This is a genomic window from Shewanella sp. SACH, assembly GCF_001887095.2.
GTDB classification, from domain to species: Bacteria; Pseudomonadota; Gammaproteobacteria; order Enterobacterales; family Shewanellaceae; genus Shewanella; species Shewanella baltica.
In genome coordinates this window covers 1,179,753-1,231,686 of the sequence record NZ_MPDG02000001.1, presented here as the reverse complement: position 1 = coordinate 1,231,686, position 51,934 = coordinate 1,179,753, and the positions used below count along the sequence as shown (strand labels likewise).

At 46.5% G+C, this 51,934-nt stretch carries 43 protein-coding genes and 6 tRNA genes; 23 read left to right on the top strand and 26 right to left on the bottom strand.

Annotated elements, in window-relative coordinates; genetic code table 11:
• Positions 1-2: 2 nt before the first annotated feature.
• The 4 genes from BM607_RS05370 to BM607_RS05355 all read right to left on the bottom strand — a co-directional run bounded on the left by BM607_RS05370 (position 3) and on the right by BM607_RS05355 (position 2,128).
• Positions 3-89, bottom strand: a tRNA-Leu gene (locus BM607_RS05370).
• A 49-nt stretch (positions 90-138) separates the two neighbouring features.
• Positions 139-212, bottom strand: a tRNA-Cys gene (locus BM607_RS05365).
• A gap of 23 nt (positions 213-235) precedes the next feature.
• Positions 236-311, bottom strand: a tRNA-Gly gene (locus tag BM607_RS05360).
• A 383-nt stretch (positions 312-694) separates the two neighbouring features.
• Positions 695-2,128, bottom strand: coding sequence for a glyceraldehyde-3-phosphate dehydrogenase (locus tag BM607_RS05355; protein WP_011839899.1), 1,434 nt, complete (start codon positions 2,126-2,128; stop codon positions 695-697).
• A 203-nt stretch (positions 2,129-2,331) separates the two neighbouring features.
• Here BM607_RS05355 and BM607_RS05350 point away from each other — a divergent pair, with 203 nt between their 5' ends.
• Entirely contained in the window at positions 2,332-3,231 is a 900-nt protein-coding gene (locus tag BM607_RS05350) for a DUF2989 domain-containing protein (RefSeq protein ID WP_071939821.1), read from the top strand.
• Positions 3,232-3,432: 201 nt separating this feature from the next.
• Positions 3,433-4,443, top strand: coding sequence for a type I glyceraldehyde-3-phosphate dehydrogenase (gap, locus tag BM607_RS05345; RefSeq protein WP_006081590.1), 1,011 nt, complete (start codon positions 3,433-3,435; stop codon positions 4,441-4,443).
• Between the two features lie 148 nt (positions 4,444-4,591).
• On the opposite strand, the gene nadA is transcribed toward gap, so the two are convergent.
• The 5 genes from nadA to astE all read right to left on the bottom strand — a co-directional run bounded on the left by nadA (position 4,592) and on the right by astE (position 10,796).
• Positions 4,592-5,674, bottom strand: a complete 1,083-nt coding sequence (gene nadA / locus BM607_RS05340) for a quinolinate synthase NadA (RefSeq protein ID WP_006081589.1) — start codon at positions 5,672-5,674, stop codon at positions 4,592-4,594.
• 133 nt (positions 5,675-5,807) lie between these two features.
• Positions 5,808-7,430, bottom strand: a complete 1,623-nt coding sequence (locus BM607_RS05335) for a dihydrolipoyllysine-residue acetyltransferase (RefSeq protein WP_071939820.1) — start codon at positions 7,428-7,430, stop codon at positions 5,808-5,810.
• A gap of 9 nt (positions 7,431-7,439) precedes the next feature.
• The gene (locus BM607_RS05330) at positions 7,440-8,417 is read right to left on the bottom strand and encodes an alpha-ketoacid dehydrogenase subunit beta (RefSeq protein ID WP_006081587.1); all 978 of its coding nucleotides are present in this window, start codon (positions 8,415-8,417) and stop codon (positions 7,440-7,442) included.
• 3 nt (positions 8,418-8,420) lie between these two features.
• Entirely contained in the window at positions 8,421-9,599 is a 1,179-nt protein-coding gene (locus BM607_RS05325; RefSeq protein WP_071939819.1) for a thiamine pyrophosphate-dependent dehydrogenase E1 component subunit alpha, read from the bottom strand.
• A 162-nt stretch (positions 9,600-9,761) separates the two neighbouring features.
• The gene (astE, locus tag BM607_RS05320; RefSeq protein WP_071939818.1) at positions 9,762-10,796 is read right to left on the bottom strand and encodes a succinylglutamate desuccinylase; all 1,035 of its coding nucleotides are present in this window, start codon (positions 10,794-10,796) and stop codon (positions 9,762-9,764) included.
• 342 nt (positions 10,797-11,138) lie between these two features.
• Between astE and msrA the strand changes: the two genes are divergently transcribed.
• Complete coding sequence (gene msrA / locus BM607_RS05315) at positions 11,139-11,618, top strand: peptide-methionine (S)-S-oxide reductase MsrA (RefSeq protein ID WP_006087174.1); 480 nt, start codon at positions 11,139-11,141, stop codon at positions 11,616-11,618.
• Positions 11,619-11,729: 111 nt separating this feature from the next.
• Here msrA and pgm read toward each other — a convergent pair whose 3' ends face one another.
• Both pgm and seqA read right to left on the bottom strand, forming a co-directional pair.
• Positions 11,730-13,382, bottom strand: coding sequence for a phosphoglucomutase (alpha-D-glucose-1,6-bisphosphate-dependent) (gene pgm / locus BM607_RS05310; RefSeq protein WP_071939817.1), 1,653 nt, complete (start codon positions 13,380-13,382; stop codon positions 11,730-11,732).
• 82 nt (positions 13,383-13,464) lie between these two features.
• On the bottom strand, positions 13,465-14,007 hold the full coding sequence (gene seqA, locus BM607_RS05305) for a replication initiation negative regulator SeqA (protein WP_006087176.1): 543 nt from the start codon (positions 14,005-14,007) through the stop codon (positions 13,465-13,467).
• Between the two features lie 297 nt (positions 14,008-14,304).
• Here seqA and BM607_RS05300 point away from each other — a divergent pair, with 297 nt between their 5' ends.
• The 6 genes from BM607_RS05300 (at position 14,305) to efp (ending at position 18,140) form a co-directional block, all read left to right on the top strand.
• The gene (locus BM607_RS05300; RefSeq protein ID WP_011839908.1) at positions 14,305-15,081 is read left to right on the top strand and encodes an alpha/beta fold hydrolase; all 777 of its coding nucleotides are present in this window, start codon (positions 14,305-14,307) and stop codon (positions 15,079-15,081) included.
• 101 nt (positions 15,082-15,182) lie between these two features.
• Positions 15,183-15,404 carry a DUF2788 domain-containing protein gene (locus BM607_RS05295; protein WP_006081578.1) on the top strand — a complete coding sequence of 74 codons (222 nt, stop codon included), beginning with the start codon at positions 15,183-15,185 and terminating at the stop codon, positions 15,402-15,404.
• 10 nt (positions 15,405-15,414) lie between these two features.
• Positions 15,415-15,687 (top strand): LexA regulated protein, encoded by a 273-nt coding sequence (gene ybfE / locus BM607_RS05290; protein WP_006081577.1) that lies wholly within the window; start codon positions 15,415-15,417, stop codon positions 15,685-15,687.
• Between the two features lie 54 nt (positions 15,688-15,741).
• Positions 15,742-16,269 carry a flavodoxin FldA gene (fldA, locus tag BM607_RS05285; protein ID WP_006081576.1) on the top strand — a complete coding sequence of 176 codons (528 nt, stop codon included), beginning with the start codon at positions 15,742-15,744 and terminating at the stop codon, positions 16,267-16,269.
• A gap of 86 nt (positions 16,270-16,355) precedes the next feature.
• Positions 16,356-17,534: an elongation factor P maturation arginine rhamnosyltransferase EarP gene (gene earP / locus BM607_RS05280; RefSeq protein ID WP_071939816.1), complete on the top strand. Its 1,179-nt coding sequence runs from the start codon at positions 16,356-16,358 to the stop codon at positions 17,532-17,534.
• A gap of 45 nt (positions 17,535-17,579) precedes the next feature.
• A complete protein-coding gene (gene efp, locus BM607_RS05275; protein ID WP_006081573.1) occupies positions 17,580-18,140 on the top strand; it encodes an elongation factor P in 561 nt (186 codons plus the stop codon).
• A gap of 157 nt (positions 18,141-18,297) precedes the next feature.
• On the opposite strand, the gene BM607_RS05270 is transcribed toward efp, so the two are convergent.
• Entirely contained in the window at positions 18,298-19,632 is a 1,335-nt protein-coding gene (locus tag BM607_RS05270; protein WP_071939815.1) for a glutamine synthetase family protein, read from the bottom strand.
• A gap of 312 nt (positions 19,633-19,944) precedes the next feature.
• Positions 19,945-21,327 carry a Na+/H+ antiporter NhaC family protein gene (locus tag BM607_RS05265; protein WP_006081571.1) on the bottom strand — a complete coding sequence of 461 codons (1,383 nt, stop codon included), beginning with the start codon at positions 21,325-21,327 and terminating at the stop codon, positions 19,945-19,947.
• Positions 21,328-22,102: 775 nt separating this feature from the next.
• Here BM607_RS05265 and BM607_RS05260 point away from each other — a divergent pair.
• The 3 genes from BM607_RS05260 to BM607_RS05250 all read left to right on the top strand — a co-directional run bounded on the left by BM607_RS05260 (position 22,103) and on the right by BM607_RS05250 (position 25,568).
• A complete protein-coding gene (locus BM607_RS05260; RefSeq protein ID WP_071939814.1) occupies positions 22,103-23,317 on the top strand; it encodes a pyridoxal phosphate-dependent aminotransferase in 1,215 nt (404 codons plus the stop codon).
• 288 nt (positions 23,318-23,605) lie between these two features.
• Positions 23,606-24,193 (top strand): 5'-deoxynucleotidase, encoded by a 588-nt coding sequence (gene yfbR / locus BM607_RS05255; RefSeq protein WP_071939813.1) that lies wholly within the window; start codon positions 23,606-23,608, stop codon positions 24,191-24,193.
• A 25-nt stretch (positions 24,194-24,218) separates the two neighbouring features.
• Entirely contained in the window at positions 24,219-25,568 is a 1,350-nt protein-coding gene (locus tag BM607_RS05250) for an anti-phage deoxyguanosine triphosphatase (protein WP_071939812.1), read from the top strand.
• Positions 25,569-25,751: 183 nt separating this feature from the next.
• Here BM607_RS05250 and BM607_RS05245 read toward each other — a convergent pair whose 3' ends face one another.
• Genes BM607_RS05245 through zwf form a run of 4 tightly spaced genes read right to left on the bottom strand, consistent with a single transcriptional unit; the run spans position 25,752 to position 30,430 of the window.
• Positions 25,752-26,393, bottom strand: a complete 642-nt coding sequence (locus BM607_RS05245; RefSeq protein WP_006081567.1) for a bifunctional 4-hydroxy-2-oxoglutarate aldolase/2-dehydro-3-deoxy-phosphogluconate aldolase — start codon at positions 26,391-26,393, stop codon at positions 25,752-25,754.
• A 20-nt stretch (positions 26,394-26,413) separates the two neighbouring features.
• A complete protein-coding gene (edd, locus tag BM607_RS05240) occupies positions 26,414-28,240 on the bottom strand; it encodes a phosphogluconate dehydratase (protein ID WP_006081566.1) in 1,827 nt (608 codons plus the stop codon).
• Positions 28,241-28,249: 9 nt separating this feature from the next.
• Positions 28,250-28,948 carry a 6-phosphogluconolactonase gene (gene pgl, locus BM607_RS05235; RefSeq protein WP_006081565.1) on the bottom strand — a complete coding sequence of 233 codons (699 nt, stop codon included), beginning with the start codon at positions 28,946-28,948 and terminating at the stop codon, positions 28,250-28,252.
• Positions 28,949-28,957: 9 nt separating this feature from the next.
• Positions 28,958-30,430, bottom strand: a complete 1,473-nt coding sequence (gene zwf, locus BM607_RS05230; RefSeq protein WP_006081564.1) for a glucose-6-phosphate dehydrogenase — start codon at positions 30,428-30,430, stop codon at positions 28,958-28,960.
• Between the two features lie 312 nt (positions 30,431-30,742).
• On the opposite strand from zwf, the gene BM607_RS05225 reads away from it, so the two are divergent.
• Together BM607_RS05225 and pyk are read left to right on the top strand one after the other, a co-directional pair.
• Positions 30,743-31,597 (top strand): MurR/RpiR family transcriptional regulator, encoded by an 855-nt coding sequence (locus tag BM607_RS05225; protein WP_006081563.1) that lies wholly within the window; start codon positions 30,743-30,745, stop codon positions 31,595-31,597.
• Positions 31,598-31,784: 187 nt separating this feature from the next.
• The gene (gene pyk, locus BM607_RS05220; RefSeq protein ID WP_006081562.1) at positions 31,785-33,224 is read left to right on the top strand and encodes a pyruvate kinase; all 1,440 of its coding nucleotides are present in this window, start codon (positions 31,785-31,787) and stop codon (positions 33,222-33,224) included.
• A gap of 274 nt (positions 33,225-33,498) precedes the next feature.
• Here the strand turns inward: pyk and BM607_RS05215 are convergent, their stop codons facing one another.
• Both BM607_RS05215 and BM607_RS05210 read right to left on the bottom strand, forming a co-directional pair.
• The gene (locus tag BM607_RS05215) at positions 33,499-35,778 is read right to left on the bottom strand and encodes an acyl-CoA dehydrogenase (protein ID WP_071939811.1); all 2,280 of its coding nucleotides are present in this window, start codon (positions 35,776-35,778) and stop codon (positions 33,499-33,501) included.
• Between the two features lie 16 nt (positions 35,779-35,794).
• Positions 35,795-36,433, bottom strand: a complete 639-nt coding sequence (locus BM607_RS05210) for a TetR/AcrR family transcriptional regulator (RefSeq protein WP_006081559.1) — start codon at positions 36,431-36,433, stop codon at positions 35,795-35,797.
• Positions 36,434-36,653: 220 nt separating this feature from the next.
• Between BM607_RS05210 and BM607_RS05205 the strand changes: the two genes are divergently transcribed.
• The gene (locus tag BM607_RS05205; protein WP_071939810.1) at positions 36,654-38,519 is read left to right on the top strand and encodes a M2 family metallopeptidase; all 1,866 of its coding nucleotides are present in this window, start codon (positions 36,654-36,656) and stop codon (positions 38,517-38,519) included.
• A 114-nt stretch (positions 38,520-38,633) separates the two neighbouring features.
• On the opposite strand, the gene smrA is transcribed toward BM607_RS05205, so the two are convergent.
• Positions 38,634-39,224: a DNA endonuclease SmrA gene (gene smrA / locus BM607_RS05200; RefSeq protein ID WP_071939809.1), complete on the bottom strand. Its 591-nt coding sequence runs from the start codon at positions 39,222-39,224 to the stop codon at positions 38,634-38,636.
• A 118-nt stretch (positions 39,225-39,342) separates the two neighbouring features.
• Here smrA and BM607_RS05195 point away from each other — a divergent pair, with 118 nt between their 5' ends.
• On the top strand, positions 39,343-39,918 hold the full coding sequence (locus BM607_RS05195; protein WP_006087192.1) for a nuclear transport factor 2 family protein: 576 nt from the start codon (positions 39,343-39,345) through the stop codon (positions 39,916-39,918).
• A gap of 129 nt (positions 39,919-40,047) precedes the next feature.
• Entirely contained in the window at positions 40,048-40,575 is a 528-nt protein-coding gene (locus BM607_RS05190; RefSeq protein ID WP_071939808.1) for a YchJ family protein, read from the top strand.
• Positions 40,576-40,831: 256 nt separating this feature from the next.
• On the opposite strand, the gene BM607_RS05185 is transcribed toward BM607_RS05190, so the two are convergent.
• From BM607_RS05185 to BM607_RS05175, 3 genes are all read right to left on the bottom strand, one after another.
• Positions 40,832-43,015, bottom strand: coding sequence for an EAL domain-containing protein (locus BM607_RS05185; RefSeq protein WP_071939807.1), 2,184 nt, complete (start codon positions 43,013-43,015; stop codon positions 40,832-40,834).
• A 251-nt stretch (positions 43,016-43,266) separates the two neighbouring features.
• Entirely contained in the window at positions 43,267-43,554 is a 288-nt protein-coding gene (locus BM607_RS05180) for a DUF406 family protein (RefSeq protein ID WP_006081553.1), read from the bottom strand.
• 209 nt (positions 43,555-43,763) lie between these two features.
• Positions 43,764-44,252 carry a VC2046/SO_2500 family protein gene (locus tag BM607_RS05175; protein ID WP_006081552.1) on the bottom strand — a complete coding sequence of 163 codons (489 nt, stop codon included), beginning with the start codon at positions 44,250-44,252 and terminating at the stop codon, positions 43,764-43,766.
• Between the two features lie 125 nt (positions 44,253-44,377).
• Between BM607_RS05175 and BM607_RS05170 the strand changes: the two genes are divergently transcribed.
• Both BM607_RS05170 and BM607_RS05165 read left to right on the top strand, forming a co-directional pair.
• A tRNA-Tyr gene (locus tag BM607_RS05170) sits at positions 44,378-44,462 on the top strand.
• Between the two features lie 71 nt (positions 44,463-44,533).
• A tRNA-Tyr gene (locus BM607_RS05165) sits at positions 44,534-44,618 on the top strand.
• A 9-nt stretch (positions 44,619-44,627) separates the two neighbouring features.
• Here BM607_RS05165 and BM607_RS21895 read toward each other — a convergent pair.
• A complete protein-coding gene (locus BM607_RS21895; RefSeq protein ID WP_159049125.1) occupies positions 44,628-44,789 on the bottom strand; it encodes a hypothetical protein in 162 nt (53 codons plus the stop codon).
• 79 nt (positions 44,790-44,868) lie between these two features.
• Between BM607_RS21895 and BM607_RS05160 the strand changes: the two genes are divergently transcribed.
• A complete protein-coding gene (locus BM607_RS05160) occupies positions 44,869-46,014 on the top strand; it encodes a PLP-dependent cysteine synthase family protein (RefSeq protein WP_071939806.1) in 1,146 nt (381 codons plus the stop codon).
• 119 nt (positions 46,015-46,133) lie between these two features.
• Here the strand turns inward: BM607_RS05160 and queE are convergent, their stop codons facing one another.
• A complete protein-coding gene (queE, locus tag BM607_RS05155) occupies positions 46,134-46,802 on the bottom strand; it encodes a 7-carboxy-7-deazaguanine synthase QueE (protein WP_071939805.1) in 669 nt (222 codons plus the stop codon).
• 171 nt (positions 46,803-46,973) lie between these two features.
• On the opposite strand from queE, the gene queC reads away from it, so the two are divergent.
• A complete protein-coding gene (gene queC, locus BM607_RS05150; RefSeq protein ID WP_071939804.1) occupies positions 46,974-47,696 on the top strand; it encodes a 7-cyano-7-deazaguanine synthase QueC in 723 nt (240 codons plus the stop codon).
• Positions 47,693-48,289: a rhombosortase gene (rrtA, locus tag BM607_RS05145; protein WP_071939803.1), complete on the top strand. Its 597-nt coding sequence runs from the start codon at positions 47,693-47,695 to the stop codon at positions 48,287-48,289. Before queC ends, rrtA begins: the two co-directional genes overlap by 4 nt.
• 76 nt (positions 48,290-48,365) lie before the next feature.
• Here rrtA and uvrB read toward each other — a convergent pair whose 3' ends face one another.
• Entirely contained in the window at positions 48,366-50,372 is a 2,007-nt protein-coding gene (uvrB, locus tag BM607_RS05140) for an excinuclease ABC subunit UvrB (RefSeq protein ID WP_006081546.1), read from the bottom strand.
• A gap of 1,487 nt (positions 50,373-51,859) precedes the next feature.
• Between uvrB and BM607_RS05135 the strand changes: the two genes are divergently transcribed.
• A tRNA-Asn gene (locus tag BM607_RS05135) sits at positions 51,860-51,932 on the top strand.
• Positions 51,933-51,934 lie beyond the last annotated feature (2 nt).

Here is a 51,934-nt window from a genome sequence, read left to right as displayed (position 1 = left end):
TTTGGTACCCGAGGCCAGACTTGAACTGGCACGCTGTTACCAGCGAGGGATTTTAAATCCCTTGTGTCTACCGATTCCACCACTCGGGCAAACTCTTTATATTAACGACGGGAATCGTGTCATTAATACGTTAATCTATGGAGGCGCGACCCGGAGTCGAACCGAGATCGACGGATTTGCAATCCGCAGCATAGCCATTCTGCCATCGCGCCCAAACTGCCAAATTTATTAAATTTGGAGCGACATATCGGGTTCGAACCGATGACCTATACCTTGGCAAGGTATCGCTCTACCAACTGAGCTAATGTCGCTTATCATTGCGCTTAATCATTAGAAGCCATGCTATGCATGCTTTCCCCTGACTGCGGATTGGCATTCTACCGATTTAGACCTCAGAGTCAATCAACAATTTTTAAAAAATGATCTAAGCCGCATCGTTTGCCCAATAAAGCGCCACAAGTCCGCAAAGTTGATGTTTCCTTCATCAATTTAGGCTTTTTGCCGATACTGTCGTCGATGCGGCAGATGATTAAGTGAGGCAGATAAGCTGTGGTTGATTGTGAGGATTGAGTCGAACTCAATTAAGTTGCCTGAGTATAGAAAAACAAAAGCGCCCTACTGGGCGCTTGATGTGAAGATTATGCGCAGTTTTCAAGACTCCGCATAACTTACTCTGGTTATTTACGCAGCTAACTTATGCTGGTAGAGATAGCGTCGTTAAACCTAACATAGTTTGCATTACGCCAACCACTTGGCAGCTGTAACCAAACTCGTTGTCATACCATACATAAAGAATGGCACGCTTGCCTTCTGCGATAGTCGCTTGTGAATCAATCACGCCCGCGTAGCGAGAACCCACTAAATCGCTCGATACAATCTCAGTAGAGTCGGTGTAATCGATTTGATTTTGTAGTGGTGATTGCAGCGCCGTATCTTTCAGGTACTCATTCAGCTCATCTTTACTGGTTTCAGCATTCAAGTTCATGCTGATGATGGCCATAGAAACGTTCGGCGTTGGCACACGAATCGCGTTACCGGTTAACTTGCCCGCTAACACTGGCAGTGCTTTAGCAACGGCTTTCGCGGCGCCTGTTTCAGTGATCACCATGTTTAATGGTGCACTGCGGCCACGGCGGTCAGCGGTGTGATAGTTATCAATCAAGTTTTGATCGTTGGTATAAGAGTGAATCGTCTCAACGTGACCATTCTCAATACCATATTTATCATTCACGGCTTTCAGTACCGGCGTAATGGCGTTGGTCGTACAGCTTGCCGCAGAAACGATAATGTCTTCTGGGGTAATGTCGCCTTCATTCACACCGTAAACGATGTTCTTGATAGCGCCTTTTGCAGGAGCTGTCAGCAACACTTTGCTCGCGCCTGGGCTCTTAAGATGTAAACCAAGACCCGCTTCATCTTTCCAAATACCTGTGTTATCAACAACGAGTGCATCGCTGATATCGTATTTAGTGTAATCCACTTCATCAGGCGAATTCGCGTAAATCACTTGGATATAGGTACCGTTGGCGATGATGGCATTGTTCTCTTCGTCAACTTCCACAGAGCCATTGAAAGGACCATGGACTGAGTCACGGCGCAATAAACTGGCACGTTTCTCTAAATCACCTTTCTTACCGCCACGTAATACGATAGCGCGCAATCTTAACTTATTGCTGCGACCTGTGCGTTCAATCAGCAGGCGTGCTAATAAGCGACCGATACGGCCAAAACCATACAGCACGACATCACGCGGTGCGACATCATCAGCATGGTCGATGGCATCGGCCAACTCTTTTGCCATATAGTTTTCAATTTCGCTGACATCGGTGTGATCGCGCCAGTAATTGACTGCAAGCTTACCAATATCCACTTTACATTGTTTAACTGCGAGTTTGCTCAAAGCTTGAACGAAGGGGAAACTCTCGCGTAAACGTAATTTTTCACCGACATGACGACGAACTAAACGGTGCGCTTTAATGATTTCAATCGTAGAAGCATTGAGTAACGGCTTGCCGTAGACCACGACTTCAACGCCTTGGTTACGGTACAACTTGCCTAACAAAGGCTGCATTGCCTCTGCCATTTCAAAACGTTCTTGCCAACTTTGTAGGTGTTTATCAGCGCTCATTTACAGATCCTTTATCTCACTTTTCAATAAAATGTACTGAAAGGTTTGAGTAACATGACGAAAAGACCAATAATCTAATGCGGGTTTTAGGGAAAACCCTGTTTTGGTCGGCGCCATTGTAATGAAAGTCGCGCTTTGTTGCCAGTAAGATATTTTCTGTAAATCTGTAATTTTATTAGAAAAATTATCGTTTGGAGAGTGTTTTGAGACAAAATCTAGTAATAATTACATCATTTACCTTAGGGATGAGCTTTTTCGGTCTTTTCGGTTGTGATAATGACCGAAATATCTCAGCAATTTGTAAAAATAATCCTGAAATTTGTGCCGATTTGCATAAGGACGGCTGGTGTTTGGCCGAAAAAACCAAACTTATTCAGAACCGCTACGAGTTAAAAGACATCGAAAACCCCACAGGCAAACAACTCTATCTGCAATTGACCTATCTTGAGGATTACAGCCGCTGCATTGAACTCGCCTCTGGCGTGCAACATATCATCCACACCAATCGCACCGCTGATAGAGCCAGAGCCTTTAGATTAAGCACCCAGAATTTAAGTTTGCTGCAAGAGCAAACCCGCGAGCGACAAGATCCTTTCATGTCCTATTACCAATGGACGCGCTTTGGCGATACCGCGGCGCTAAATCGATTGTTAGAACATGAAAACGCCGGCGAAGTGACTGACTCTTTCTTACTTGCCCAAGTCGCCACCTATTACAGCAATCGAAATGCCATCAAAGCGCAACAACTCTATCTTAAAGTCTTTGCAGACATCCAATACGATGATTTCGACGTTAACTGGTTACTTGGGCTCGCATCAGCCTATCGCCAGCAACAGGTATTCGATAAAGCCTATATGCTGACGAAGGCAAATTTACTACTTACGCAGCAGAAGTATTCAGAGGAAAAAATGCTAGCCTTGCTCGGTGGCAATAAAACGCTGGCGACTGAACTCGATTTAAAAGCCCAAGCCCTTATCGATGCGCTAAAAAACGGGACTTATCCTCAGAGTCCAGTAAGACAATGGCTTGATCCTCAAGCGGTTGACCAAGCGCCGACGACAACCGAGGCTGTGCCGCCTGCGCCTGTCGAAAAAACAGACTAAGCAATCGATGGCAAAATGTTTGCCATCTTGTAATTTTTTACCCAATTAACGCGTAAAAAATGGTGATTTCGCGACCGATGTAAAAAAAATACCTAATTTGTTAATCAAGACAGCGGTAAAATGCCGATTTAACTTGACGATAGCTGTCAGTTTGGTAATTTTACTACCAGTTGAATTTTATAATCACCAGAGGGATATGAGATGACTATCCGTGTAGCAATAAATGGCTATGGCCGTATCGGTAGAAACGTATTACGCGCCTTGTACGAAAGCGAAAAAGCTTATCCAATCAAGATTGTCGCTATTAATGATTTAGGCGACGCTTCAATCAACGCTCACCTGACAAAATACGATTCTGTTCACGGTCGTTTCAACGCCAAAGTTGACCATGATGCCGAAGCTATTTATGTGAATGGCGATAAGATCCTCACTTTCCAAGAACGTGATCCTGCAAAACTGCCATGGGCTGAGTTGCAAGTTGACGTGGTTTTCGAATGTACTGGTATCTTCACTTCTAAAGAAACCGTTCAACCGCATTTAACCGCAGGTGCGAAGAAAGTAATTATTTCTGCTCCAGGCAAAAACGTCGATGCCACTGTTGTTTACGGTGTGAACAACAACGTGCTGACGTCAGACATGACAGTGATTTCAAATGCTTCTTGTACAACTAACTGTTTAGCGCCTTTTGCTAAGCCGTTAAATGACGAGATTGGTATTGAATCAGGCCTGATGACCACGATTCACGCTTATACCAACGATCAACGTTTATCTGACGTGTACCACACAGATTTACGTCGTGCCCGTGCAGCAGCACTGTCAATGATCCCAACTAAAACTGGCGCAGCTGCTGCTGTAGGTTTGGTTGTACCTGAATTACAAGGTAAGTTCGACGGTTTAGCGGTTCGTGTACCTACAGTTAACGTATCACTGGTGGATTTATCTTTCATCGCTGCCCGTGATACGACAGTTGAAGAAGTGAATGCCATTATCGAACGTGCTGCCAGCGTTGCGCCATTGAGCGAAGTGTTAGCGGTAAATAAAGAGCCATTAGTGTCTATCGACTTTAACCACAATGCGTTCTCTTCAAACTTTGACGCCACTCAAACCCGTGTGAACGGCCGTTTAGTGAAAGTGATGTCTTGGTATGATAACGAGTGGGGATTCAGTAACCGTATGTTAGATAACGCGGTTGCACTGATGAACGCAAAGTAATCTAGTCACTAGATTATGCGTTACTCAATCAAGCCTCGCATTTGCGGGGCTTTTTATTGCCTTAGTTTTAATAAAAACAACAGCCATAAAAAATCCCCACTCTATGGCGGGGATTTTTATCAAACAGAGAAAAAGCTAAAGAACGGGCTTAGGCATTACCCTTCACTTTCATATTCAGTGTCTTAGCAAAATCCAACATGCGCGTCAGCGGGATCAGCGCTTTAACTCTTAAGTCTTCATCCACAAAAATCTCATGGGTGGTTTTATCGCTGTCGGCGAGTGATGCTTCAATCGCCTGTAGACCGTTCATCGCCATCCAAGGACAGTGAGCGCAACTCTTACAGGTTGCGCCATTTCCGCCTGTTGGCGCTTCGATTAAGATTTTACCTGGCGCCGCCTGCTGCATTTTATAGAAGATGCCGCGATCGGTTGCCACAATAAAACGCTCATTAGGCATAGTCTGCGCCGCTTTGATCAATTGACTGGTCGAGCCAACGGCATCGGCCATCGCCACCACACTGGCTGGTGACTCAGGATGCACAAGGATAGCTGCATCTGGGTAAACGCTTTTCATATCGCGCAGCGCGTTCGATTTAAACTCGTCGTGAACGATACAATCGCCCTGCCACATCAACATTTCGGCGCCCGTCTGTTTAGCAATATAACTGCCTAAATGACGGTCTGGTCCCCAAATGATCTTTTTACCTTCGCTGTCTAAGTGCTCAACGATTTCGAGGGCAATACTAGAGGTCACCACCCAGTCGGCGCGCGCTTTAACGGCTGCCGAAGTATTGGCGTAAACCACCACAGTATGATCTGGGTGCGCGTCGCAGAAAGCACTGAACTTATCGATTGGACAACCTAAGTCCAATGAACAAGTGGCTTCTAAGGTCGGCATTAAAATGGTTTTTTCTGGGCTCAAAATCTTGGCGGTTTCGCCCATAAACTTGACCCCAGCAACGATTAAGGTTTTTGCTGGGTGATCGCGGCCAAAGCGCGCCATTTCTAAGGAGTCTGAAACGCAGCCGCCGGTTTCTTCGGCAAGGGCTTGGATTTCAGGATCGGTATAATAATGGGCAACCAGAACGGCATCTTTTTCAATGAGCAGTTGTTTGATACGCGCCTTGTAATCGGCTTTTTGCGCATCGGACAAAGGAACTGGCTTAGGCGGAAACGGGTAATCAATGGTTTCTATTGTTGGAGCAAATGGGCTGGGGGCAAACTGACTCATAACACATCCATCAGGATAACTACGTCCGGGAATTATACGTAATCGGGATCAAAAGATTAACCCATTTGTGCAAAGCAAATAAAAAAGGACGCTCTAAAGCGTCCTTTTACTGTCAAATCTGCGTGCCAGCGGCTTAGCGCATGGCCAATAACATCTCTTGCGGCTGCTCCAGATATTGTTTCCACAGATTACAGAAGCGAGCAATGGTACCGCCATCGATCACTCTGTGGTCGCCAGACCAGCTTACTTGCATGATTTGGCGGGCTTCGACTTCCCCTTTCGCATTAAAACGCGGCAAGGTTTGCAACTTACCTAAGGCCACAATCGCCACTTCAGGTTTATTGATAATAGGCGTCGCCACTGTGCCACCTAAGGCGCCAATGTTAGAGATGGAAATCGTGCCGTCTTTCAGATCCGCTGGCGCCACGCGGCCACTGCGGGCTGCTTGGGTCAGGCGGGTGATTTCTGCCGCCACTTCTAAAATGCTCTTGTCCTGCACATCTTTGATGTTTGGCACCAAGAGACCGACTTTAGAATCCACCGCCATGCCGATATTGTGGCGCGCCTTGTAAGTCAGCTCAGTGCAATCAGCATTCACTTGGCTATTCATCACAGGGAACTGACTTAACGCGAGCGACATCGACTTCATGAAGAAAGGCATCATGGTCAGCTTCACTTCATCGGACGAATACTTCACTTTCATGCTTTCACGCAGTGCGACTAAGTCTGTTAAATCAAACTCTTCGCAATAGGTAAAGTGCGGAATGCTCGACACTGATTCCACCATCATGCGTGCCATCACAGCTTTTACGCCGCGAATCGGCTCAACCGTGTCAGCGCGTTGAGTTACTGTCGATGTTGGGACTTGGGTTTGAGATGCTTGAGTCGCTTGAACTGGCGCCTCTTTTACCTGAGTCGTACTTGGAGTAGAAACATTGCTCGCGCCTTGTTGGAAGCGAGTGATGTCTTCCTTATACACACGGCCGTGCTTTCCTGTGCCAGGTACTTGGCTCAAATCGATATCTAACGACCGCGCCATTCGACGAACCGCAGGGCTGGCCAAGGCTTTACCTTGACGAGCAGGTTCTGCACTCACAATCTGCGCTGTTGGTGCCGCATTGGCCACAGTATCAGTGTTTGTTGTCGCAGGTGCAGAAGCCGCATGTTCAACTTCAATGGCAAATAAAGGCGCATGCACTTTAGCTAGCTGACCTTTGCGATAATGCAGTTTGGCAATTTTACCCGCTTTAATGGCAGGAATTTGCACCAGCGCTTTATCTGTCATCACGTCGGCAATCGGTTGATCTTCCTCAACCCAATCACCTTCGCTCACTAGCCATTCGACGAGTTCACATTCAACAATACCTTCGCCGATATCCGGTAGTAAGAATTCTTCAATGCTGACGGATGAACTGGATGACGTATTGGCAGTTGTTGCCGCCACAGGCTCAGTCACTTTTGAAGTCGTCGCAGCAGGTTCAGTCGCAATAGACTCTTCACTCGCGATTTCAACGGCACCTTCAATTTGTACGGCATAGAGCGGCGCATGCACTTTCGCAATATCGCCCTTGGCGTAATACAGCTTAGTGACCACGCCCGCAAATGGCGCAGGGATTTGCACTAGGGCTTTGTCTGTCATGACATCGGCAATCGGCTGATCTTCAACGACTGTGTCGCCTTCTTTGACCAACCATTCAACCAATTCACATTCCACTACACCTTCGCCAATATCCGGCAAAATAAAATCTTTAATCATACCGGACTCCTAGAAGGTCACTGATGCTTTGATGGCTTCAAACGTTTTGAACGCATCAGGCATGTATTCTTTTTCATGAATGAGTGGGTACGGGGTATCTAAACCACAAACGCGGCTGATGGGCGACTCAAGATACAAGAAGCATTCTTGCTGGATTGTCGCGGCAATTTCACCTGCAAAACCACCAGTTAATGGCGCTTCATGGTTAACCAGCAAACGTCCGGTCTTTTTAACTGAATCGGCAACGGTATCGATATCCCAAGGTGACAAGGTGCGTAAATCAATAATTTCGCAGGAGATCCCTTCTTTAGCGGCCATGTCGGCGGCTTTTTCAAGGATTTCCATTTGCGCGCCCCACGCCACTAAGGTGATGTCTTTACCTTCGCGAACCACTTCAGCCTTGCCCAGTTCAATTTCATAATCGCCCGCTGGCACTTCGCCAACCGATGCGCGATATAAACGCTTAGGCTCAAAGAAGATCACTGGGTTTTTGTCACGAATTGACGCCAACAGCAGGCCTTTGGCTTGCTCTGGGTTACGTGGTACCACTACTTTTAATCCCGGTGTCTGGGTAAAATAAGCTTCGGGTGATTGCGAGTGATAATGGCCGCCAGCAATGCCGCCGCCATAGGGCGTACGGAACACTAATCCACCGACATCGAACTCATTACCGCTGCGGTAACGGAACTTAGCCGACTCGTTGACGATTTGATCGAACGCCGGAAAGATATAATCGGCGAATTGGATTTCCGCCACAGCAGTCATGCCATTTGAGGCTAAACCATTGGCAAAACCGGCAATACCTTGCTCTGTCAGCGGGGTATTAAAGCAGCGATCGCGACCAAATTTTTCTTGAAGACCGGAAGTGGCGCGAAATACCCCACCAAAGTGACCCACATCTTCACCAAAAACCACCATGCGCTCATCGGCTTGCATGGCTATCGACAAGGCCTCATTGACGGCCTGTAACATATTCATTTCAGCCACGGCTTATAGTCTCCCTGCACTTTTTGGATAGGCTTGCGGATATTTTTTGATATGTTCTTTAAGATCGGCGAGTTGCTTTTTCAGCACTGGCGTCGGCTTGTCGTACACATCTTCAATAATTTCATCCAGCATAGGCACAGGAATTTTTTCAGCCACTTTTACCGCAGCCAATACTTCTTCACGATATTTCTCATGCAGTTTCACATCATCCGCTTCAGCTAACCAACCTTTGTTGATAAGCCATAATTTGAAGCGTTTAACCGGATCGTGTTGCTGCCACTTGGCTTCTTCATCTTTCGAGCGATAACCTGATGGATCGTCTGATGATGAATGCGCGCCGAGACGGTAAGTCATGGCTTCAATCAGCACAGGGGCATTATGCTCAATCGCATAAGCGCGGGCTTGCTGCGTTGCCGCTAACACGGCCAACATGTCATTGCCGTCAACACGAATCGTGTGCATGCCATAACCCACGCCGCGACTCGCAATACCGTTACCGGCAAACTGCTCTTCAGTTGGGGTTGAAATGGCGTAGCCATTGTTACGACAGAAGAAAATCACTGGACACTTCAATACTGCTGCCATGTTTAGACCGGCATGGAAGTCCCCTTCCGATGCAGCGCCTTCGCCAAAATAGCAAACCGCGACGTTGCGCTTACCTTGCATTTTTAAGCTGTAGCCCACACCAGTCGCCTGCGGGATTTGTGTCGCAAGGGGTGAAGAAATCGTTTGATAATGCAATGCCGCACTGCCGTAATGGATTGGCATTTGGCGACCTTTACCGAGATCTTTCTCGTTACTGAACATCTGATTCATAAACTGTTCAGTGGTAAAGCCGCGATAACGCAACGCCGCATGCTCACGGTATTGCGCGAGGATAACGTCCTCTTGATCGAGTGCGGCCACACTGCCGACAATCGCCGCTTCTTCACCCGTACAGGTCATGTAGAAGCTGATGCGCCCTTGACGCTGGGCACCTAACATACGTTCATCGAGTACCCGAATGAACACGCAGGTATCGTAAATTTTAGTGGCTAAGGTTTCATCTATCACAGGCAAAACCGCGGTTTCATAAGTGGTGCCGTCGGCTTGTAGAATTCGAAGGATAGGAATGTGTAGCGATGCCTTATCCAAGAAGCCGACACGGTGCACTGTATCAGTGTTGAGTGTTGCTTTGCTCATATTGTGCTCTTGTTATCTCATTACGCACCAAAGCGTTTTGATGCGTCTGTTTATACGAATATGCCCGACGAACATTACGTTAACGTAAACTACCTATCAACCATTGGCATAGCTCAAACCACAAGTTATCCCTGCCTCGCATGTATATATTGCTTTACAAGCCTAACGCACGTCCGCATTCACTGCAGGGATCAGGCAAATCACAGTGCGATTGCCAATAGGCACTTTGGCATTAGGGAACACGACAGACTCAAACTCATGTTCCACTTTAATTTCTTGCCCACCTTCCCGCGCTAATACAAAACCTTTCGGGAAAGATCTGAAGTTTTCGACATCGGTTGCGAAGGTAAATTCAAAATCATCGAAATGTTTATTGATGACGCGGCACACTTGATACAAGTTAACCTTATCGGCATCAAATGCATCTAACTCCAACGGCTTAGCGGTGATCAAGCGCATAAACATTTCATGGGTCGCAATAAAACGCGTCATGTCGTTCTGCCCCATGGGATACACTTTGCCAAGCTCAATGGTAAAGGCATCGGCGCCGTAGCGTTCGGAGGAAAAATAGCTAAAGGTCGTGGTCGGTTCGTGGTGAAAAAGTACCGTATCGACGCCGCTTGCGGCTAAAAACATGATTTGCTCGCCGCTAAAGGCACGCCCTGGACGATAGGGATAAATAGCGAACTTTTCATGCTTCGAGGCGCGCATCGCCGTGTGCAGATCATAATGAATGCGCTGACGACCATCGGCAACCGCGGTATAAAAACGGTCGACATAGGCTTCGAGTTTTTTGGCGCGCACTCGCTCAGGATTGACTAATCCCGGAGGATTGGAATGCTCACCACTAAAGAGACGATTCATGTTCTCATCGATAATCCGCGTGCCGTTATTAATCGCTAATGGGTTACCAATCAGGAATAAAGTGCGCTGTTTAGCGATGATCTTTTGCTGTAAAAGCTGCTTAATTAAGCCATTGCAGAGTTCAATGGGCGCGGTCTCGTTACCGTGAACACCGCAAGAAAGGACAACATCTTTTCCTTCATTCTGGGCGGGCTCAAAAACGATAACGCCGGTATCCCACACTTCAACTTGGGTATGGTCGCCTAAGCTAAATGAAAACTCGCCATCGAACTGTTCAGGATGGGCTAAGGTGAGCGCTAAAAAATCCTTTGAATCTAACAGAGCTTGTAACACAGAATTCTCCTTATAATGGTGTGTAACAGTAACGGCGCAATAGCATCAGTGCAGATAGCAATAACCACTCAAGCATTCATCTCACCGCGGTTAGGCTGACTCGCACCTTAAAAAGCGGCTTCAATACTAACACATGTTTTTAATGCTGTTCTCAGACATTTATCGCCATAGGACCCAGTTTTGAACGGAATAAGATCAACGCGGCGCTTTGCTATGCCGAGTGTAAATTTCCCATGCCTTTATCGAAAAATCGTCCAGCATAAATATTCCTGCTAGAGGCTTGCTTTTGCGCGCGAGTTTTATCACAATCCTTAGCCATCTAGACTTCTATTGGATTTAATTATGGCGTTAGCAACCTTTGGTGCCGGCTGTTTCTGGGGCGTAGAGTATTTTTTTAGACAAGTGAATGGCGTATCGAATGCCACCTGCGGTTACATGGGCGGCAATAATAGCGCGACCACCTATGAAGAAGTCAAAAAAGGCAAAACGGGCCACGCCGAAGTGGTACAAGTGGAATTTGACCCTGCCCTGGTCAGTTATGAAGACTTGCTCGAGGTATTTTGGAAAAACCACAATCCAACCAGTCTGAACATGCAAGGCGGAGATATAGGCACTCAATACCGCAGCACGATTTTCTTCCATGACCGTGAACAAAAAGCCGCGGCAGAAGCCTCAAAATTAGCTTTTGCCCGCTCAGGTCGTTGGGGATTACGCCATATCGTGACTGAAATTGTGCCATTGCAACAGTTCCATGTGGCAGAGGAATATCACCAAAATTACATCGATAAGAATAACTTACCGAGTTGTCATATCGAGTACTAAATACGGTCAAATCAGCATGAGTTTAATACTCATAGCTTAAATAGACATAAACAAAAACGCACTCAAAACTGAATGCGTTTGTTTTTAATACTTTATAAACCTACTGCTGCGTTAAGCGTTCAGCGCCTTATCAATTAATGCCTGCGCATCTTTGATGATTTCAGCTAAATGCTGCTCACTGATAAAACTCTCGCCGTAGATCTTAAATAACGCTTCCGTGCCCGATGGACGCGCGGCAAACCAACCATTCGCCGTAGTCACTTTGATGCCACCAATGGCCGCATTATTGCCCGGCGCATGGGTTAACACGTTTTCGATTGTCTCACCCGCAAGCACAGTGGCATTTAAGGTTTCTGCATTTAATAACGCAAATTTGGCCTTGTTTTCAAGACTGATTGGGCTATCGATACGTTTATAAAAACTTTGGCCAAATTGTTTTACTAGCTCTTGATGGCGTTGACCTGGAGTTTTACCTGTCACCGCAAGAATTTCTGCAGCAAGTAACCCTAGAATAAAGCCGTCTTTATCTGTACACCACGTAGTGCCATCACGGCGTAAAAATGCCGCGCCAGCGCTCTCTTCACCGCCAAAGGCGATGGTGGCTTCGGCTAAACCATCGACAAACCACTTAAAGCCCACAGGCACTTCGAGTAATTTTTTGCCATGGAAAGCACAGATTTTATCGATAAGCGCACTCGATACTAAGGTTTTACCTATGGCTAAGGTATCGCTCCAATCCGGTCTGTGCGTCAGTAAATAATCGATAGCGACCGCAAGGTAGTGATTAGGGTCCATCAAGCCGGTACCAGGGCAGACAATGCCGTGACGGTCATAGTCAGGATCGTTACCAAGGCATAAATCAAAGGATTCTTTATGGGCGAGTAACCCTGCCATCGCATAGGGAGACGAGCAATCCATACGGATTTTGCCGTCTTTATCCAGCGGCATAAAGCTAAAGCTTGGGTCAACTTTATCATTAACTAAGGTGATATCGAGCCCATAACGCGCGGCAATCGGAGCCCAGTAGAAAATCCCTGAACCACCGAGCGGGTCCACACCGATACGCAGCTTAGCGTTGGCAATCGCCTGCATATCGATAACATTCTCTAAATCAGCCACATAGGGCGTGATCAAATCAATGGCGTTGACATAGCCTGAGGCCAGTGCTTCGGCATACGCTAATTTTTGCACGCCAGCTAACGCTTGGCGCAAGTAATCATTGGCACGCGACTCAATCCAAGCCGTGATATTACCTTCGGCCGGTCCACCATGGGGTGGATTGTATTTGATCCCGCCATCTTGAGGCGGATTATGGGAAGGCGTGATAATCAAACCATCGGACAGTGCCGCACCTGTGATATTGGCTTCGCGATTGGCGCAAATCACCCCATGGGACACCACTGGTGTTGGCGTGAAACCATCATTCTGTTGGATGTGCACTGTGACTTTATTTGCCGCCAGCACTTCAATTGCCGATAAATAAGCCGCATAGGATAACGCATGGGTGTCAATCCCGAGGATCAACGGCCCATTGATATTCACCGATTGGCGGTAATCCACCACAGCTTGGGTAATCGCCCAAATGTGTTGTTGGTTAAAACTGCCATTAAAAGCGCAGCCTCTGTGCCCAGAAGTGCCAAAGGTGACGCGTTGTTGTACATCATCCATATTTGGCGTGATGCTGTAATAATGGCTCATCAGTTTTGGAATATTGACCAGATCCGTCTGATTAGCGATTTGTCCTGCCCTTTGATGTATTGCCACCTATGGCTCTCCTGCACTCAATTACAATTAAAAACAATGATTAAACTTAGCTCAATAGCTGATGAAACGGCTCACCCGCGGATTAAACGCGCTCGGCGATGCCAGCTGCAACCGTTGCATCACAGCCAAATTGCACTAAGACTTCAGATAAAATGGTGCGTTTCTTGGCGGTATTGTTGTTGCTTGTCACCCAGAAACCACTGGTACCGATTTCTTTAGGATTCGCCGATGCGCTCGCTTCCAGTAATTGCTCTTTCGAACGGGCAAAATACAAACGATCGCGCCCTTGGATCTGCAGAATTTGCGAGAACTGCTCTGGGGCTAATTGATACAGACTTTCGAGCAAAAAGAGGAAACGCCCTACCGCGCCTTTTTGTTGCGATAACAGATGTTCATCGACTAAGCGACTGAAGTCATTCACAGCAGGTGCAGCTTGCACCGCCACAGCTTGAATCGGCTCAGCCTCTAAACTTGGTTGGCTTATCGCCAAAGGCTGAGGTGGTTCGACCGCATCGACGGACAGGCCGAGTAATCGACGAAGAATGTCAGAGGCGCTCTCACCAATACGTTCTGTTTTGCTGGCAATATGACGATAGAGCTCTTCATCAACTTCGATATATTTCATAACCTTAATTATCCTTTGTTATTCGACAGGCTTAACCGAAAAAAGTGTACCACAGCGATCGGGGCAGATCATTGCGATCGGTTACCAGTGTATCCATGTCTATCAATCTGATAAAGCGCCATTATTCTAAAAATGCGTGAAATAGCACAGCAAACTAGCAGATAATCGACAATTGCCGAAAAAGCGCCCAAGTTCATCGCCGCATACACGCCAAAGTGGCAACTGACTTGTCAAGCCAACGGCATTAAGGGCACAATTCGCGCCACGTTAAGCTAAACATATCCAACAGGAATGACCATGAACTTTGTTTCTACAGGCCAAGGACCCGCAGTACTCTTGATCCACGGCTTGTTCGGCAACCTAGATAACCTCAAAGGCCTAGGGCAAGTATTAGAAAGCCAGTATCAGGTTATTCGTGTCGATGTGCCCAATCATGGTTTAAGTGAGCATTGGGATGAGATGGATTACCCTCGCCTCGCCACGGCCATGGTTGCATTACTCGACGAACTGGCTATTGAACGCGCCCATATTGTGGGTCACTCCATGGGCGGTAAAATCGCCATGGCGACGGCGTTAGCCTTTCCAGAACGCATTATCAGCATGGTGGCAGCAGATATAGCCCCCGTCGCCTATGAGCCAAGACATGACTTAGTGTTTGCCGCATTAGAAAGTCTGCCCTTAGAAGGTCATACTGACAGACGCTTTGCCCTTAACCACTTAATAGACAAAGGTATCGACGAAGCCACCGCGCAGTTTTTACTCAAAAACCTGCAACGTACCGATACTGGCTTTCGTTGGAAGCTGAACTTAAGTGGGCTAAAGGCTTGTTATCCCAATATTATTGGTTGGCACAATCAGGCGCCAAATCCAGTGCAAAGCTATAGTGGCCCGAGTCTATTTATTCGCGGCGGTGACTCAAATTATGTCACTGGTGAGCACAGAAGCGCTATCATGGCGCAATTCCCTGCGGCGCAGGCGAAAACCCTCGAAGGCTGTGGTCATTGGTTACATGCACAGAAACCCGCCATCTTTAACCGGATTGTGTCTGAATTTATTGACAAACAAGCAATGTAAATCAGCAGCAAACTCGACCTAAAGCATATGGCAGCCGCCATCTTGATGTGATATATTCGCGCCTCTTTTGGCCTTAGAACACTCTCGAGGACTAAGAAAGTATGTTATCTCAGTACATGGAACAAATTGAAACCATCGGCCTGAACCTGTTTTTTGCCTCGATATTTTTCTTTATCGGCATGGCCATCCACGATGTGCTTAAACAAGGTAACGTGCCGAAATTTGGTCGATTTATTGTTTGGTTAGTGTTATTTCTCGGCTGCGCCGGGTTTATTGTAAAAGGTATTATCCAGATCACTTGGGAAGGCTCAGGGATCGGTTAACAATAAGAACATGGCAAAAGAAGCGACAGACAGAACCACCATTGACCTTTTTGCCAATGAAAAGCGCCGGGGCCGCCCACGAAGTAATCCTTTGTCCCGTAGCCAGCAGCTTAAGGTCAACAAACGCAATCAAATCCAGCGCGATAAAGCCAACGGATTAAAGCGAATAGAGTTAAAGGTGTCACAAGATTTGTATGACGCCTTGAATGAGCAGGCATTGGCCAGTAACATCAGCCGTAGCCAGTTAATCGAATTAATTCTTCAGCAACAAGTTGAGTGCTGAACGAGTACCAGCAAGATTAACGTAATAAGTGAACTAGACATTAAAGGATAGACAATGGCAACTGTAGGTCTTTTTTTCGGTAGCGACACAGGTAACACCGAAGCCGTAGCCAAGATGATCCAGAAAAAACTGGGTAAAAAAATGGTTGAGGTGAAAGATATCGCCAAAAGTACCAAAGAACAGATTGCAGAGTATGACTTGCTGCTGTTCGGCATCCCGACCTGGTATTACGGCGAAGCTCAATGTGACTGGGATGATTTCTTCCCTGAACTAGAGCAAATTGATTTTACTGACAAACTTGTCGCTATTTTTGGTTGTGGTGATCAAGAAGACTACGCTGAGTATTTCCTTGATGCCATGGGCATGGTTGGCGATATCGTTCAGGCGCGTGGTGGTATCATCATTGGTCACTGGCCAACTGCAAGCTACAACTTCGAAGCCTCTAAAGGCCAAGTTGATGACGACCACTTTATTGGTTTAGGTATCGATGAAGATCGCCAGCCAGAGCTGACCGAAGAGCGTGTCGATGCTTGGGTTAAGCAAATTTACGAAGAAATGTGCTTAGCTGAATTAGAAGACTAATTGGGCTAACCATTCGATTAAAGCGGCCTTAACGCCGCTTTTTTTATGCTTATATTTCTGACTAAGAATAACGACATACCACACTCATGACCAACACACCCCGCTCCACTCATTGGGATATCTTTTGTACCGTCGTCGATAACTATGGCGATATTGGCGTCACTTGGCGTTTAGCCAAACAAATGGCTAATGAGTACCAGATTCCCGTTAATTTGTGGGTCGACGACCTCGCAAGCTTCTCGCATATCTTACCGACACTCGATCCACTAAAAGCCGCGCAGACGTTTAATGGTGTGAATATTATTCATTGGAATAAGCCTTTACCCGTAGCGTTTGTCGCAGGAGCTGTGCTCATCGAAGCCTTTGCCTGTGAATTACCCGAACAGGTAAAAGCGCAGTTGGTTTATTTACATCAGAACGACCCCAGATCTGTGCCTATCTGGTTGAATTTAGAATATTTAAGCGCTGAGGATTGGGTCGAAGGCTGCCATGGTTTGCCTTCATTACAAGCCAATGGTTTAAAGAAGTATTTTTACTTCCCGGGCTTTGGCGCAAAAACCGGTGGGCTCATCTGCGAGCAAGATTTGTTTGCCGAGCGCGATGCTTGGCAAGCTAACTCAGCTAACAAATTACAGCTTTTTAGTCAGCTAGGTCTTAGAGGGATTGAGGCTCAAGATACTGTAATTAGCATCTTTAGCTATGAAACCGAGGCACTCCCCGCGTTATGCGAGTTATGGCAGCAATCGGCCGAGAAAATCCATGCGCTTATTCCCAAGGGGCGCAGCTTAAACAGTCTGACGCATTTACTGCCCTGTGATATTGCCGCGCTAGTGCCGGGTCAGCAGATAAATCATGGCAATTTAACCCTGCATATTTTACCCATGACAGACCAACAAGGGTTTGATCGTCTGCTCTGGAGCTGCGATTTCAATATCGTCCGCGGTGAAGATTCCTTTTTACGCGCTCAATGGGCCGCAAAACCCTTCATTTGGCATATTTATCCCCAAGAAGATGATTATCACCTCGTAAAATTAGAAGCTTTTCTCAAACTTTACTGCGATAATCTGCCACCTAAAATTGCTTGTTATTGGTCTGAATTGAATCTTGCGTTCAACCAAGCACAGCAATCTGCCGTGAGCCTTCACTGGCAAAACCTTAATCCTGTTAATTTGCCCTTGTTGCACCATGCTAAACAATGGCCAATTAATGCATTAAATGCTGCAGATCTCGCTACTCGACTAGTTCAGTTCGTTAAAAACAGCTAAGATACTGCGCGAAAACAGAAAAATCTAAATATAGGAAATAGTGTAATGAAAACTGCTCATGAAATCCGTCCTGGTAACGTGATCATGTTAGATGGCAGCCCATGGGTTGTGCAGAAAACTGAAACAACTCGTTCTGGCCGTAACGCTGCTATCGTTAAGTTAAAGTTGAAAAACTTACTGCTTAACTCTGGTACTGAAACGACTTTCAAAGGTGAAGATAAGTTAGAAGACATCATCCTAGATCGTCTTGATTGTACTTATTCTTACTTTGCTGATCCTATGTTTGTATTCATGGATGCAGAATATAACCAATACGACGTAGAAGCTGAAAACTTAGGTGATGCAGCGGCTTATATCGTTGACGGTATGGAAGAAACTTGCCAAGTGACTTTCTACGATGGCAAAGCTATCTCTGTTGAAATGCCAACCACTATCGTACGTGAAGTGATCTACACTGAGCCTTCAGCTCGTGGCGATACTTCAGGTAAAGTGATGAAGCCAGCAACTATCACTGGCGGCGGCACTGTTACTGTTGCTGACTTCGTGAAAGTTGGCGACAAGATTGAAATCGATACTCGTACTGGCGAATTCAAGAAGCGCGTTTAATCGCCTTTCTCGTTTCCAGACGAAGAAAAGCCAGTGCTTGCACTGGCTTTTTTGTTGCTGTTTTTTAGTCGCGTGATTTGTGGGATGTATTTGTGGAATGTCGAGTCACTCAAGGAAATAAAGCGTTATCCAGCCACATCCCCTCAGCAAATAAGTGCTAGCATTGCGGCCCTAAGAAGCGTCGCTCCCAAGCACCTATCTCACTCAAATAACTTTGAAACTCAATCTCCTTCACTGACACAAAACCCGTGACAAAATCATCACCGAGTAAGCGCCTTGCCGAATCACTTTGGCGCATTTGCGTTAATGCAGCGAGAAATGTCTGCGCTAAGTCATGGCTGCTCTCATAAGCACTACCGGTTTCTGGTGCGCTTGGGGATAGTTTTTCTTCCATTCCCGCAAGGCCCGCAGCAAGTGACGCAGCAACCATCAAATACGGATTGGCATCGGCGCCCGCAATGCGATTTTCTACCCGTCGCGCCACTGGAGCACTCAATGGCACACGTAAGCCTGTGGTGCGGTTATCTACGCCCCAGCTTAAATTAATCGGCGCTTGGCTGCCGGAAATGTAACGTCGGAATGAATTGATATTGGGTGCGAATAACAACATTAAATCAGGTAGATACTTTTGTAATCCGCCGATGTAATGGTGAAAATGTTCAGTATCGCTACCATCTGCATGGCTGAAAATATTGTTGCCTTTATCATCCACGACACTTTGATGTAAATGCATAGAACTGCCAGGTTGGCCTGCTATGGGTTTCGCCATAAAAATCGCGTTCAAGCCATGTTTAATGGCGATTTCTTTCGCCGCGTATTTAAACATAAAAGCTTGATCTGCTAAGGCCAACGGATCGCCATGCACTAAGTTAATTTCATATTGCGATAGCCCCATCTCATGGATCCAAGTATCACCTTTGATCCCAATCGCATCGATGGCGGCATTAAACTCATCCCAAAATGGCGCGAGTTCATTGAGCATATTCATGCTAAACGCAGATTGACCGTTTTCAGCTCGGCCACTTTTTGAAATGGGCGCCTGATACGGCGCACTCGGATCGGTATTGGCTTCAGTCAGATAAAACTCAATCTCAGGGGCCACCACGGGCGTTAACCCAAGGGCTTGGTAACGGGCCAACACATTTTTTAAAATAGAACGCGGCGCAAATGGGCATAAATTGCCATCGAGCAACACACAGTCATGGATGGCAAATGCGCGCGGCACTGTGGTCCACGGGATCATTTTTAGGGTGCTGTAATCGGGGACGAGTAACAGATCAGGATCAGCATCGGGGAAAATAGGATCGTAGGAATACTCACCGGTAATCGCCTGCATCGAAATCGCTTGGGCAATACGTAACTCATCACCCTTAGCAAAGCTTCGGGCTGGCATGAGCTTCCCCCTTGGATAGCCTGAGATATCAGGGAATAAACATTCGACATCACGTATTGTGCCATGCTGGAAAAACGCAGTAAGAAGGGTTGAGTCCATTTGATTCGTTTGCCACTAAATGTTGAAAATAACACTATGAAGGATGCAAAGTATAATCAGGCTTTGATTTGAAAAGCTACATGGCAACGATGAAATATGTAAAATATAAATGACAATTCCGTAAAATATAATTTGACATCAGCTGAGCGTCTTCATTTAAGAGTGTAATCACGGTTATCCTAGTTCAAGCCTAGCCACTCTCCACTCGGCTTTCCCCCACTTTAACCGCTGAACCCAATGACGGCAGATATAAAAAAACCAGCCGCAGCTGGTTTCTTATTCTAACAGTGACGAATTCTATAGTGACTTAGTTTACGCAATCACGATAAAGCCGATAAACGCCAGTACAGCGGCGATCAGCGCATAAGGTAACTGAGTCACTGCATGGCTCACTAAGTTACAACCAGAGCCTTGGGCGGCCAATACGGTTGAATCTGAGTAGAAGCACGCTTGGCTACCAAATGATGATGCCGACAACAAGGCACCAATCACTAATGGAATATCCGCACCCACCGATTGCGCTAATGGCATCACGATAGGAATGGTCACCGCAAAAATGCCCCAGCTCGAACCCGTCGCAAACGCGAGGATCGCCATGGATAAGAACACCACAGCAGGTAGCAATTTAGGTGTCATAAACGGGCTTAAGGATTCAATCACGTACTGCGGCAGTAATAACTGATCGCATACGTCCTTAAACACAAATGCCGCAATCACAGTGCTAATCGCCGGTAACATGCTCTTAAAGCCATCAATCATCTGATCCATCATCTCGGATAACGGCATCAAACGCTGCACAGCATAATAAGGGATAGTGATGACTAAAGTCGCCAGCAAGCCTTTCCACACGTCGATATCAAAGTACACGGTAAAGGCCACTAACAAACCAATCGGCACTAAAAAGTTATGCAGCTTGCCATGGTTATCGGCGTGCTTAAATTCCTCTTCGATGGCTTTAACCGCATATTCATCCGAGGTTTGTACTTGGTCGAAATCCACTTGGGCTTCTGCTGGCTCGCCTTGGGCGGCGCGCAGTTGCGCAGTTTTCATCGGGCCAATGGCAGGCACTATGCCAAGTACCACAAGTAGCACCATAGCCACGGCTAACCAAGCGTAAAGCATGTAAGGAATCGCTTGCATGTAGACAGCAATGCCCTGACCTTCGGCCGCAACACCGTTATCGACCAATAACCCACCAAAGAATACTGCCCAAGTCGATAATGGCACTAATACACACACAGGCGCGGCAGTGGAATCCACAACATAGGCGAGCATCTCACGGGACACTTTAAATTTATCCGTTACACGCTTCATGGTTTCACCCACGGTTAGCGCATTGAGATAATCATCAATAAAAATCACGATCCCAAGAATAAACGTCATCAACAATGAAGATTTGGGTCCCTTAGCAAATCTCAGTGCATTACGACCGAACGCTAATGCGCCGCCAGTGCGGACCAAAAGCGCAATCAGCGCACCAAAACCACCACACACCAGAATCAACCAACCTATGGTTTCATCGGCCATGACCTTCAATGACACACTGGCAAAATTGTTTAAGACTTGACTGGGATCGAGTAACAGGAAACCGGTTACCGCACCTATGATCAGAGATAAAATGGGACGGCGTAACCAAATAGCTAACACCAATACCACCAAAGGTGGGATGAGACTTAACGCTGTCGGTTCAGACATGCACTTAGGTCCTCTAAATAAATCGCCTAAAAGGCAAATGGTTTTAGAATAACGTCTGAAATCAACATGATTCAGAACGTCAACACAGCTGCTTCATGATGACTAACCCTGAAGATAAAACCCGCTAATTGCTTGCTATCTGAGGTGCCTTGCCAAAAACATCGCGCAGAAAATAAAGCGCATCGAATATTGAGTCAACTATAAATTTAACTTGATAGAAAATAATTTTAACGGCTGCAAACAAAATCAATATAATACAATGATTTTAAAGTCTTTTAACTCACTCGCAACGAAACCGTTTATGATCCTCTCAGCTTAATAAGCATTCAATAAATATGCCTATTTATCACAAGGTCATATACAGCTTGCATAAGTTGATCTTATCGAGGAACTGTGATTAAAAATCAATCATTAAGCTTTTGCTAAAATACACTTTTCCCCTACTAAGATTTATAGGACAAACAAATATAACGAAATAGCCGTCAGCCACTGAAAATGCATTTCCATCAAGCGTGATTATTTTCTTCCTGCATCCCAAAAACACGTAAAGCGGGTTTTATCTACCGTCAGTATTAGCTAAACACTCTTAAAACCTTCTTAAAGTCAGAATATAAAACTTGTTCTTATTTCATTAATTGACTGTTAAAGCATATTTAACTAAGTGGTATTTACAAAAAAAGTCTCATTCTGTGCTGCTCCCCCCTTTCATCTACAGTGAAATTTCGTTATGGTGCGCTAACTTAAGCCAAAACTTTATGCATGTTCCGAGGTGTAAATGCGCCCTATCATCAAATCCAACAAGCTGGATAGCGTTTGCTATGACATCCGCGGCCCAGTGCACAAGGAAGCCAGACGTTTAGAAGACGAGGGTCATCGGATCCTCAAACTTAACATTGGTAATCCCGCCCCCTTCGGTTTCGAAGCGCCGGAGGAAATTGTGCGCGATGTGATCCTTAATCTACCCAGTGCGCAAGGCTACTGTGAGTCAAAAGGATTATTCTCTGCCCGTAAGGCCATAGTGCAGCATTATCAAGCCCAAGGGATTTTTGGTGTAGATATCGAAGATATCTATATAGGCAACGGCGTCTCTGAACTCATTATGATGGCGATGCAAGGTTTGCTTAACACCGATGATGAAATTTTAATCCCCTCGCCTGACTATCCACTGTGGACGGCGGCGGCCAATCTCGCCGGTGGTAAAGCGGTTCATTATCGTTGCGATGAAGAAGCGGACTGGTTCCCCGATCTCAGCGACATTAAAAGTAAGATTTCATCGCGTACCCGCGGTATTGTACTGATCAACCCGAACAATCCTACGGGCGCGGTTTACAGCAAAGAATTACTGCTGCAAGTGGTTGAGCTTTGCCGTGAACACAGTTTGATTTTATTTGCCGATGAAATTTACGACAAAATTTTGTATGACGAAGCCAAGCATGTTCCTGCGGCTGGCCTGTCGGACGATATTTTAACTGTTACCTTCAATGGTCTATCAAAGGCTTATCGCGCAGCGGGCTTTCGTGTCGGTTGGATGATGTTGTCTGGCAATCTTAAAGCAGCGAAGAGCTATATCGAAGGTTTAGAAATGCTGTCCTCGATGCGCCTGTGTGCAAACGTGCCCAATCAACATGCGATTCAAACCGCGCTCGGTGGCTATCAAAGTATTAACGAGCTGATTTTACCTAAGGGTCGCCTGACAGTTCAACGGGATGCCTGTTACGAGCTGTTGAATCAAATCCCGGGCGTCAGCGTGAAAAAGCCTAAGGGCGCACTCTATGCTTTCCCTAAACTGGATATGAAGAAATTCAATCTGCGGGATGATGAGCGCTTAGTGCTGGATTTACTCAGAGAAAAGAAAATTCTGTTAGTGCACGGCACCGCCTTTAATTGGCCTGAGCCCGACCATTTACGAGTGGTTTTCTTACCCTATAAAGAAGATCTGAAAAAAGCATTTACCGAGTTTGGCGCCTTCCTCGAAAACTATCGGCAGTAGGTTTAGCCTCGACTAACAGTTTGAGTCATAAAGCGATCCTAGTGGTCGCTTTATTTTTAGCGATTTCGACAAATCCTCCACGCTCATACTCACGTGTCACCCAAGGCTGTGATAATCTAAGACTTCATTAGCGTCAATACTGCTTATTCAACTCGTGTCACGTCTTCCAATGCAGCTTGTCGCCTTTCTACTCACTCATTAGCAGGCAAACTAAGAGTCATTTATGTGCCGTTTTTAGAATACGAATGACGCTTATCCAACGCTGGCCCTCGAATTAACAGGAAAACTATGAGTCACTTATTTGCCCATTTAGCTCGAATGAAACTTATCCAACGCTGGCCTTTGATGTACAACGTTCGCACTGAAAATGTTCAGGAACACTCGCTACAAGTCGCCATGGTGGCCCATGCACTGGTGATCATCAGCAATAAAAAGTTCGGCACGACGCTTGATCCCCATCAAGCTACAAGTCTGGCGATTTTTCACGATGCCAGTGAAATCCTCACGGGTGACTTACCGACACCGGTGAAATACTTCAATAAAGAAATTGAAGCCGAGTATAAAAAGATTGAGGCGATTGCAGAGCAGCGCATGCTGGATATGGTGCCTGAGGAATTTAAAAAGGATTATCGTAGCCTCTTTATAAGCGATTACGCCGATCCCGTTTACAAGATCATAGTGAAATCCGCTGATACTCTGTGTGCCTATCTTAAATGTCTTGAAGAAAACCGCGCGGGCAACAGTGAGTTCAACACCGCCCGTAAGCGTCTCGAAGACATGCTGGCGACAAATCCTGACCCCGCAGTACAGTATTTTATGAACTGCTTTGTGCCCAGTTTCACCTTGAATTTAGACGAAATTAACAAGATGCTTTGATTTTCCACTCTCGCTAGGAATGCATATGACTTCAAGTGTTTGGCAAGAACGCCGTCATGGTGAAGATAAACAACGGCGTAACGATCACCGCAGCCCTTACCAAAGAGACAGGGCGCGTATTCTCCACTCGGCCGCCTTTCGCCGCCTGCAGGCCAAAACGCAAGTGCTCGGCGTTGGCATGAATGACTTCTATCGCACTCGATTAACCCACTCACTCGAAGTCTCGCAAATTGGCACTGGCATAGCAGCCCAGCTCAGACGCAAATATCCACAGCATAAGCAGCTGCTTTGCTCTATGAGCTTATTAGAGTCCTTATGTTTAGCCCACGATATTGGTCATCCTCCCTTCGGCCACGGCGGCGAAGTGGCATTGAATTACATGATGCGCGACCACGGCGGCTTTGAAGGCAATGGCCAAACTTTTCGAATTCTCTCTAAGCTTGAGCCCTACACATTAGATTTCGGGATGAACTTGTGTCGGCGTACCATGCTCGGGATTTTGAAATACCCCGCGCCGCACTCGAAGCTATTTGTCGCGGGCGAGCATAACGAAATCACCAACCATAGACAGCTCAAGCCGTCACAATGGCCGCCGGTTAAGGGCATTTTCGACGATGATAACGACATCTTCGCTTGGGTGCTTGAGCCGTTATCTGAGGCAGACCGCAGTCGTTTTACATCGACGCAGCAAGGATCACACCCCGCCCTGCACCACTATCCACATCTGCGCACTCAGTTTAAATCCTTCGATTGCTCGATTATGGAACTGGCAGATGACATCGCCTATGCGGTGCACGATCTCGAAGATGCGATCGTGATGGGTATAGTCACGGCATCCCAGTGGCATCAAGATGTTGCGCCGACACTGACCAACAGCGGCGATTCGTGGATACGACAAGAGCTTGCCGATATTGGCAATAAGCTGTTTTCCCATGAGCATCACCTACGTAAAGATGCCATAGGCACCCTCGTTAATGGCTTTGTCACCGCGATTGTTATCTCAGAAGATGACGTGTTTGAAGAACCATTATTACGCTTTAATGCCACCTTAGAGCCGGAATTTGCCATTGCGCTCAATGTGCTCAAGCAACTGGTTTATAAATACGTGATCCGTAAACCTGAGATCCAAATGCTCGAATATAAGGGCCAGCAGATTGTGATGGGTTTATTCGAAGCCTTCGCTTCCGATCCAGAACGTTTACTGCCACTGAACACCCAAGAGCGCTGGCGCGAAAGTGAGCAACAGGGTTTAAATAGTCATAGAGTCTTGGCGGACTACATTTCGGGAATGACCGATGAGTTTGCGGGGCGACTGTATCAACAGCTATTTAGCCCAAAAGCCGGCTCAAATGTGGAACTGAGCAAGGAAATGTAGGCAAGCAGACATTGCGCGGCCTGACTTGCTATAAAGCCAGACCGTTTGTAAATGTGCGAATATCTATAAAAGCTAGACTTTCTATAGCGCCAGCTATCACAGACATTCTTTATCAAAGGCTAAAGATGAAAGACAAAAAACCACCTTGCGGTGGTTTTTTTTTGTCGCTATTTCAAGCTCGACTTATAAAGCACCGATGGCGTCTTTACAAAGTTGAGTGATACGATCCCAATCGCCGTGTTCCATTGCATCCGTTGGCGCAATCCAGCTGCCACCAATACAATCGACGTTTTTCAGCGCTAAATAATCTTTATAGCTGCTTGGCGTAATGCCACCTGTTGGGCAGAAGCGAATGTCCGCTAGGGGACCCGAGAAGGCTTTCAGTGCATCCACACCACCCGAGGCTTCGGCTGGGAAAAATTTAAAGTGGGTGTAACCAAGCGCCATACCCGTCATCACTTCTGAAATGCTCGCAACACCAGGGATCAATGGTACAGGACCATGCATACCGGCTTTGAGCAGTTCAACTGTAGCGCCTGGGGTAATAATAAACTGCGCACCAGCGGCAATCGCAAGATCTAGCTGAGCTTCGTTTAGAATAGTGCCCGCGCCCACTAAGGCCTCAGGCACTTCTTTGGCGATTTTAGTGATAGCTTCGAGTGCGCAAGGTGTACGCAAAGTCACTTCTAACACGCTAATGCCGCCAGCAACCAGTGCTCGCGCTAATGGCACCGCATGTTCAATCTTGTTAATCACCATAACAGGAACAATAGGGCTGCGTTTAAAAATATCTTGTGGCTGTAGTGACCAGTTATTCTCAAGCATTGCGTTATTCTTCCTTTGTATTAATAAAGTTCATCGATGGCATTAGTACAACGCGCACCAGTTTCTGGACTGCTTAGATTGGAACGTAGCGCACTAAATAACTCGCGGCCCATGCCATAACGTGAGCGATGTAAATCGACTATTCCGGCGGTTCTGGTGGCAAGTTCTGCTTCAGAGACGAGCAGGCTCAGTTCGCCTGTTAACGCATCGACACGGATCAAGTCGCCATCTTTGACTTTGGCAATTAAGCCGCCATCTAAGGCTTCCGGCGTCAAATGAATGGCCGCAGGGACTTTACCCGACGCGCCAGACATACGACCATCGGTCAGCAGCGCGACTTTAAAGCCTTTGTCCTGAAGCGTGCCTAACAATGGCGTTAATTTATGCAGCTCTGGCATACCATTAGCTTTCGGGCCTTGGCCTTTAACCACAACCACACAATCTCTATCCAGAGCCCCTGCTTGGAACAAGGCATCGAGTTTGTTTTGATCGTCAATGACTACCGCTGGCGCCTCAACGACACGATGTTGTTCTTGTACCGCTGATACTTTGATCACAGCGCGGCCCAAGTTACCTTTCAGTAATTTCAAACCACCGTTACCTTGGAAAGGCGATGCGACTGAAGTTAACACTTCAGTATCTAAACTTGTCGTTGGGCCATCGACCCAGCGCAATTCACCGTCGAGCAGTTTTGGCTCTTGGGTATAACGGCGTAAACCAAAGCCCGCAACGGTATTCACATCTTCATGCAATAGACCCGCATCAAGTAATTCTTTGATTAAGTACGCCATGCCGCCTGCAGCGTGGAAATGGTTGATATCGGCGTGACCGTTTGGATACACGCGCGCCACTAATGGCACGGCATCGGATAATTCAGAAAAATCATCCCAGTTCACGATAATACCGGCAGCTCTAGCCGCGGCGACGATGTGCATAGTCAAGTTAGTAGAACCGCCGGTAGCCAAGAGTGCCACAATGCCGTTAACCACAGACTTTTCACTGACCACTTCACCGATTGGGGTATATTGAGTACCCATTTCGGTTAAACGACACACTTGCTTAGCGGCCATCTTGTTTAAGGCTTCGCGCAGTGGATCATCAGGATTTACAAACGACGAGCCTGGTAACTGCAGACCCATCACTTCAAGCATCAGCTGATTCGAGTTTGCAGTGCCGTAGAAGGTACATGTTCCTGCACTGTGGTAAGACTGGGCTTCTGCTTCGAGCAGCTGCGCGCGATCCACTTTACCTTGGGCAAATTGCTGACGAATACGGGCTTTTTCTTTGTTCGGGATACCTGATTTCATCGGCCCTGCGGGCACGAATAACATAGGTAAGTGACCAAAGCTTAAGGCGCCGATAAGCAAACCTGGAACGATTTTATCGCAAATGCCGAGCAGTAAAGCACCATCAAACATGTTGTGAGACAAGCCCACAGCCGTTGCCATCGCAATCACTTCACGACTCAGTAAGCTCAATTCCATACCGGGTTGACCTTGAGTCACACCGTCACACATGGCCGGAACACCGCCCGCCACTTGTGCAACACTGCCGACTTCCTGACAGGCTTTTTTCAGCAATTCAGGATAGCTTTCATAGGGTTGGTGCGCAGATAACATGTCGTTAAATGCCGTCACTATGCCGATGTTCGCCTTATTCAATTGACGCAATGCATTTTTGTCGTCTGGATTACAGGCGGCAAAACCATGGGCTAAGTTGCCACAGCTCAATGAGCTACGGTGTACACCATGGTTACGGGCATCATTCAATGCGGCGAGATAACCTTCACGTGACGCTTTGCTACGGGCAATAATTCTGTCGGTAACAGCTTGAACTACTGAGTGCATCTTGACTCCTTAAGCGCTCCAGAACACATCAACGGGCGTTTTACGCTGCGCTAATACGGCTCTGATAGGCATAGCATGGACATCATCACTTTCTAACGCTTGACGATATACGGATAATTTCTGTTCCCCGACCAAGTGCAGATAAATTTGTCTGCTGTTCAGAATCGCACTCTTAGAGAGCGTTATTCTGCCGTGGGGCGCTGTGGTGGGGTTAGTCGCCACGCACAGGGCTTGGGTTGTGAGCGCATTTTCAAGCTCAGCGCTACAGGGAAACCAAGAACATGTATGACCATCGTTACCCATGCCTAATACCACCACATCAAAAGGACGCGGGAAATTAGACAAAGACTCGGCGGCCATATCGGCGCCCGCTTCTGCGGTCGAAAACATGTTTTTTAAACCGCGGAATTTGGCATTCGACGCGCGGTTTTGTAATAAATGTTCACGCACTAGACGTTCATTAGAAGCATCGGCGTCGGCTTCAACCCAGCGCTCATCGGCGAGAGTGATATAAACATCACTCCAATCGATGGACTTCATGCTCAATAGTTGAAATAACTTAAGCGGCGTCGAACCACCGGAAACCACTAGGCTCGCTTTTCCGCGGGCATCGACGGCTTCCTGTAACTGGCTCGCAATCTTGCTGGCCAGTTGCTGTTCTAACGCACTTGGCGTATCGAAAGATTTGAATACGGTTTCTTTAATCATCAAAGTCTCCTACTCGTCCCACGAACGGCCATCTTTGGTGATCAAAGCAACTGACGCAACTGGACCCCAAGTACCCGCAGGATAAGGTTTTGGTTTTTCGTTGCTTTGTTCCCACGATTGAATAATGCCATCAACCCAAGTCCATGCCTGCTCGACTTCGTCGCGGCGCACGAACAGCGCTTGATTACCGAGCATAGCTTCGAGTAATAGACGCTCGTAGGCATCGGCGATACGTTCATTTTTGAAGGTATCGGAGAAGCTCAAATCGAGTTTAGTGGTTTGTAAACGTTGTTTCTGCTCCAAACCTGGCACTTTGTTCATCATCTGGATTTCAACCCCTTCATGGGGTTGCAGACGAATAGTCAGCTTGTTGGGTGGCAGATTACGGTAGCTTGAGCGATACAAGTTATGCGGTGGGTTTTTGAAATACACCACAATTTCAGAGCTCTTAAACGGCATACGTTTACCGCTACGTAAATAGAAAGGCACGCCCGCCCAACGCCAGTTGTCGATATCCACACGAATAGCCACGAAGGTTTCTGTGTGTGACTGAAGGTTAGCGCCTTCCTCTTCTAAATAACCCGGTACTGGGCTGCCCTTTAAGAAGCCTGCGCTGTACTGACCGCGTACGGTATTTTCATACACATTGTCAGAATTAATCGGACGCAGTGATTTAAGCACTTTGACTTTTTCATCACGGATGCTGTCAGCGTCTAAGTTGACTGGTGGATCCATAGCAACGAGCGTTAACACTTGCAGCAAATGGTTTTGGATCATGTCGCGCATCTGACCCGCTTTGTCGAAGTAACCCCAACGGCCTTCGATACCCACTTCTTCTGCTACTGTGATCTGGACGTGGTCAATCGTACGGTTGTCCCACTTAGAGGCAAATAAAGAGTTAGCAAAACGCAGTGCAATCAAGTTCTGTACGGTTTCTTTACCTAAGTAATGGTCGATACGGTAAACCTGACGTTCTTTGAAGTAAGCGGAAACTTGATCATTGATAACGCGAGAAGAGTCTAAATCTGAACCGATTGGCTTTTCGAGCACCACACGTGAATCGGGGTGGATAAGATCTTGTTCATGCAAACAACGGCAAATGTCGCCGAATATCGCAGGTGGCGTAGCAAAGTAACTGACCATGACGCGCTCTTCTGGTTTGAGCAGTTCATGGAAGGCACTGTAGCCAGCTGAATCGGTAAAGTTAGTGCCTATATAGTGGCAGCGGGACAGGAAACGTTGGAGAGTCTCTTCGCACAAAGGCTCTTTCACGAAGGTGTTTAATGCAAGCGTGACTAATTCGATAAACTCATCTTGAGTAAACTCGTCTTTCGCGACACCGATCACTTTCGTATCTTTATCGAGAAGTTCAGCTTTATCTAGCTGGTATAAAGAAGGTAACAACTTGCGTCGTGCCAAATCGCCTTTAGTACCAAAGAGTACGAAGTCACAAGCTTTGGCGCCTGATGTTGTTTTGCCCATTGCGTTACGATCTCCTTTGTATGTCGTGTCCCTTCATGTCGATGAAGAAATCCACACTTTTGTTGTAATATAACAACAGAATTTATTAAATGCATCTATTTTTATAAATATTAACATTCTAGCTAACTAGGCACTTACAGCATTAATCTGATATGCTTTTTGTGCTTAAATTACTGAAGGTAGTAAAGTCTTATTTCAAAATTGTACTGAAAAGTTACTACATAGAGTCTCTTTGTGGGCCGCCAGCCTTGATCTGTCCCCACAAAACAAAAATAAATAAAATTACATTCTCAATTTAGCGGACATACGCGTATGAATACCCTAGAAAAGGTTCAAAAAAGCCTCACCCATTTTAGTAAATCAGAACGCAAAGTTGCAGAGGTGATCTTAGCATCACCACAGACAGCTATACATTCTAGCATCGCCACACTGGCTAAGATGGCAGATGTCAGTGAACCTACTGTGAATCGTTTCTGCCGCCGCTTAGATACTAAAGGCTTCCCTGATTTTAAGTTACATCTAGCGCAAAGTCTTGCGAACGGTACTCCTTATGTGAGCCGCCACGTTGAAGAAGATGATTCGACTGAGTCGTATACAACAAAAATCTTCGAATCTTCAATGGCTTCGCTTGATACCGCACGTCAAAGTTTAGATATTTCAGCCATAAACAAAGCGGTTGATATACTTACTCAAGCTAAGACTATTTCCTTTTTTGGCCTAGGCGCATCCGCTTCTGTTGCCCATGACGCCCAAAACAAATTCTTCCGTTTTAATGTACCTGTCATCTGTTTTGACGATGTTCTAATGCAACGCATGAGCTGTATCAACAGCAATGAAGGTGATGTTGTTGTATTAATTTCCCACACAGGCCGCACTAAGTCATTGATTGAGATAGCACGTTTAGCGAGAGAAAACGGTGCAGCTGTGATTGGTATTACCGCCCGCAACTCGCCTTTGTCGATGGAATGTACGCTGCCCGTGACAATGGAAGTGCCAGAAGATACCGACATGTATTTACCTATGGCCTCGCGTTTAGCCCAATTAGTCACTATAGATGTATTGGCAACCGGCTTTACCTTACGCAGAGGTCCACGTTTCCGCGATAATTTGAAACGGGTGAAAGAAGTATTAAAAGAGTCTCGCATCAATAAAGATCCGATACTGTAACTCACTTCCTTTTCTAAAAATGGCTAGTGTTGATCCTTAACCTAGCCATTTATCGTGCAAATATCAGCGATACCTCACAATTTTCATACATAACTTTAGATCAATTTGATTGTAACTTTACTACATAATCTGGAATTGCATGGTAATATAGGCCCAAGATTTTTTTTAACTTTAACGGAGTATCCTTATGTTCCGCAGAACCAAAATCGTCACCACTCTAGGTCCCGCTACCGATCGTGATGATAATCTACGCCGCATCATCGCGGCAGGTGCAAACGTTGTACGTCTTAATTTCTCCCACGGTTCCCCAGAAGATCACTTAAAACGAGCCACTCAAGCGCGCGAAATCGCTAAAGAGTTGGGCGTTCATGTGGCTATTCTGGGTGACTTACAAGGCCCTAAAATCCGCGTTTCTACTTTCAAAGACAATAAGAAAGTGCAACTGGTGTTAGGTCAAGCCTACGTGCTTGATGCCGAGTTAGCAAAAGGTGAAGGCGACGAGACCCAAGTGGGTATCGATTACAAGCAATTGCCTGATGATGTGACTGTCGGCGATATCCTGATGTTAGATGATGGCCGTGTTCAATTACGCGTTGAGCGTGTTGAAGGCCGTAAAGTGCACACCACAGTGACTGTGGCTGGCCCTTTATCTAACAACAAAGGTATTAACAAGCAAGGCGGCGGACTTTCTGCTGCAGCGCTGACCGAAAAAGACAAAGCTGACATTCTGACTGCGGCATTGATCCAAGTGGATTATTTAGCCGTCTCGTTCCCACGCAGTGGTGCTGATTTAGATTACGCCCGTGATCTTGCCCGTCAAGCCGGTTGTAACGCCTTGATCGTGGCTAAAGTTGAACGCGCTGAAGCCGTCGCAACCGATGCGGCTATGGATGATGTGATCTTAGCATCTGACGTTGTCATGGTTGCCCGTGGTGACTTAGGTGTTGAAATTGGTGATGCTGCACTCGTTGCGGTGCAGAAGAAGTTAATCGCCCGTTCACGTCAACTGAATAAAGTCGTCATCACGGCCACTCAGATGATGGAATCGATGATTTCAAGCCCAATGCCAACCCGCGCCGAAGTAATGGACGTGGCGAACGCTGTGCTTGATGGTACCGATGCTGTGATGTTATCTGCTGAAACCGCTGCCGGTGACTTCCCAGAAGAAACCGTTAAGGCAATGGCAAACGTCTGTGTTGGCGCTGAATCTCACCCAAGTGTGATTGTGTCTAAGCATAGATTAGATGTGCGTTTCACTTCAGTTGAAGAAACGATTGCACTATCGACTATGTATGCGGCTAACCACCTTGAAGGCGTTAAGGCGATTATTGCTTTGACTGAATCGGGTGCGACTCCACAGTTGATGTCACGCATCAGTTCTGCACTGCCGATCTTAGGTTTATCACGTCACGCAACAACCCTAGCCAAAATGGCCTTGTACCGCGGCGTGTTACCAATCTACTTCGATTCAACTATCCACCCAGCCGATGAGCTAGCGCAAAAAGCGTTAGAAGCATTAACTGCTGCAGGTTATTTGAATAGTGGTGATATGGTGCTGATGACCAAAGGCGATGCAATGGAAACGATTGGCGGCACTAACACCTGTAAAGTGTTGATCGTAGCTTAAATTGCTTTAGCTTTATCTAACGACTAAAGCGCGTTAGAAAAAGCCAATAAAAAACCACCTCATGAAGGTGGTTTTTTTATATCTGCAGTTCTCTGTAAATGCTGTTATCTGTAAGTGCTGTTATCTGTAAGTGCTGATTTCTGTTGGTGCTAATTTGTCGTTCTCTCATTGCTGAGGGAAATCCAAGCGGCCCAAGCGGAGTAATCATTGAACTTAATACCGCTTAGACCAGACCGCACTAACATTAAACGCTAACATCAAACACTAGCAATCATTATAATGCTTCGAAATCATTCACATTAATTGCCGCTAAGCGCAGCTTATCAGCATGCTGCAATTTTTGCTCTTCATCGGCAGTAATAATACCTGTCTCGAGTGCTTTTGCAAACAAGACGAGATTAGGCACTTTGGCTGGCAGTTCACCGGCACGCTGCGCTTTCTTCAGTTTTTTATAAATATCTTTACAGGCATATTGCGCAACAAACGCTTGCTCAACTTCTGCAATACCGCCTTTATCTCCTTCAAATTCAGGACATAAGAAGGTAATACGGTCACGAGCAGGGCCAGGCTTCAACATGCCGCCGACTAAATCGGTCGCCATTTTATCGCTCGGCGCATTGAAGTGATTACCCAGCGGGAAGATTAAGCCGCGCAGTAACCATGCCACAGGACGGCTCGGGAAGTTACGGATCGTGTCTTCCATTGCTTTTGCCGCTAAGTGCAAACGATTGGCCATTACGTAACGTACTGCGGGTAAATCGTCCTGTTGACGGCCATTGTCTTCAAACAACTTCAAGGTTGCTGAGCCTAAATACAACTGGCTGAGCACATCGCCCATACGTGCCGACAGCATTTCTTTGCGTTTTAAATCGCCGCCCATGATCAGCATGGATAAATCTGTCATTAAGGCTAATGCAGATGAAATACGCGACATATCTTTATAGTACTGCTTAGTTTCACCGCTCACTGGCGCACTGCCAAAACGGCTACCACTTAACGCGCTAAACAACGCACTGAAAGCATTACGCGTGGCATAACCCATGTGGCCCATTAATAGCGCATCAAAACGCTCTAAGGCTTCATGTTGGTTTTCCATCGCAGCGGCTTCCATTTCGGCAAGCACGTATGGATGGCAGCGAGTCGCACCTTGACCAAAAATCATCAAGGAGCGGGTTAGAATGTTCGCGCCTTCCACAGTGATCGAAATCGGATTCGACATATAAGGGTGGCCTAAATAGTTTTTAGGTCCTAATTGAATGCCCTTACCCGATTGAATATCCATGGCATCGTTCATCACAGAACGGCCTAATTCAGTCATGTGGTACTTAGCAATCGCAGTCACAACCGAAGGTTTAACTTTAAGATCGATACCCGTAGTCGTTAAACGGCGTGCGGCTTCTAACTGATAAGTGTTGGCAATAATACGTGCCAGCGCTTCTTGCACACCTTCAAACTGGCCAATCGCCATACCAAACTGATGACGCACATAGCTGTAAGCCGTTGTCGTCTTCGTCGCCATGTGACCAGAAGCCGTTGCCAGTGCAGGTAATGAAATACCGCGGCCCGCCGACAAACACTCAACCAGCATACGCCAGCCTTTACCAGCAAATTCAGGGCCACCGATAATCCAATCCAGCGGGATAAACACTTCTTTACCTTGGGTGGTACCGTTCATAAACGCCATACCTAGCGGATTATGACGACGACCAATAACCACACCAGGATGATCCGTTGGGATCAACGCACAGGTAATGCCTAAGTTTTTCTTATCACCAAGCAGACCTTCTGGATCGCGCATTTGGAAGGCTAAACCCAGAACCGTCGCTACAGGCGCCAGCGTGATATAACGCTTATCCCAAGTCAGTTTTAGCCCGAGCATCTCTTCGCCATTGAAGGTATCACGGCACACAATACCCACATCAGGTATAGCGCCGGCATCACTGCCCGCTTCTGGACCAGTTAACGCAAAACAAGGAATTTCATCGCCTTTAGCTAAAGCAGGTAACCAACGTTCTTTCTGCTCACTCGTACCATAATGGGTCAACAACTCACCAGGGCCTAAAGAGTTCGGCACCATTACGGTCACAGCGGCGCTTACGCTGCGGCTGGCTAATTTGCTGACAATGGTAGAGTTAGCATAGGCAGAGAAAGCTTTACCACCGAATTTCTTCGGAATGATCAGGGCGAAGAAACCTTCTTTCTTGAAGTATTCCCACAACTCTGGCGGTAAATCTTTACGGTTATGCACTATGTCGAAATCATCGATCATCGTCAGTGCTGTCATTACTTGATTATCGATAAAGTCTTTTTCTTCAGCGCTCAGTGTCGGTTTACCGTAGCTGTGCAAGGTATTCCAGTTAGGATTTCCGCGGAATAACTCCCCTTCCCACCAGACATCACCGGCTTCCATCGCTTCGCGCTCGGTATCTGAAAGTGGCGGCAAGACCTTCTTGAAAAAACTAAAAACTGGGCGGGTAATAAACTGCATCCGGATATTTTTCACCGCAAACAACACGACAATGGCTATCAGGGCAAGAATTATAATCGTCAACATTATCAAGACCTTTTAATTAAGAAGAAACGGGGACTGATACGCCAGCCGCCATGTATGGGATCACTTTACGGATCACGGCTTCGATGTCGTTATGCTCACCAAACTCAGCAGCAGCGATATCGTTTAGGGCATCGGCGGACGCCATAGTGAATACGATAGTGCCTAAGGTAAAGTGTAAACGCCAAAACATTTCAGCGGGTGGAATATGTGGCGCACTGGCCGACACGGCTTTAACAAAAGCATCGAGATGCTGGCCGTAATGGGTAGTGATAAACCAACGTAAATGCCCTTGGCTTTCGATATAGCCGCGGCCTAAAAGCTGCAGGAAGATCGTGGTGCCTTCGGTACGTAGCGCGTTTAAATCCAATAAAGGATCGACCAGCGAAGACAAAATTTCTTCGAGTGTTGCTTGTGCTGGCGCGGCATTTAAGCGATTAATTTGGTTTGAAGCCGCAGGCATAAACACGTCTAAATAACGCGCTAATACTGCACGGATCAGCTCTTTTTTAGAACCAAAGTGATAATTGACCGATGCTAAATTCACCTCAGCCTTACTGGTGATGAGTCGCAACGAGGTCTCAGAAAAGCCCCGTTCGGCGAACAGTTTTTCTGCGGCATCAAGTATTCTAGTTTTTGTATCGGATCGACTTGCCATTCCGTGACCTTGAAATAATTTAAAACACTCGTTTAAATTAAACATTGGCACCACGGATGTCAAACTAAAATTGGACAAACTCACCGCTTTCTAGCCTGCATACCCACTGCATGTCGAACATCTACGAATTAAGTGTGACCAACAAGCCCATTAACCCTTGTGCAATACCCCTTCGCTTTAGGTAAACTGCGTAACACAAAAACAACAAGGACAAGTAGACATGGTTATTTCATTAAATCGTCGCAGTAAAATCGCCCTCACAGTCGCCTTAGCGCTGGGATTAACGGCCTGTAATGATGCACAAAGCAAAACCGACAAGCCTGCTAGCACTGAAGCGGCTGTCATCAATACCGCCCCAGATAAAGCACAAGCCATTGCTTTTATTAACGATGCTGAAGCCAAAATGGCTGAATTGTCGATTGAATCTAATCGCGCCGAGTGGATTTACAGCAACTTTATTACCGATGATACCGCGGCTCTGTCTGCCGCAGTCGGTGAAAAGGTCAGCGCAGCGTCGGTAAAATTTGCAACAGAGGCGGCTAAGTACGCCAATGTGCAGCTCGATCCCGTTAATGCCCGCAAACTCAATATATTACGCAGTGCGTTAGTATTGCCCGCCCCGCTCGATCCTGCGAAAAATGCCGAGCTTGCGCAAATTAGCTCAGAGTTAAATGGCTTATACGGCAAAGGCAAATACTGTTTTGCCGACGGTAAGTGTATGAGCCAGCCTGAGCTATCGAGCTTGATGGCCGAATCACGGGATCCCGCAACCTTGCTAGAAGCGTGGAAAGGCTGGCGTGAAATTGCCAAACCCATGCGTCCCTTGTTTCAACGTGAAGTGGAACTGGCCAATGAAGGCGCGAAGGATCTTGGTTATGCAAACCTGTCTGAGCTATGGCGTAGTCAATATGATATGAAACCCGATGATTTTTCACAGGAACTCGATCGTCTTTGGGGCCAAGTGAAACCCCTTTATGAATCATTGCACTGTTACGTGCGCGGTGAACTCAATAAAGAATACGGCGATAACATCGCACCGACCACAGGACCTATCCCTGCACATTTACTCGGCAATATGTGGGCCCAGCAATGGGGCAATGTGTATGACTTAGTCGCCCCAGACAATGCCGACCCGGGTTACGATGTCACTGAACTACTGGCAAAAAATGGCTATGACGAGCATAAAATGGTGAAACAAGCCGAAGGCTTTTTCACGTCTCTAGGATTTGCGCCATTGCCAGAAAGTTTTTGGGCACGTTCTCTATTCGTACAACCAAAGGACCGTGATGTGGTTTGCCACGCCTCGGCATGGGATCTCGATAATCTCGACGATATTCGTATCAAAATGTGTATCCAAAAGACCGCCGAAGATTTTAGCGTGATCCACCACGAACTTGGACATAACTTCTATCAACGCGCTTATAAGCAGCAACCATTCCTGTTTAAAAACAGCGCCAACGATGGTTTCCATGAAGCGATTGGTGACACGATTGCGCTGTCGATCACCCCAAGCTACTTAAAACAGATTGGCTTACTAGACGAAGTACCTGATGCCTCTAAGGATATTGGGCTTTTACTAAAGCAAGCTTTAGATAAAATCGCCTTCTTGCCCTTTGGTCTAATGATAGATCAGTGGCGCTGGAAAGTGTTTAGTGGTGAAATCACGCCTGCCCAATATAACCAAGCATGGTGGGATCTCAGGGAAAAATACCAAGGCGTAAAAGCACCGACGAAGCGCAGCGAAGCTGACTTTGATCCAGGCGCTAAATACCATGTGCCAGGTAATGTGCCTTACACCCGCTACTTCCTCGCGCATATTCTGCAATTCCAGTTCCATCAAGCGCTGTGTGAAACTGCGGGCGATAAAGGTCCGGTTCATAGATGCAGTATTTATGGCAATCAAGCTGCGGGAGAGAAACTCAATAAGATGCTCGAGTTAGGTTTAAGTAAGCCATGGCCTGAAGCATTGAAAGAAGTCACAGGCAAAGAAGCCATGGATGCCAAAGCTGTGCTCGATTACTTCGCGCCGCTTAAAACATGGTTAGATGAGCAAAATACCGCCGCAAATCGCCAATGTGGTTGGTAATGACGCGTTAAGTCATCGCCAAATTGCATAAAGCAAAATGCCCAACGAGATTGGGCATTTTTATTCCATGTTATTTCTTCAATACTTTTTATCAAATACTGGGCCTGTTTTGGTCTAACGCAAACCCATGCCTTTACGATTGGCTTCACGGTTCTCAAGCTTGAGCTGTTCAGACTTAGTTAACATCACATACAGCGCCCCAGTGCCGCCCTGCTCAGTTTTCGCCGAATGATAGGCCAGCACCATATCCAGTTGTGATAACCAACAACACACAGCGGATTTGAGTAATCCAGCAAAGGGTTGACTCTGATAACCTTTACCGTGGATCAACATCACACACCGCTCACCGTGCGCCTGCGCTGCCAGTAAGTAGTTGAGTACGGCCTCGCGAGCTTGATTAAGCCGATAGGCATGCACATCGAGCTCCATCTTGATACTGTATTGCCCCATTCGGAGTCGTTTAAAAACGCCGCCTTGTACCCCTTCACGTTTAAAGCTGACAATGTCATCCGGCGCTTGCTGCACAAACGCTTTCAAATCCAGTGGCATACACGCTAAATAAGCTTCCCTTTGTAAGGCATCGCGTCTGTGGATTTGCTCTGCCGTTAACGCTTTGGGCGCGAAACTCACCGCAGGCACCTCGCCTTTCAGTGGTACAACTCCGGCCATTTCCTCAAAAAACAGTGCTGATTCATCATCCAGCATGGCAAGCTCCTTTACTTCACACTCTTGTACAGAAACACACTTTGTAATCATTCAAGGCTTTAGTTCAGCGGGCGGCTCCATTATAGTGACGCCATGATTGCCAGATTAGAATAAAGTAATGAAATTTTTGCCGCTAGTCCTGATGTGCCTATTGTCGCTGCCAAGCTTAGCCAATCCAGCTAAAACGCATACAAAATCCACCGATGATCAATTGATCAACGCTAATTATCCTTTATTTATTAGCGCTTTTAATCAATTGTCCCCTGAAGTGACCCGTGAGATTTATGCCGATGACGCTAGCTACTTGTCTGAGAGTCAAAGTAAAGAAATTTACTATGGCCGAGATAATATCGTCGCGATTTACCAAAAGTTTTTCGATAAAATCCGCGCGAAGAAAGCCACTATCGACGTCGATTTTCGCATCACCAAGCGTAAAATTATCGGCGATGGAGCCATAGATACTGGCTATTATTTGGTTCGATTTTACCCAGCAAAAGAAACGGGCGAACCTGTGAGTGAATTTGCAGGCAAATTTGCCATTGGTACAGAAAAAGTCTCAGCGACCCAATGGAAAGTGAGCTTAGACACCAATAATCGTGCAGAACCTAGCTATTATCTGAATGCGAAACCCGTACCTAACTTGTATTATGGTCGCCAGTTTCCGCCTTTACCTGCGGGTAAGAAATTACCCTAAGTTTTGTGCTGACGCTATTTAACGCATTCAGATACATGCTTAATGCATTAAAATAAAAGTATAATGCGTTAAAATAAAAGCCTAATTTATTGAAACAAATCATCATTTAATCGATACCGCAAAGAAAACATGATTACAACTGAACAAAACTGCCCCTGTGGCAGTAGCAAACGCTATCAAGATTGCTGCAATCCACTGCATATTCATGTCGATTCTGGGCAAGTCGTTGCGCACACGCCCGAGCAACTCATGCGCTCACGTTACTGCGCATTTGTGTTGAAAAATTTTGATTACATTTTGAAAACACATCATCCCGAGTACCTAAACTGCCTCACCCTAGCAAGTTTGAATACTGGCCCTCACCCACATTGGCTAGGACTAGAAGTACTCAGCAGCAGTGAAACACCCGCCCACATCTCACAAGCTGTGAGTCAAGCAATCGCTGAACAAAGACATGGCACAGTGACATTTAAGGCTTGGTACAAACTCGAAGGTGAAATTGATGCTATCTATGAGCGTTCAGAATTTATCTATCAAACGGGTCGCTGGTATTACAGCCAAGGCCAGCAAATGACGGCCAAGTTACCCGGCAGAAATGATGCTTGCGTTTGCCATAGCGGTAAAAAATTCAAACAATGCTGCTTAAAGTCTCTCTAAGTTAACATCATAAGCTGTTGCTATGAGCATGCGGCGCAATATTGTGCTGAAGAATTACAGTAATGGTTTACATCACTGATTTAACAAGCATAGAGATTAAAAATAAAGACAGGCTAGATTTAAGATTTATGTTCTAAATGCGTATGCTAGATGCGTAATCTAAGTTAGCAATCTTGCCTGCCCTTACTTTATCGAAAGTTATCAAGAGTCATCGCGAGTTATCGAAAACGGCGGTTTAAAAGCTGCTCACACCTGCTTAGTGGGTCAAGACTGAAGGGCTTTTGGCCGACAAGATAAATTGTGCAAACTCAGGCTCCCGCAATGCGGGGCTATAGAGATAGCCCTGCGCCTGATGGCAAAAGCTTTTCGCTAAAAAGGCTTCTTGCTCAAGGGTTTCAACCCCTTCTGCCGTCAAGGAGATATTCAAAGCACTCGCCATGGCGATAATAGCTGAGACAATCTCGCGGCTCTCGCGACTCACGGTGAGATCTGAAATAAACGACCGATCTATTTTGAGTTTACTGATCGGGAACTGCTTCAAATAGCGCATAGAGCTATAACCCGTGCCAAAATCGTCAATCGCGAGTCCCACGCCTAACTCAGCCAATTCTTGGCATAACAAGGTCGCATGGCGAATATCGCCCATCAACTCAGTTTCAGTGATCTCTAAAATTAACGTCTTAGGTTTCAATCGATAACGAGTTAATAGCTGCCACACCTGCTCGAATAAATTGCCACTGAAAAACTGACGGGCCGACACATTCACGTGCATTGTCATGTCCGCGTTATGGTGTTGCCACAGGTTCAACTGGCGACATGCGGCCTCTAACACCCAGCTGCCGATGGAATTAATCATCCCCGATTGCTCGGCAATATCGATAAAAGATGCGGGAAATAACACCCCTCTTTTAGGGTGATGCCAACGGATTAAAGCTTCAGCGCCAATATAGGTATTCTGCTCCAAATCCCTCAGTGGCTGATAATAAAGCTCAAACTGACGACCACGGATGGCACTGTGTAAATCGCGCTCTATCTGTGCATCTTCTTTAAATGCGCTCAATAAAGTGCTGTTAAACACTTGGATTGCTGTGCCCTTTTTCTTTTTAGCATACTGAACGGCAATATCGGCACAGGTTAACGGCGCAAACAAACTCGCCACCGAGGCGATATCAACCACAGCTAAGGCAGGCTTGGGCTCGACTTGTTCGCGACCGATTAAGATAGGCATAGCCAGATGCTGATACAGACGCGTACTAAAATAATCGAGATCGTATACTGCGTTATCATCAGTCAGCAGCACGGCAAATTCATCGCTGCCGACACGGGCAATTTCGGTGGCTTTATTGATCTCGGAAAAATGTTTCAAACGGCGGGCAATTTCAATCAATAAGCTATCGCCATTCTCATGGCCATAGGTATCGTTAAACCGCTTAAATCCAACCAGATCGACTAATAACAACAGTCCCTTATTGGTACGTTCAAGCACTCGATTAAAGTGGGTACGGTTATGTAGCCCCGTTAATCCACAGCGCCAAGCGAGTCGCTCAAGCTCTAACTTGTAGTTGTGCTCATCGGTATTTTCCTCACACGAGACCAAGGCATAATGATTGCCACGGTCGGTAATAAATTGACTCAGCACATATGTCAGCCAATAACGGCTGCCATCGGCACGGCTAAACTGCGCTTCGCCTTTGGCAATTTCGCCCCTAAAAATCTGCGCTAGGGTTTGCTCGGCTAATTGGGCATGCTGCTTAAAAAAAGCCAATTCACGGATATTTGCGCCGATTATCTGCTCACGGGGCATGCCAGTGATTTCACTGTGCGCCTGATTCACATACTCGACTTTTTCAGTATGCAGATTAATGAGCATGCTGATCTGCCGGGATTGCTCTGTTGCGCAGCGAAATAGGCTCAGGCTTTCTTCTTTGTCGTAGCTGTGTTTTGTCGCTAAGGTCAGGGCTAATTGATCTGCCATCTGGCACGCGAGGTGGATTTCGCTATCGTGCCAATGGGGAGTAAATTGCGCCCGCTCGATGCAGAGCACACCTTCCAGACGACCATTGATGCGAATGGCGATGTCGAGACTCGAATTGATGTGCCGCGGGATAAAATAGCACTCTGCCAATTCACTTAAACGGGGATCGGTCAGCGTATTGCCAGCATCGATATGGCGCAGGGTTTTAAGCTCGTGCACATAACGGGGACAAGCTTGTAATAGTTTAGGCCTATGAATGTCTTGCAACATCATAGAACCAAATTGTGCAACGAGTGTTTGGGTTTGTTGATCAGCTGAGAACGTCCACACTGACACCAAAGAAACCGTTAAATTCTGGCACAACAACTCTGTGGCTAACTCTGCTGTCTTGGTGAAATCGCCCTGCTGTTTTGCAGTTGACTGAACCAAAGACTCCAATAAATGCTGATGCTGACGTCGCTTCACGCTGATTCCCTACAAAACTTCGTGTTGGGCTAAAGGTCTTTGCTACGCGCAAACGTAGCTTGAAATGTGCAATTAAGCTGATTGAATTATTCTTATTTGGAGGCAGATTACACTATCTATTGTAAGTGCAGCAACATGTGGCACAATTTATTACAATTCAGTTAACAATTGCAGCATTTTTAGACAGTTAAAACGATTAAGCTCGAACTCTATTTGCTAAAATCTATCCGCTAAAAGTGCTGCACAAAAACTTATAAACCGTTTTCCAATTGGAAAATCATTTTCTCGGCGCTCACACCAAAGGTCAGCAGTAAATCGATACCCGCCGCCGTGGTCACAAACTCAGTTTGTACTTCAGCAAAACGAGCTTGGGCACGGCTCGCCATACTTTCTGCATCTGTTTGCGCGCTATCGCCAACAAAATTTAACGTCAATAAGGTATCGTGTTCATCAATGACGGCGCCGATATCGACAAAACTGCCACAATCGGTGCAAGTGTCATTCACTGCCGGATTCTGTGCTTCTATTATGCCTTTCATCTGTATTCCTTCTTTATAAAGCGACTGATTAACGGCATCACTAAACTATGCTCGCTAATTTATTTGCGCGGTAAGTGGCTAACTCGATAGGTTAATCAGAATTATAGGTAATTAAGCCTCAAGATAACTGGCTTTAGCTCACGCTTATTTACTGAAATGGCGCAGATTGACGCTATTGGTATTGAAGAGGACTTGCTGGAAATGGGTAACTAGGCAGAAGCGAGCAGAGGCACGAGATTACGTTGGATTGCCAATTGATCGGCAAAATGCATGATTTCAACCTTAGGCGCGCTGAGTTGGCCCCGCTGCCTGAGCTGGGTGACATGATCACAGTTACTCAGGGCCTCGGCCATTGCAACGCTCTCACCGCCTCGGATCACTAAGGCTTCCGGTCGCAGTGCCTGCTGTAATTGAAATGCCCGCGGACCTTGGGCCATAAAAATACTGCTGTTATCGACTACTGGTTCGGCAGAAGATAAATCAGCCATTAAGCTTTGCTGCGGTGGCAACTCGAACTGACGCTGTAATTTTTGCGCCATATCAAGCTCGTTTTGCCATTGAAATTGCGCCATGTCCCGTGCGTCAACGGACAGTAACGACAGCAACAGGGCGAATTCACCCCGTCTGTCGTTTTCTATCGCCGCGTTTAAGCGGGTGCCAATTTGGGCTTCGTTGACTAAAGGAACATCAATTTGCATAAAAAAACATCGTCAAAACAATTCGTTGTTAGTTAATCGACCATTTGATGCATAACTTTAGGAAAATTTTTAAATTGGGTATTTACATGCAAAAGGTTTCTGACTACTATGGCGGCCGCAATTGAGGAGGGGTTCCCGAGTGGCCAAAGGGATCAGACTGTAAATCTGACGGCTCAGCCTTCGAAGGTTCGAATCCTTCTCCCTCCACCATTTGCACTGTAAGTTTGTGAGTGTTGTTCGAAAATGATGTAGAGTTTTACAAAAGCGTTAAAGGTATTCGTGGAGGGGTTCCCGAGTGGCCAAAGGGATCAGACTGTAAATCTGACGGCTCAGCCTTCGAAGGTTCGAATCCTTCTCCCTCCACCATTTCTTTCATTATCTATACCCCTCTTGTTCAATTTCCGTTTTGTCTATCCAAGTTTTATCTGCCATAACTTCATCTATTCCTTTTGTTCTGATTACATTCTTTGTATTAAACTGCACTTCTGTTTGAAGCCATCTTTTTAGTTCGCGATATTTGTCTTTAACATCAATCACGCTTCGCGCGACTTCAAGCTAGTGACTCCAAGCAGATCCAATAAAACCGCTTTACCCGTCCCTGTGATATGCTCTGAAAATGATCCCTTTCGAAGTGACTATGATGATATCTAACACAATTCAACCGCCAGTGGACTCACACAGCGCTCACAGACTCTGCCCAACGTGGGAAGCCCTTGCGATAGGCAAGATTGAAGCGGATTTTCAGCGCAGCGCCGATACCCATTTGATTAAACTTGAATTACCTATGCTCGATGGCATAGATATTTATCTTAAAGATGAAAGTACCCACCCGACAGGAAGCTTAAAGCATCGCCTCGCCCGCTCACTCTTCCTCTATGCCCTGTGTAACGGCTGGATTAAGCAAGGCACGCCCATTATCGAATCCTCATCGGGCAGCACGGCGATTTCTGAAGCCTATTTTGCCCGCTTACTCGGTTTACCTTTTATTGCCGTGATGCCTAAAAGCACGGCTAAAAAGAAGATTGAACAGATCACTTTCTATGGAGGCCAATGTCATTTTGTCGACCATTCCAGTGAGATTTACGCCGAATCGGCGCGCCTAGCCGCGGAGCTGGGCGGCCATTACATGGATCAATTCACCTACGCCGAGCGCGCAACAGACTGGCGCGGCAATAACAATATTGCCAATTCTATTTTCAATCAGATGGAACGCGAGCCACACACAATCCCGCGTTGGATAGTGATGAGTCCGGGTACAGGCGGCACATCGGCGACCATAGGCCGCTACATCCGCTATCAAAGGTTGGCGACCCAGCTTTGCGTAGTTGATCCGCAAAACTCGGTATTTTTTGATTTTTATCAGAGCGGCGATGCCAGCTTAACCTGTTGCAATGGCAGTAAAATTGAAGGCATAGGTCGACCAAGAGTCGAGCCATCGTTTATTCCTGGCGTTGTGGATACTATGCTGCAAATCCCCGACGCAGCATCAGTGGCGACAATTCATTGGTTAGAACAACTGATTGGCCGTAAAACCGGCGCATCGACGGGCACGAACCTTTACGGTGCATTGCAACTTGCCGTACAAATGCAAGCGCGCGGAGAGCAAGGCTCAATCGTGACCCTAATTTGTGATTCGGGTGAGCGTTATCTCGATACCTATTACGATACCGAATGGATTGCAGCCAACATCGGCGATATTGCGCCCTATCAGCGCCAACTTGCGGCATTTAATCATTTTGGTCAACTAAGCGAGCTTGATTAACCGACTCGATTAAATCCCTTGAGTTGACGGTTTTAAAGTCCACCGCTAAACGTCAGCCATAAAAAACGCCCCACAGTTGTGAGGCGTTTTTTTATCGTTTATAGATTAACCCAAGAGCATTAATCAATATTCAAATACTTATGGGTTTGGATCGATAAACGCCAATTACGGGCAATACACACCTTCATCGCCAGTTCAGTCGCTCTGGGCTTTTGGCTAATCGGCTGCAGGCAAATCGTTTTCGTGGAAATATCGATGCCTTGCAGTAACTCATCCAATTCAGCAATGTGATTTTCAGTGGCGATAGGATGCTTGATCTCATTGGCACGGTTCAGCGCCTGCGCTAATACCTTATAGCCACCTTTCATGTTCACCTTGGGCGATACCGTCACCCAAGTGTCATCGGCACAATTGATGTCGAAGGTGCCACTGGTTTCGATTTGGGTAGCAAAGCCTTGGTTGTGCAAGGTTTCAGTTAATTCGCGTAAATCGTACATACAAGGCTCGCCGCCGGTGATCACTATATGGCGCGCAGTAAAACCTTTAGCATGAAAAGCTGCGATAAGACTTTGCGCCGTATGTTCTGCCCAGCGCCCAATAGTGCCGTCTACGGTAATGACTTGCTCTGGCGTCACTTTATTCACTTCAAGCACATCCCATGTCTGTTTCGTATCGCACCAAGCGCATCCCACGGGACAACCTTGCAGGCGGACAAATATGGCGGGCACTCCGGTAAAGACACCTTCACCTTGAATGGTTTCAAATACTTCGTTGACTGGGTAGTTCATGCTGGCGTTCCACTTTTCTGGGGCGGCATTTATAGTGGATTTTAGCTTGAGCTGCAAGTTTTTGCGCCGAGAAAGCCTATTTGATGCAGATCACCAGAGTTTGCAAGCCCTATGGCCTGAGTTACACTAACGGCCTATTTATAAGTGTTCTACGGTTAAGTGAAATCCTTTATGTCAACGAGCTTAGTGTCAAAACCCTTAGCGTCCAAAGCAGTGGTGGTATTCAGTGGCGGACAAGATTCGACAACCTGTCTTATCCAAGCCCTAACCCAGTACGATGAAGTTCACGGGATCACCTTTGACTACGGTCAACGTCACCGCGAAGAAATTGAAGTCGCCAAATCCTTAGCCAAACGCTTGAAGATCACCAGCCATAAAGTCATGGATGTCACCTTACTCAATGAGTTAGCGATATCGGCACTGACCCGTGATGCGATTCCCGTCTCACATGAGTTAATGGAAAATGGCCTGCCGAATACTTTTGTGCCTGGACGTAACATTCTGTTTTTAACGCTTGCGGGCATTTATGCCTATCAATTAGGCGCTGAAGCGATTATCACAGGCGTATGTGAAACCGATTTTTCTGGTTACCCAGATTGTCGCAACGATTTTGTTAAAGCGATGGAATCTGCCTTAGTTCAAGGCATGGATAAACAACTTAAGATCATCACGCCCTTAATGTGGCTCAATAAGGCACAAACCTGGGCGCTGGCGGATAAATACCAGCAACTCGATCTGGTTCGCCACCACACCCTCACTTGCTATAACGGCATCATTGGTGATGGTTGTGGCGATTGCCCTGCCTGTCATCTGCGTAAACGTGGTTTGGATGAGTACATGCAGGATAAAACCGCAGTCATGGCTTCACTCGACGCTAGCGAGCCTAAGGCATGACACGCAGTCCCTATTGGGTCGCGCTGATAGTGAGTCTGATATGTGCGGGTTTGTATGTCGCAGGCTTAGCCAGTCCTGCTGTCGACAACCTGCTCGCCTATCGCCGCAGTGCTATTGCTGATGGTGAATGGTGGCGCTTAATCAGCGGTAATTTACTTCACACGAATCAGTGGCACCTGTTGATGAATCTTGCGGGTCTTTGGGTTGTGCTGTTTTTGCATCATTTCCATTACCATCTCAAAGGCTTAAGCGCACTATTCCTCGTATTATGTTTACTAGAAGGCATAGGCTTATATTTGGGCTACCCGCAATTGCTCGGTTATGTCGGCTTAAGCGGTATGTTGCATGGCTTATTCGCCTTCGGCGCGGTTCAGGATATTGTCCGCAAGCTGCGCTCAGGCTATCTGCTGTTACTTGGCGTTATCATCAAGGTTGGCCACGAACAACTTTATGGCGCCAGCAATGATGTCACCGCCATGATAGGCGCGCGCGTGGCAACTGAGGCGCATTTGGTTGGCTTAATCTGCGGGCTGATTTGTGCTTTAGCGGTATTCATCACGTTGAAGTTTAGTCCCGTAAAAGTCTCTGCGTAATTCTCTGACAGACATAAAAAAGCCGTCGCAGCATCATTGCTGGACGGCTTTTTTAATCTTTAGCGTTAAGGTAAATCTAGGCCTTGATCAACAAGTCCCGCAGATGCTTGACTTCATCACGCATCGCCGCCGCTTGTTCGAACTCTAAGTTACGCGCATGTTCGTGCATCTTCTTCTCAAGCTGATCGATTTGATGGCTCAACTCAGTCGCATCGGCCTTATGGTAATGGGACTTAGGTTCAGCCACTTTGCCATACACAGCTTTACTGTCGCGGCCGTCATCCACATCCATCACATCGGTGATCCGTTTAACCACGCCCTTAGGTGTTATGCCGTGCTTTAAGTTGTGCGCGCGTTGGCGTTCACGACGGCGGTCAGTTTCACCAATGGCCTTCGCCATCGAATTGGTAATGCGATCGGCATAGAGAATGACTTTGCCATTAACGTTACGCGCGGCGCGGCCAATGGTTTGGATAAGCGAGCGTTCTGAGCGCAGGAAGCCCTCTTTATCCGCATCTAAAATACACACCAGTGACACTTCTGGCATGTCTAAGCCTTCGCGCAATAAGTTGATCCCAACCAACACATCAAACTTACCTAAACGCAGATCGCGGATGATCTCCACCCGTTCAACCGTGTCTATGTCCGAGTGCAAATAACGCACTTTTACACCATGCTCGTCGAGGTATTCAGTCAAATCCTCCGACATACGCTTGGTCAATGTGGTCACTAACACCCGCTCGTTAACAGCGACGCGCTTGGCGATCTCAGACAATAAATCATCCACTTGAGTCCCGACTGGGCGCACTTCTAATTCAGGATCGAGTAAACCCGTTGGCCGCACGACCTGCTCGGCAATCTCGCCTTCGCTTTTTTCCAGCTCGTAGACACTCGGTGTCGCCGACACATAAATGGTTTGCGGCATCAATTGCTCAAACTCTTCGAACTTGAGCGGTCGGTTATCCAAAGCAGACGGTAAGCGGAAACCGTATTCCACCAGTGTGGTTTTACGGGAACGGTCACCTTTGTACATGGCGCCGATTTGCGGCACAGTCACATGGGATTCGTCGATAATTAATAGACCGTCAGCAGGCAAATAGTCTAGTAAGGTTGGCGGCCCTTCCCCCGGTGCGCGGCCTGACAAATAGCGCGAGTAGTTTTCGATGCCTGAGCAGTAACCTAACTCCACCATCATTTCCACATCGTATTGCACTCGCTCATGAATACGCTGGGCTTCAATTAACTTGTTGTTATCGAGTAGATATTGCTTACGCTCACGCAGCTCTTCTTTAATAAACTCAGTGGCGGCGATGATTTTTTCCCGCGGCGTCACATAGTGAGTCTTAGGGTACACCGTCGTACGGGCGATGCGCTTAATGATATGGCCAGTTAACGGATCAAACTCGCTTAAACGCTCAATCTCATCGTCGAACAATTCAACGCGAATGGCATTACGCTCAGAATCGGCAGGGAAAACATCAATCACTTCACCACGCACGCGATAGGTACCGCGCTGTAGCTCGATATCATTGCGTTTATACTGCAATTCACTGAGACGAATTAAGATATCACGCTGCCCCATCACATCGCCTTGGCGTAGATGCAGCAGCATTTTTAAATAGGAGTCGGGATCGCCCAAACCATAAATGGCCGACACAGAAGCGATGAGCACCACATCTTTACGCTCTAATAGCGCCTTCGTCGCCGACAGGCGCATTTGCTCTATGTGGGCATTAACCGACGCGTCTTTCTCGATAAAGGTATTCGATGCAGGCACATAGGCTTCTGGCTGATAGTAATCGTAGTAAGAGACAAAATACTCAACCGCATTATGGGGAAAGAACTCTTTCATCTCGCCATAAAGCTGCGCCGCCAAGGTTTTATTAGGCGCCATGATAATCGTGGGGCGACCTAATTTTTGGATCACATTGGCAATCGTGAAGGTTTTACCTGAGCCGGTCACCCCGAGTAAGGTTTGGCAAGCTAAACCCGCTTCGAGTCCATCGACTAATTTGGCTATCGCTGTAGGTTGGTCGCCTGCGGGGGCGAATTGCGATTCAAGCTGAAAAACAGATTCTGACACGCGCACATATCCTTTTAATGAGTCGCCCCATTCTAATCAAGTCACCGACTAAGCTCCACCGTTATCCTTCCTGTCGTCAATTCAATACGCAGTAACACCGCCAGATGACAATTTAGTGGAAGAAACATGAAACTTTTAGACCAAGCCATTTTCAACGGTTTTTGCTCATAAAACACCCGCAAACTAAGCAAAAATGCCAATTTAATACACAAGAAATCAATTTCGTTCGATTACAAAATTGCAACCTTGTTTTCACCCTCAACAAAAACCACTTGCTTTTAATACTCAATTGATAATATTGAAGTTTATTTTTCCCACCCAAAATAGTGCATTTTAAGTCCGACGCCCATACTCCAAGGCTTTGACGGCCATTTATTTGGACAACTCACAGGGTTATCCACAGATTTTGTTGATAAGTCGAAATAACCGAGAAACCACGCGGGATTGGAGGCTGTCATGCACCATAACAACAGCCACTCAACATTTGGTAATTTAATTACATTTGATAAATGTTGCTACTTGTATCGATTTCACTAATTGCAATTGGCCCAGATTTTTACTTTGCAACGCGTCACTAGCTTTTAGCAACAGTTACTGCTAATTTGATAAAAGCTAAATTAAAATCAGTTACATATTGCGTGTTGAACTGGACACTTTTACTCTGACAGATAAGCAAGCAGCTAGGACTTCTCGTTTACTAGCTTGTTTGCACTAACGTTAAAACCAGCATAAAACTCAGTGATCAATGCTGTATAAATCACATTTATTTTTAATGAGTCTACTTATCAACATTGAGATACGCGTCATCGCCATTAATAGTTCACTTTTACTGTAAAGGTATTCTATATATGCGGCAGAAAGATAGAGCTGAAAGGCAGCTTAACTCTTAACTTACTCACTGTTCACTTTTGATAGTTCATAGTTGATAGTTGATAGCCAATGATTCATCGATCATGGTGACTTACCCAGCACCTAGAAAGAAGCTTTACTTAATCGTCTACCTTACGCCAACAAGCCTAACGGTTTAACCCAATCGTTATTTACCGCTAATTCAATCCCCTTTTCATGCTGCCCAATAACTTCACTCCGCATCGCTATCTCAACTCATATTGTTTACCCAATGCTTATCAATCTGCTAAAAAGATGCGATAAACCCGAAGCGATAGCTGGCGGCACTACAGCTTTAAGCTGTTTAAGCCTATTCATTGGCCTTAAGCTCGGCTGATTTCTAAAAAGCGCTTATTTTTAACGAGAGATTTCAATTTCATAGAAATTTCACTCCGCAAACGATGGCGTCGTTCAAAGCTATATTGCGAATTGTTAAGTGGTTTTTCACTAAAAATGTCGAATTCTGCACCACGATGCACATTAGATGAGCACTTAACAGCATAATTACACTTTTTTTAGTAACTCGAGTTGACTCATCCCACAGAGCGTTTTACTATGCGCTCCGTTCTCAACGAGTCGCTACGACTGTGTGAAACAATTCCCCTGTAGTTCAGTCGGTAGAACGGCGGACTGTTAATCCGTATGTCACTGGTTCAAGTCCAGTCAGGGGAGCC

Coding starts and splice junctions, on each gene's coding strand:
- BM607_RS05355 (WP_011839899.1), bottom strand. CDS start 2,128: ATGAGCGCTGATAAACACCTACAAAGTTGGCAAGAACGTTTTGAAATG.
- gap (WP_006081590.1), top strand. CDS start 3,433: ATGACTATCCGTGTAGCAATAAATGGCTATGGCCGTATCGGTAGAAAC.
- nadA (WP_006081589.1), bottom strand. CDS start 5,674: ATGAGTCAGTTTGCCCCCAGCCCATTTGCTCCAACAATAGAAACCATT.
- BM607_RS05335 (WP_071939820.1), bottom strand. CDS start 7,430: ATGATTAAAGATTTTATTTTGCCGGATATTGGCGAAGGTGTAGTGGAA.
- BM607_RS05325 (WP_071939819.1), bottom strand. CDS start 9,599: ATGAGCAAAGCAACACTCAACACTGATACAGTGCACCGTGTCGGCTTC.
- msrA (WP_006087174.1), top strand. CDS start 11,139: ATGGCGTTAGCAACCTTTGGTGCCGGCTGTTTCTGGGGCGTAGAGTAT.
- seqA (WP_006087176.1), bottom strand. CDS start 14,007: ATGAAATATATCGAAGTTGATGAAGAGCTCTATCGTCATATTGCCAGC.
- BM607_RS05300 (WP_011839908.1), top strand. CDS start 14,305: ATGAACTTTGTTTCTACAGGCCAAGGACCCGCAGTACTCTTGATCCAC.
- BM607_RS05295 (WP_006081578.1), top strand. CDS start 15,183: ATGTTATCTCAGTACATGGAACAAATTGAAACCATCGGCCTGAACCTG.
- ybfE (WP_006081577.1), top strand. CDS start 15,415: ATGGCAAAAGAAGCGACAGACAGAACCACCATTGACCTTTTTGCCAAT.
- fldA (WP_006081576.1), top strand. CDS start 15,742: ATGGCAACTGTAGGTCTTTTTTTCGGTAGCGACACAGGTAACACCGAA.
- earP (WP_071939816.1), top strand. CDS start 16,356: ATGACCAACACACCCCGCTCCACTCATTGGGATATCTTTTGTACCGTC.
- efp (WP_006081573.1), top strand. CDS start 17,580: ATGAAAACTGCTCATGAAATCCGTCCTGGTAACGTGATCATGTTAGAT.
- BM607_RS05270 (WP_071939815.1), bottom strand. CDS start 19,632: ATGGACTCAACCCTTCTTACTGCGTTTTTCCAGCATGGCACAATACGT.
- BM607_RS05265 (WP_006081571.1), bottom strand. CDS start 21,327: ATGTCTGAACCGACAGCGTTAAGTCTCATCCCACCTTTGGTGGTATTG.
- BM607_RS05260 (WP_071939814.1), top strand. CDS start 22,103: ATGCGCCCTATCATCAAATCCAACAAGCTGGATAGCGTTTGCTATGAC.
- yfbR (WP_071939813.1), top strand. CDS start 23,606: ATGAGTCACTTATTTGCCCATTTAGCTCGAATGAAACTTATCCAACGC.
- BM607_RS05250 (WP_071939812.1), top strand. CDS start 24,219: ATGACTTCAAGTGTTTGGCAAGAACGCCGTCATGGTGAAGATAAACAA.
- BM607_RS05245 (WP_006081567.1), bottom strand. CDS start 26,393: ATGCTTGAGAATAACTGGTCACTACAGCCACAAGATATTTTTAAACGC.
- edd (WP_006081566.1), bottom strand. CDS start 28,240: ATGCACTCAGTAGTTCAAGCTGTTACCGACAGAATTATTGCCCGTAGC.
- pgl (WP_006081565.1), bottom strand. CDS start 28,948: ATGATTAAAGAAACCGTATTCAAATCTTTCGATACGCCAAGTGCGTTA.
- zwf (WP_006081564.1), bottom strand. CDS start 30,430: ATGGGCAAAACAACATCAGGCGCCAAAGCTTGTGACTTCGTACTCTTT.
- BM607_RS05225 (WP_006081563.1), top strand. CDS start 30,743: ATGAATACCCTAGAAAAGGTTCAAAAAAGCCTCACCCATTTTAGTAAA.
- pyk (WP_006081562.1), top strand. CDS start 31,785: ATGTTCCGCAGAACCAAAATCGTCACCACTCTAGGTCCCGCTACCGAT.
- BM607_RS05215 (WP_071939811.1), bottom strand. CDS start 35,778: ATGTTGACGATTATAATTCTTGCCCTGATAGCCATTGTCGTGTTGTTT.
- BM607_RS05210 (WP_006081559.1), bottom strand. CDS start 36,433: ATGGCAAGTCGATCCGATACAAAAACTAGAATACTTGATGCCGCAGAA.
- BM607_RS05205 (WP_071939810.1), top strand. CDS start 36,654: ATGGTTATTTCATTAAATCGTCGCAGTAAAATCGCCCTCACAGTCGCC.
- smrA (WP_071939809.1), bottom strand. CDS start 39,224: ATGCTGGATGATGAATCAGCACTGTTTTTTGAGGAAATGGCCGGAGTT.
- BM607_RS05195 (WP_006087192.1), top strand. CDS start 39,343: ATGAAATTTTTGCCGCTAGTCCTGATGTGCCTATTGTCGCTGCCAAGC.
- BM607_RS05190 (WP_071939808.1), top strand. CDS start 40,048: ATGATTACAACTGAACAAAACTGCCCCTGTGGCAGTAGCAAACGCTAT.
- BM607_RS05180 (WP_006081553.1), bottom strand. CDS start 43,554: ATGAAAGGCATAATAGAAGCACAGAATCCGGCAGTGAATGACACTTGC.
- BM607_RS05175 (WP_006081552.1), bottom strand. CDS start 44,252: ATGCAAATTGATGTTCCTTTAGTCAACGAAGCCCAAATTGGCACCCGC.
- BM607_RS05160 (WP_071939806.1), top strand. CDS start 44,869: ATGATCCCTTTCGAAGTGACTATGATGATATCTAACACAATTCAACCG.
- queE (WP_071939805.1), bottom strand. CDS start 46,802: ATGAACTACCCAGTCAACGAAGTATTTGAAACCATTCAAGGTGAAGGT.
- queC (WP_071939804.1), top strand. CDS start 46,974: ATGTCAACGAGCTTAGTGTCAAAACCCTTAGCGTCCAAAGCAGTGGTG.
- rrtA (WP_071939803.1), top strand. CDS start 47,693: ATGACACGCAGTCCCTATTGGGTCGCGCTGATAGTGAGTCTGATATGT.